At 69.1% G+C, this 56,615-nt stretch carries 50 protein-coding genes and 1 tRNA gene (1 of these 51 only partly in view); 21 read left to right on the forward strand and 30 right to left on the reverse strand.

The features are described 5' to 3' along the window. Positions 1-313: the start of a GNAT family N-acetyltransferase gene (locus tag EYW49_RS12525; RefSeq protein ID WP_131309920.1), read on the reverse strand. The gene continues 794 nt to the left of window position 1, outside the view; 313 of the gene's 1,107 nt are visible here — the first part of the coding sequence; the start codon lies at positions 311-313; its stop codon lies beyond the left edge, outside the window. A 268-nt stretch (positions 314-581) separates the two neighbouring features. On the opposite strand from EYW49_RS12525, the gene EYW49_RS12530 reads away from it, so the two are divergent. Then, the gene (locus EYW49_RS12530; RefSeq protein WP_131309921.1) at positions 582-1,298 is read left to right on the forward strand and encodes a DUF502 domain-containing protein; all 717 of its coding nucleotides are present in this window, start codon (positions 582-584) and stop codon (positions 1,296-1,298) included. Positions 1,299-1,330: 32 nt separating this feature from the next. On the opposite strand, the gene recG is transcribed toward EYW49_RS12530, so the two are convergent. From recG to EYW49_RS12550, 4 genes are all read right to left on the reverse strand, one after another. Further along, positions 1,331-3,442: an ATP-dependent DNA helicase RecG gene (recG, locus tag EYW49_RS12535; RefSeq protein ID WP_131309922.1), complete on the reverse strand. Its 2,112-nt coding sequence runs from the start codon at positions 3,440-3,442 to the stop codon at positions 1,331-1,333. Between the two features lie 139 nt (positions 3,443-3,581). Further along, positions 3,582-7,250 carry a transcription-repair coupling factor gene (gene mfd / locus EYW49_RS12540; protein WP_131309923.1) on the reverse strand — a complete coding sequence of 1,223 codons (3,669 nt, stop codon included), beginning with the start codon at positions 7,248-7,250 and terminating at the stop codon, positions 3,582-3,584. 112 nt (positions 7,251-7,362) lie between these two features. Beyond that, positions 7,363-7,653 carry an FAD assembly factor SdhE gene (locus tag EYW49_RS12545; RefSeq protein WP_131309924.1) on the reverse strand — a complete coding sequence of 97 codons (291 nt, stop codon included), beginning with the start codon at positions 7,651-7,653 and terminating at the stop codon, positions 7,363-7,365. Between the two features lie 129 nt (positions 7,654-7,782). After that, on the reverse strand, positions 7,783-9,309 hold the full coding sequence (locus EYW49_RS12550) for an ATP-binding protein (protein WP_131309925.1): 1,527 nt from the start codon (positions 9,307-9,309) through the stop codon (positions 7,783-7,785). A gap of 199 nt (positions 9,310-9,508) precedes the next feature. Between EYW49_RS12550 and EYW49_RS23010 the strand changes: the two genes are divergently transcribed. Beyond that, entirely contained in the window at positions 9,509-9,646 is a 138-nt protein-coding gene (locus EYW49_RS23010) for a hypothetical protein (RefSeq protein ID WP_165498227.1), read from the forward strand. A 255-nt stretch (positions 9,647-9,901) separates the two neighbouring features. Then, positions 9,902-9,991: transfer RNA gene (locus EYW49_RS12555), tRNA-Ser, on the forward strand. A gap of 126 nt (positions 9,992-10,117) precedes the next feature. Here EYW49_RS12555 and EYW49_RS12560 read toward each other — a convergent pair. Next, positions 10,118-11,476 carry a PepSY-associated TM helix domain-containing protein gene (locus EYW49_RS12560; protein WP_131309926.1) on the reverse strand — a complete coding sequence of 453 codons (1,359 nt, stop codon included), beginning with the start codon at positions 11,474-11,476 and terminating at the stop codon, positions 10,118-10,120. 80 nt (positions 11,477-11,556) lie between these two features. Further along, the gene (locus tag EYW49_RS12565; protein ID WP_131309927.1) at positions 11,557-11,970 is read right to left on the reverse strand and encodes a DUF2946 family protein; all 414 of its coding nucleotides are present in this window, start codon (positions 11,968-11,970) and stop codon (positions 11,557-11,559) included. Between the two features lie 765 nt (positions 11,971-12,735). Here EYW49_RS12565 and EYW49_RS12570 point away from each other — a divergent pair. From EYW49_RS12570 to EYW49_RS12580, 3 genes are all read left to right on the forward strand, one after another. After that, complete coding sequence (locus tag EYW49_RS12570; protein WP_165498229.1) at positions 12,736-13,725, forward strand: AraC family transcriptional regulator; 990 nt, start codon at positions 12,736-12,738, stop codon at positions 13,723-13,725. 315 nt (positions 13,726-14,040) lie between these two features. Then, the gene (locus EYW49_RS12575) at positions 14,041-16,050 is read left to right on the forward strand and encodes a HAMP domain-containing methyl-accepting chemotaxis protein (protein WP_131309929.1); all 2,010 of its coding nucleotides are present in this window, start codon (positions 14,041-14,043) and stop codon (positions 16,048-16,050) included. 107 nt (positions 16,051-16,157) lie between these two features. Then, the gene (locus EYW49_RS12580; protein ID WP_131309930.1) at positions 16,158-17,075 is read left to right on the forward strand and encodes an EAL domain-containing protein; all 918 of its coding nucleotides are present in this window, start codon (positions 16,158-16,160) and stop codon (positions 17,073-17,075) included. A gap of 61 nt (positions 17,076-17,136) precedes the next feature. On the opposite strand, the gene EYW49_RS12585 is transcribed toward EYW49_RS12580, so the two are convergent. From EYW49_RS12585 to EYW49_RS12600, 4 genes are all read right to left on the reverse strand, one after another. Beyond that, entirely contained in the window at positions 17,137-18,222 is a 1,086-nt protein-coding gene (locus EYW49_RS12585) for an ABC transporter ATP-binding protein (protein ID WP_131309931.1), read from the reverse strand. Between the two features lie 39 nt (positions 18,223-18,261). Continuing rightward, entirely contained in the window at positions 18,262-19,080 is an 819-nt protein-coding gene (locus EYW49_RS12590; protein WP_131309932.1) for a carbohydrate ABC transporter permease, read from the reverse strand. A 43-nt stretch (positions 19,081-19,123) separates the two neighbouring features. Beyond that, positions 19,124-20,002 carry a carbohydrate ABC transporter permease gene (locus EYW49_RS12595; RefSeq protein ID WP_131309933.1) on the reverse strand — a complete coding sequence of 293 codons (879 nt, stop codon included), beginning with the start codon at positions 20,000-20,002 and terminating at the stop codon, positions 19,124-19,126. Between the two features lie 110 nt (positions 20,003-20,112). Then, complete coding sequence (locus tag EYW49_RS12600) at positions 20,113-21,372, reverse strand: ABC transporter substrate-binding protein (protein ID WP_131309934.1); 1,260 nt, start codon at positions 21,370-21,372, stop codon at positions 20,113-20,115. 396 nt (positions 21,373-21,768) lie between these two features. Here EYW49_RS12600 and gntR point away from each other — a divergent pair, with 396 nt between their 5' ends. Then, on the forward strand, positions 21,769-22,812 hold the full coding sequence (gene gntR, locus EYW49_RS12605; RefSeq protein ID WP_407695475.1) for an HTH-type transcriptional regulator GntR: 1,044 nt from the start codon (positions 21,769-21,771) through the stop codon (positions 22,810-22,812). A gap of 12 nt (positions 22,813-22,824) precedes the next feature. On the opposite strand, the gene dgoD is transcribed toward gntR, so the two are convergent. From dgoD to EYW49_RS12670, 13 genes are all read right to left on the reverse strand, one after another. After that, on the reverse strand, positions 22,825-23,973 hold the full coding sequence (dgoD, locus tag EYW49_RS12610; RefSeq protein ID WP_131309935.1) for a galactonate dehydratase: 1,149 nt from the start codon (positions 23,971-23,973) through the stop codon (positions 22,825-22,827). 264 nt (positions 23,974-24,237) lie between these two features. Further along, the gene (locus EYW49_RS12615; protein ID WP_165498230.1) at positions 24,238-25,458 is read right to left on the reverse strand and encodes a TadE/TadG family type IV pilus assembly protein; all 1,221 of its coding nucleotides are present in this window, start codon (positions 25,456-25,458) and stop codon (positions 24,238-24,240) included. Between the two features lie 245 nt (positions 25,459-25,703). After that, positions 25,704-26,966, reverse strand: coding sequence for an ABC transporter substrate-binding protein (locus tag EYW49_RS12620; protein WP_131309937.1), 1,263 nt, complete (start codon positions 26,964-26,966; stop codon positions 25,704-25,706). Positions 26,967-26,986: 20 nt separating this feature from the next. Then, the gene (locus EYW49_RS12625; protein WP_131309938.1) at positions 26,987-27,832 is read right to left on the reverse strand and encodes a carbohydrate ABC transporter permease; all 846 of its coding nucleotides are present in this window, start codon (positions 27,830-27,832) and stop codon (positions 26,987-26,989) included. Continuing rightward, complete coding sequence (locus tag EYW49_RS12630) at positions 27,829-28,758, reverse strand: carbohydrate ABC transporter permease (RefSeq protein WP_131309939.1); 930 nt, start codon at positions 28,756-28,758, stop codon at positions 27,829-27,831. Before EYW49_RS12630 ends, EYW49_RS12625 begins: the two co-directional genes overlap by 4 nt. Beyond that, positions 28,751-29,956, reverse strand: a complete 1,206-nt coding sequence (locus EYW49_RS12635) for an ABC transporter ATP-binding protein (protein ID WP_131309940.1) — start codon at positions 29,954-29,956, stop codon at positions 28,751-28,753. Before EYW49_RS12635 ends, EYW49_RS12630 begins: the two co-directional genes overlap by 8 nt. 272 nt (positions 29,957-30,228) lie before the next feature. Then, positions 30,229-30,609: a hypothetical protein gene (locus EYW49_RS12640; protein ID WP_131309941.1), complete on the reverse strand. Its 381-nt coding sequence runs from the start codon at positions 30,607-30,609 to the stop codon at positions 30,229-30,231. 186 nt (positions 30,610-30,795) lie between these two features. Beyond that, positions 30,796-31,653, reverse strand: coding sequence for an alpha/beta hydrolase (locus EYW49_RS12645; RefSeq protein WP_131309942.1), 858 nt, complete (start codon positions 31,651-31,653; stop codon positions 30,796-30,798). Positions 31,654-31,676: 23 nt separating this feature from the next. Next, positions 31,677-32,372 (reverse strand): ABC transporter ATP-binding protein, encoded by a 696-nt coding sequence (locus EYW49_RS12650; RefSeq protein ID WP_131310010.1) that lies wholly within the window; start codon positions 32,370-32,372, stop codon positions 31,677-31,679. Positions 32,373-32,377: 5 nt separating this feature from the next. Continuing rightward, entirely contained in the window at positions 32,378-33,130 is a 753-nt protein-coding gene (locus EYW49_RS12655; RefSeq protein ID WP_131309943.1) for an ABC transporter ATP-binding protein, read from the reverse strand. Continuing rightward, the gene (locus EYW49_RS12660; RefSeq protein WP_131309944.1) at positions 33,127-34,083 is read right to left on the reverse strand and encodes a branched-chain amino acid ABC transporter permease; all 957 of its coding nucleotides are present in this window, start codon (positions 34,081-34,083) and stop codon (positions 33,127-33,129) included. Before EYW49_RS12660 ends, EYW49_RS12655 begins: the two co-directional genes overlap by 4 nt. Beyond that, positions 34,080-35,018, reverse strand: a complete 939-nt coding sequence (locus tag EYW49_RS12665; RefSeq protein WP_131309945.1) for a branched-chain amino acid ABC transporter permease — start codon at positions 35,016-35,018, stop codon at positions 34,080-34,082. Before EYW49_RS12665 ends, EYW49_RS12660 begins: the two co-directional genes overlap by 4 nt. A gap of 57 nt (positions 35,019-35,075) precedes the next feature. Further along, entirely contained in the window at positions 35,076-36,248 is a 1,173-nt protein-coding gene (locus EYW49_RS12670) for an ABC transporter substrate-binding protein (RefSeq protein WP_131309946.1), read from the reverse strand. A gap of 445 nt (positions 36,249-36,693) precedes the next feature. On the opposite strand from EYW49_RS12670, the gene EYW49_RS12675 reads away from it, so the two are divergent. The 13 genes from EYW49_RS12675 to EYW49_RS12735 all read left to right on the forward strand — a co-directional run bounded on the left by EYW49_RS12675 (position 36,694) and on the right by EYW49_RS12735 (position 49,689). After that, positions 36,694-37,500, forward strand: a complete 807-nt coding sequence (locus EYW49_RS12675) for an NAD(+)--dinitrogen-reductase ADP-D-ribosyltransferase (RefSeq protein ID WP_131309947.1) — start codon at positions 36,694-36,696, stop codon at positions 37,498-37,500. A gap of 13 nt (positions 37,501-37,513) precedes the next feature. Then, positions 37,514-38,413, forward strand: a complete 900-nt coding sequence (draG, locus tag EYW49_RS12680; RefSeq protein ID WP_131309948.1) for an ADP-ribosyl-[dinitrogen reductase] hydrolase — start codon at positions 37,514-37,516, stop codon at positions 38,411-38,413. Positions 38,414-38,569: 156 nt separating this feature from the next. Next, positions 38,570-38,920, forward strand: coding sequence for a VanZ family protein (locus EYW49_RS12685; RefSeq protein WP_131309949.1), 351 nt, complete (start codon positions 38,570-38,572; stop codon positions 38,918-38,920). A 285-nt stretch (positions 38,921-39,205) separates the two neighbouring features. Then, on the forward strand, positions 39,206-40,333 hold the full coding sequence (locus EYW49_RS12690; protein WP_131309950.1) for a septal ring lytic transglycosylase RlpA family protein: 1,128 nt from the start codon (positions 39,206-39,208) through the stop codon (positions 40,331-40,333). A gap of 424 nt (positions 40,334-40,757) precedes the next feature. Further along, on the forward strand, positions 40,758-41,987 hold the full coding sequence (locus EYW49_RS12695; protein ID WP_131309951.1) for a D-alanyl-D-alanine carboxypeptidase family protein: 1,230 nt from the start codon (positions 40,758-40,760) through the stop codon (positions 41,985-41,987). After that, complete coding sequence (gene tmk / locus EYW49_RS12700) at positions 41,984-42,685, forward strand: dTMP kinase (RefSeq protein ID WP_131309952.1); 702 nt, start codon at positions 41,984-41,986, stop codon at positions 42,683-42,685. Before EYW49_RS12695 ends, tmk begins: the two co-directional genes overlap by 4 nt. Before the next feature lie 34 nt (positions 42,686-42,719). Next, positions 42,720-43,793 (forward strand): DNA polymerase III subunit delta', encoded by a 1,074-nt coding sequence (locus tag EYW49_RS12705; protein ID WP_131309953.1) that lies wholly within the window; start codon positions 42,720-42,722, stop codon positions 43,791-43,793. 92 nt (positions 43,794-43,885) lie between these two features. Next, complete coding sequence (metG, locus tag EYW49_RS12710; protein ID WP_131309954.1) at positions 43,886-45,460, forward strand: methionine--tRNA ligase; 1,575 nt, start codon at positions 43,886-43,888, stop codon at positions 45,458-45,460. Continuing rightward, positions 45,460-46,245 carry a TatD family hydrolase gene (locus EYW49_RS12715; protein ID WP_131309955.1) on the forward strand — a complete coding sequence of 262 codons (786 nt, stop codon included), beginning with the start codon at positions 45,460-45,462 and terminating at the stop codon, positions 46,243-46,245. The genes metG and EYW49_RS12715 overlap by 1 nt, the downstream gene beginning before the upstream one ends. A 26-nt stretch (positions 46,246-46,271) precedes the next feature. Next, entirely contained in the window at positions 46,272-47,084 is an 813-nt protein-coding gene (locus EYW49_RS12720) for an MBL fold metallo-hydrolase (RefSeq protein ID WP_131309956.1), read from the forward strand. Between the two features lie 337 nt (positions 47,085-47,421). Continuing rightward, complete coding sequence (locus tag EYW49_RS12725) at positions 47,422-47,919, forward strand: hypothetical protein (RefSeq protein WP_131309957.1); 498 nt, start codon at positions 47,422-47,424, stop codon at positions 47,917-47,919. A 331-nt stretch (positions 47,920-48,250) separates the two neighbouring features. Continuing rightward, positions 48,251-48,943: a DUF1345 domain-containing protein gene (locus EYW49_RS12730; RefSeq protein WP_131309958.1), complete on the forward strand. Its 693-nt coding sequence runs from the start codon at positions 48,251-48,253 to the stop codon at positions 48,941-48,943. Between the two features lie 215 nt (positions 48,944-49,158). Then, positions 49,159-49,689 carry a cysteine peptidase family C39 domain-containing protein gene (locus EYW49_RS12735; RefSeq protein ID WP_165498233.1) on the forward strand — a complete coding sequence of 177 codons (531 nt, stop codon included), beginning with the start codon at positions 49,159-49,161 and terminating at the stop codon, positions 49,687-49,689. Positions 49,690-49,971: 282 nt separating this feature from the next. Here EYW49_RS12735 and arfB read toward each other — a convergent pair whose 3' ends face one another. Together arfB and EYW49_RS12745 are read right to left on the reverse strand one after the other, a co-directional pair. Then, a complete protein-coding gene (gene arfB, locus EYW49_RS12740; protein WP_131309960.1) occupies positions 49,972-50,406 on the reverse strand; it encodes an alternative ribosome rescue aminoacyl-tRNA hydrolase ArfB in 435 nt (144 codons plus the stop codon). Positions 50,407-50,495: 89 nt separating this feature from the next. Next, positions 50,496-51,389, reverse strand: coding sequence for an N-acetylmuramidase domain-containing protein (locus EYW49_RS12745; protein WP_131309961.1), 894 nt, complete (start codon positions 51,387-51,389; stop codon positions 50,496-50,498). A gap of 187 nt (positions 51,390-51,576) precedes the next feature. Here EYW49_RS12745 and mazG point away from each other — a divergent pair, with 187 nt between their 5' ends. Beyond that, complete coding sequence (gene mazG / locus EYW49_RS12750) at positions 51,577-52,398, forward strand: nucleoside triphosphate pyrophosphohydrolase (protein ID WP_131309962.1); 822 nt, start codon at positions 51,577-51,579, stop codon at positions 52,396-52,398. Positions 52,399-52,602: 204 nt separating this feature from the next. On the opposite strand, the gene EYW49_RS12755 is transcribed toward mazG, so the two are convergent. From EYW49_RS12755 to EYW49_RS12770, 4 genes are all read right to left on the reverse strand, one after another. After that, on the reverse strand, positions 52,603-53,883 hold the full coding sequence (locus tag EYW49_RS12755; RefSeq protein WP_131309963.1) for a TRAP transporter large permease: 1,281 nt from the start codon (positions 53,881-53,883) through the stop codon (positions 52,603-52,605). Next, positions 53,874-54,431 (reverse strand): TRAP transporter small permease, encoded by a 558-nt coding sequence (locus EYW49_RS12760; RefSeq protein WP_165498234.1) that lies wholly within the window; start codon positions 54,429-54,431, stop codon positions 53,874-53,876. Before EYW49_RS12760 ends, EYW49_RS12755 begins: the two co-directional genes overlap by 10 nt. 320 nt (positions 54,432-54,751) lie before the next feature. Beyond that, the gene (locus EYW49_RS12765; protein WP_131309965.1) at positions 54,752-55,726 is read right to left on the reverse strand and encodes a TRAP transporter substrate-binding protein; all 975 of its coding nucleotides are present in this window, start codon (positions 55,724-55,726) and stop codon (positions 54,752-54,754) included. Positions 55,727-55,806: 80 nt separating this feature from the next. Continuing rightward, complete coding sequence (locus EYW49_RS12770) at positions 55,807-56,613, reverse strand: 2-keto-4-pentenoate hydratase (protein ID WP_131309966.1); 807 nt, start codon at positions 56,611-56,613, stop codon at positions 55,807-55,809. Positions 56,614-56,615 lie beyond the last annotated feature (2 nt).

Genomic DNA, 56,615 nt, shown 5'->3' on the forward strand with positions numbered 1-56,615 from the left:
TCGGGCGGAAATCCGTGGCGATCAGCGGCAGATTGTAGTCCGAGACGCCGAAATCGAAACTCGTCCAGAACGGCAGGGCGCCACGCGCGTCGAGCACCAGCGGCAACACGAGGCGCGCCCGTCCGTCGCCGGCGGATCGGGCCACCACCGCGATCACCCGCTCGACGCCGGAACCGGCGCAGGCGAGCCAACAGTCGAGCCAGGAGCAATGCTGGAAGGCGGTCGGTCCGAACGCCGGCGGCAGCGCCGCGAGCGTCTCGCGGACCTCCGCGAAGCCGTCCACGATCGCGATCTCGTCGTTGGTCGCCGTCATCCGGTGTCTCCGGTCGTCCAGGCCCGGCCGAGGGCCTACGTTGCGGCAGCCGCCTTCGGCCGGTGCCTCTCGCCAGGACACCACCTTAGGCGCGCGACCTGAAGGAGACGTAAGGGAAGGGTGCGGCTCCGCGTCGCAGCCTCCGACCGCGCCGGCGCCGGCCGCTTCGCTGTGCGGGCCTCACGCTGCCGACCAAAGCACCGCAGCAGCCATTCTTCGCGCTGCGAAAAGGGGCTAGTGTAGCGACCGACAGCGCCGGAGGACCGGTATGAGCGACAAGAAAGAGACCGTTCCCCTGCGCCAGGGATGGGGCGCGCGGATCCGCAACCACTTCGTCACCGGGGTGGTGGTGGCCGGTCCCTTGGCGATCACCGTCTACATCGCCCGCGGCTTCCTCGAATGGGTCGACGGCACCGTCAAGCCGATGATTCCGACCGCCTGGAACCCCGACACCTATCTGCCCTTCGGCGTGCCCGGCTTCGGCCTGTTCGTGGCGCTGGTCGGCATCACCCTGCTCGGGGCGTTGACCGCCAGTCTGGTCGGCCGCACGCTGCTCTCCTACGGCGAGGATCTAGTCGGCCATCTGCCGTTCGTGCGGCCGGTCTACAAGACCCTGAAACAGATCTTCGAGACCTTCGTGTCGTCCCGCCACGACAGTTTCCGCGACGTCGGGCTGATCGAATGGCCGCGGCGGGGGGTGTGGTCGCTGGTCTTCGTCTCCGGCCCGGCGCGCGGCGAAGTCGCGCAGCGCCTGTCGGCCGAGCGCCCGGACGTGGCGCCCGACGCCTGGCTGACGGTGTTCATCCCGACCACACCCAACCCGACCGGCGGCTATGTGATGTTCCTGCCGCGCGACGACGTCCGTATCTTGCGCATGGCCATCGAGGACGCGGCCAAGCTGATCATCTCCGGCGGCATCGTCACCCCGGATTGGGAGCCGCCGCCGGCGGTCGAGGTGCCCGATCGCTTCGACCATCCGACCTGACGCGGCGGGCGGCGCCCGGAGCCCGCCTTCGGTCAACCGGCCCGGATCAGACGGATGCCCTGGTCCTGGTCGAAGAGATGGAGCAGCACCCGCAGCGCGGTGCCGCGCGGGGATTCGAGATCGGGGTCGCGGGCGAGGATCAGCCGGGCGTCGTCGCGGGCTGCGGCGAGCAGGTCGGCGTGGAGATCGAGCCGGGCGAGGCGGAAGCCGGGCAGCCCCGACTGGCGGGTGCCGAGCACTTCGCCGCCGCCGCGGAGCTTCAGATCCTCCTCGGCGATCACGAAGCCGTCGTCGGTCGAGCGCAGGATCTCCAGCCGGGCGCGCGCCGTCTCGCCGAGCGGGCCCTTGTAGACCAAGAGGCACGAGGAGGCCTCCGAGCCGCGCCCGACCCGGCCGCGCAACTGGTGGAGCTGGGCGAGGCCGAAGCGCTCGGCGTGTTCGATCACCATGATCGTCGCGTCGGGCACGTCGACGCCGACCTCGATCACCGTGGTGGCGACCAGGAGCCGCGTCTCGCCCTCCTGGAAGGCGCGCATCGCCCGGTCCTTGTCGTCGGCCTTCATCCGCCCGTGGACGAGGCCGACGATCGGCCCGAGGCATCGGGTCAGATCTTCGAAGCGCTCCTCGGCCGCGGCGAGGTCGAGCGTCTCGCTCTCCTCGACCAGGGGCGACACCCAGTAGACCTTGGCTCCGCCGGCGATCGCCCGCGCCAGCCCTTCGACGATCTCGCCCATCCGCTCCGACGAGGCGATGCGGGTGGCGATCGGCTGGCGGCCGGCCGGCTTCTCGGTCAGCCGCGACACGTCGAGATCGCCGAAGAAGCTCATCATCAGAGTGCGCGGGATCGGCGTCGCGGTCATCACCAGGAGATCGACCGAGCGGCCCTTGGCGGTCAGCGCCAGGCGCTGATGGACGCCGAAGCGATGCTGTTCGTCAACCACGGCGAGTGCCAGATCGGCGAAGGCCACCGGCCCCTGGAACAGCGCATGGGTTCCGACCAGGATCGAAATCGCCCCCGACGCCAGCCCTTCGAGGATCGCCTCGCGCTCGGCGCCCTTCTCGCGGCCGGTGAGGATCGCCCAGGAAATGCCGGCGGCCTCGGCCAGCGGCGCCAACGCCCGGGCGTGTTGGCGGGCGAGCAGGTCGGTCGGCGCCATGATCGCCGCCTGACCGCCGGCCTCGACGGCGGCGGCGGCCACGAGCACCGCCACCAGCGTCTTGCCCGAGCCGACGTCGCCCTGCAGCAGCCGCAGCATCCGCTCGGGCCGAGCGAGATCGGCGCGGATCTCGTCGAAGGCCTGGACCTGCGAGCCGGTCGGCGTGAAGGGCAGGGCGGCGAGGATCTTGTCGGTCAGCACGCCGGTGGCGATCCGCGGGATCTTGCCGCCGCGCTTGGCCGAGGCGCGGACCAGGGCCAGGGTCAGCTGTTGGGCGAGCAGTTCGTCATAGGCCAGCCGTCCCGCCGCCGGCGCCGCGGCGCCCTCGCCGATGGTGGTATCGGGATGGTGGACCGTCGCCAAGGCGCCGGCGAAGTCGGGCCAGCGCCCGGCCGCCAGCCAGTCGGCGTCCTGCCATTCGGGGAGATGCGGCAGCCGCTCCAGCGCCCGCTCGACGGCGCGCGCGATGGGGCGCGATGTGAGCCCTTCGGTCTGGGGATAGATCGGCTCGACCAGCGGCAGTTTGTCGAATTCCGCCTCGCTGACCACGAAGTCGGGATGGACCATCTGCGGCGCGCCGTTGAACCACTCGACCCGGCCCGACACCCAGCGCTTCTCGCCGACCGGCAGGAGCTTGGTCATCCAGTCGGCACGCGCCGAGAAATAGACCAGGGCGATCTCGCCGGTGTCGTCCCATCCGTAGACCCGATAGGGGGCGCGCGAGCCGCGCGGCGGTGCCTTGTGGCGGTCGATGGTGAGGAGCAGCGTGACGATTGCCCCTTCGGGGGCCCGCGCCACGCCGGGGCGCAGGCGCCGGTCGACGATGCCGGTCGGCAGATGGAACAGCAGATCGACCACCCGCGCGCCGGCCCCGGGCAGCGCCCGGCCGTCGTCGAGCAGCCGGTCGAACAGGCCGACCGTCTTCGGCCCGACCCCGGGCAGGCTCGCGACGGAGGCGAACAGGGGCGTGAGGATCTCGGGGCGCATCGGGCTCGCAGGGTTCTGGATTCTGCATATGTTCTAGCAGGCGCGACCGCCGCCGGGAAAGGGCGAAGGGGAGGGGGCGGCCGCAGGGCGGACAGGCGCGGGGCGACGGCCCTCGGAGCATCCGCGTTCGGCGCCTCTCCTACCGGCGCCACGTGCCGCCGGGCGGCTTCTTGTCGCGACCGAGGCTCTGCAGGCTCGGGTAGCGGCCGCGCCGGGTCGGCGGCGGCGGCGCCGGCGGCGGGGTCGGCGCCAGATGCAGCTTCTTGGTCTCCGGGCGCTCGATCATCTCGGGCGTCACGGTCACCGGGCCGTCGTCCTTGCGTTCGGCGATGCGCACCAGCTGGATCAGCACCACCGCGGCGCCCTTGAGGCGATCGATCGGGCCGGGCCAATCGCGCGACAGCACGATCTTCTGGTCGGGGCGGATCTTGGCGAGGCTGCCCTGTTCGGCGATCCAGCGCACCAGACCGGCGGGATTGGCGAATTCGCCGCGGCGGAACGACACCACCACGCCCTTCGGCCCCGCTTCGATCTTGTCGACGTTGGCGCGGCGGCACAGCGACTTGATGTAGACGATCTTCAGGAGGTGCTCGACCTCCTCCGGCAGGGCGCCGAAGCGGTCGATCATCTCGGCGCCGAAGGCGTCGATCTCCTCGGTCGTGGCGAGGTCGGCGAGGCGCTTGTAGAGGCCGAGCCGCAGCGCCAGATCGCCGACATAGGTCTCCGGGATCAGCACCGGCGTGCCGACGCTGATCGACGGCGACCACTGCTCCTCGGGCAAGGTCTCGTCGCCGGACTTCAGCGCCGCGACCGCCTCCTCCAGCAGCTGCTGGTAGAGCTCGTAGCCGATCTCCTTGATGTGGCCCGACTGTTCCTCGCCGACCAGATTGCCGGCACCGCGGATGTCGAGGTCGTGGCTGGCCAATTGGAAGCCGGCGCCGAGACTGTCGAGAGACTGCAGCACCTTCAGCCGGCGCTCCGCCTGGGCGGTCAGTTTCTTCTCGGCCGGCGTCGTGAAGATCGCATAGGCGCGGACCTTGGACCGGCCGACGCGGCCGCGCAGCTGATAGAGCTGGCCGAGGCCGAACATGTCGGCGCGGTGAACGATCAGGGTATTGGCGGTCGGGATGTCGAGGCCGGATTCGATGATCGTGGTCGACAGGAGCACGTCGTATTTGCCTTCGTAGAAGGCGTTCATGACGTCCTCGAGGTCGCTCGCCGGCATCTGGCCGTGGGCGACCGCGACCTTGACCTCGGGCACCACCTCTTCGAGGAACTTCTTGCGCTCGCCGAGATCGGAGACCCGCGGCACCACATAGAAGCTCTGGCCGCCGCGATAGTGCTCGCGCATCAGGGCGTCGCGCACCACCAGCGCGTCGAAGGGCGAGATGAAGGTGCGGACCGCCATGCGGTCGACCGGCGGGGTGGCGATGATCGACAACTCGCGCACGCCGGTCAGCGCCAGCTGCAGGGTGCGCGGGATCGGCGTCGCGGACAGCGTCAGGACGTGGACCTCGGCCTTCAGCTCCTTCAGCCGCTCCTTGTGCTTGACGCCGAAGTGCTGCTCCTCGTCGATGATCAAGAGGCCGAGGTCGCGGAAGGCGATGCCCTTGGCGAGCAGGGCGTGGGTGCCGACCACCACGTCGAGGGTGCCGTCGGCGAGTTCCTTCTTCACGGCCGCGAGATCCTTGGCCGAGACCAGGCGCGAGGCCTGGGCGACACGCAGCGGCAGGCCCTTGAAGCGCTCGGCGAAGGTGCGGAAATGCTGGCGGGCGAGCAGCGTGGTCGGCACCACCACGGCGACCTGTTTGCCCGAGGCGGCGACCGCGAAGGCGGCGCGCAACGCCACTTCGGTCTTGCCGAAGCCGACGTCGCCGCACACCAGACGGTCCATCGGCCGACCCGAGGCGAGGTCGTCGAACACCGAATCGATGGTGGCGAGCTGGTCGTCGGTCTCCTCGTAGGGGAAGCGGGCGCGGAACTCGTCGTAGAGGCCTTCGGGCGGCACGTGGCGCGGGGCCGACTTGAGCAGGCGGGCGGCGGCGGTCTTGATCAGCTGATCGGCGATCTCGCGGATCCGCTTCTTCATCCGCGCCTTGCGGGCGCCCCAGGCGACGCCGCCGAGGCGGTCGAGCTGGGCGTCGCTGTCGTCGGAGCCGAAACGGGTCAGCAGTTCGATGTTCTCGACCGGCAGATAGAGCTTGTCGCCGCCGGCGTAGGTCAGCTCCAGGCAGTCGTGCGGCTCGCCGGCCGCCGTGATGGTCTTGAGGCCGGTGAAGCGGCCGATGCCGTGGTCGACGTGGACCACCAGATCGCCCTCGGCGAGGCCGGCGACCTCGGTCAGGAAGGCCGAGCCCTTGGGGCGCTTCTTCTTGGCGCGGATCAGGCGGTCGCCGAGGATGTCCTGTTCGGCGACGACCGCGAGGCCGTCGATCTCGAAGCCGCTCTCGAGCCCGAGCACCGCGAGGCCGACCTCGCCGGATTCCAGCGTGCCGATCTCGGGGTAGGTGGCGAGCGTGCGGGTGCGGGCGAGGCCGTGGTCGCCGAGCACCTGTTTCAGACGATCGAGCGCCCCGTCGGACCACGCGGCGACCATCACCCGCGGGGTGCGGCCGCGCAGCTCGCCGAGATGGGCGACCGCCGCGTCGAACACGCTGGAATCGGCGCTGGCCCGTTCGGCGGCGAAGCCGCGGCCGGCGCGGCCGCCGAGATCGACCACGTCGAGGCGGTCGCCGGGCAGCGCGAAGGGGGTGAGCCGAACGCTCGGGCGATCGACCAGCGCGGTGCGCCATTCGTCGGCGGTGAGGTGCAGGCGGGCGGGATCGAGCGGCTTGTAGGGAACCGTACCGCTCATCGCCTGATCCAGCGCCTCGCGGCGGGCGTCGAAATGTTCGCGGACCTCGGCGAGGCGGCCGGCGAAGACCTCGTCGGCCTCGGCGTCGAGCACCACGCGGGCGTCGCCGCAATAGTCGAAGATCGTCTCCAGCCCGTCGTGGAACAGCGGCAGCCAGTGTTCCATGCCGGCGTAGCGGCGGCCGTCGGTGATCGCCGCATAGAGCGCGTCGTCGCGGGTGGTGGCGCCGAAGGCGGCGACGTAGTTGCGGCGGAAGCGGCCGATGACCTCTGGGACCAGCGTCACCTCCGACATCGGCACCCATTCCAGGCGCTTCATCTGGCCGGTGGTGCGCTGGGTCTCGGGATCGAAGCGGCGGATCTGTTCGAGATCGTCGCCGAAGAAGTCGAGGCGGACCGGGGTCTCGGCGCCGGGGGCGAAGAGATCGAGGATGCCGCCGCGCACCGCATATTCGCCGGTGTCGCGGACCGTGCCGGTGCGCTCGAAGCCGTTGGCCTCGAGCCAGCGGATCAGTTCGGCCATGTCGGCGCGGCCGCCGGCGATCGCCGAGAAGGTTTGGGCGGCGACGCTCGCCCGGGTCGGCAGGCGCTGGGCGGCGGCGTTGACGGTGGTCAGCACGACGATCGGCCGGCGGCGCTCGCGCGGGCGGGCGAGGTGCGACAGCGTGGTCATCCGTCGGGCGACGATGGCCGGATTGGGCGACACCCGGTCATAGGGCCGGCAGTCCCACGACGGCAGGGTCAGCACGGTGACGTCGGGGGCGAAGAAGGCGAGCCCGGCCTCGAGCCGCTGCATCCGGAGGCCGTCGCGGCACACCACCAAGAGCGCCGGGCGCCCGTCGCGCGGCCCGGCATCGCGGGCGAGATCGCCGACGACCAGGCCTTCGGCACCGTCGGGCAGGCTCGACAGCGTCACATGGGTGCGGGTGCGGAACAGTCCGGTGAGCTTCTTCAACGACGGCGAGGCCTCGGGTTCGGGGGCGCGGCGCGCGCGGGCGAGGCCGGCGGCGGCGCGACGCCCGGGCGATGCGGGGCCGGCGCCGGAGCCGACCGCCGATGCGCGGGGGTCAGGTGACCTTGTCGGTGGTCGCCGTGTGGGCGAGGATCGCCGCCCAGACCGGGCGGTCGTGGATCGGATCGACGGGGATCGACCCGACGATCCAGGAGAACAGTTCCTGATCGCCGACGTCGAGCAGTCGCTCGAAATCGGCGAGATCGGCCTCGCCGAGACCGGCGAGATGGGCGTCGGCGAAGGTTCCGAACACGAAGTCCATTTCCTTGGTCCCGCGATGCCAGGCGCGGAACAGGGCCTTCTTGCGGCGCGGCTCGAGGCCGTCGCTGGAAATGGTGGTGCTCATGCGCGTGCCCTCACGTGTCGTCTCCGGGCGAGTTCTAGCGGGAAGGGGCCCGAATGTCACCGAAAACGGCGGCAGGGCCGACCGGCGCCGACCGCGGGGGGCGGGGAGGGGCGCCGACAGGCCAGCACCTCACTCCACGCGGCGCCGCAGCGCCGGGGGCGTGCGCGCCGAGCGCACCGCCGGGCGGGCGGCTTTCGGGGTGCTCGGCTTGGTGCGCCAGCCGACGCCGCCGACGATCACCGTGCGATTGCCGCGGAAGTCGGTCTCGCAGACGATCGCCCCCTGTTCGGCCATGTAGGTGAGCAGCCAGCGGCCGCGCGACGGCGAGTGGCTGCCGTAGGCATTGGCCAGCGTCTCGTCGGAGGGGCAGGGGGCATTCTCCTGCGCCGCGCGGGCGACCATCAGGAACACGCCCTGCATCTCCTCCGGCAACCCGTCGGCGATCGCCAACACCGCGCTCCAGGCGTCGTCGCCGTCGTGATCGGCGATGCCGGCGCGCGCCAAGGCGAGGCGGCGGCGGAACAGCGACAGATCGGCGGCGACCTCGCCGAGCCGGCGCAGGCGGCAATGGAACTGGAAGTCCTGGTAGAGCAGGGCGACCGGCCGGAACGCGGCTTCGGGGTCCGACAGGATCTCGGCGAAGATCTCCTCCAGCGCCCGTTCGATCGCCTCCGGCGGCAGGCGCTCGACCTCTTCGACCGGCTCGACCGCCGGCCGGGTCGCCGCGACCCGCGCCAAGAGCTCGGCCGTACCGGTCTTGACCACCCGCGGCGGCCGCACCGGGCGGACGATCTCTTCCTCGCCGCTCGCCGGGGCGAAGATCAGGCCCTCGAGATCGTCGCGCGAGGTCTCCGGCAGCGGCATCAGCTCGGGCCTGCCCGAACGGCCGCGGGTCGCCACCGCGCCGATGCGGATCGGCACCGGGCGGCGCGACAGGGCCGGGCCGAGAGCGACGAACTGGCCGGGGGCGAGATCGCGGAAGGCTTCGGCCTGACGGCGCTCCATGCCGAGGAGATCGGCGGCCCGCGCCATGTCGATGTCGAGGAAGGTGCGGCCCATCAGGAAGTTCGAGGCTTCGGCCGCGACGTTCTTGGCGAGCTTGGCCAGCCGCTGGGTGGCGATGATCCCGGCGAGCCCGCGTTTGCGGCCGCGGCACATCAGATTGGTCATCGCCCCGAGCGAGGCCTTGCGCGCCTCGTCGGAGACCTCGCCGGCGATCGCCGGGGCGAACAGCTGCGCCTCGTCGACGGCGATCAGCATCGGGTACCAGTGATCGCGATCGGCGTCGAACAGTCCGCCGAGGAAGGCGGCGGCGGCGCGCATCTGATCCTCGGCGTCGAGGCCTTCGAGGTTGAGCACCACCGAGGCGCGATGGCGGCGGATGCGATCGGCGATGCGGGCGAGCTCGGCCGGGCTGCGCTCGGCGTCGACCACGACGTGGCCGAAGGCCTCGGCGAGGGTGACGAAATCGCCTTCCGGATCGATGATCGCCTGTTGGACGTGCGGCGCCGAGCCTTCGAGCAGGCGGCGCAGCAGATGCGACTTGCCCGAGCCGGAATTGCCCTGGACCAGCAGTCGCGTCGACAGGAGTTCCTCGAGATCGAGATGGGCCGGCTCGCCGGTCGACGTCGTGCCGAGATCGATTCCGACCTTCATTCCCACATCCGTCCCTCGGGTTTTCGGGACGGCGACCCTATCACGCGTCGCGCCGAGGAGTGTCCCGTCGGGCCGATCGTCCACAGGAGATCGAGGGCGGGTCGGCGGCCGCCCCGGCTCGCGCGGTCGTGACTTGGGGGCGGCGGTGGCGCGGGTTAGAGGAGGAGGTCGGCGATGCGCCCGACCGGAGTGTCCGCCGATGACCGTCCCCGCCCCCCCGCCGTCGGCCGAAGAATCGTCGCGGCGCGACCTGATCGGCCTGATTCTCCTCGCCCTGGTCGCCGCGGCGATGATCGCCGTCGCCCTCTCGGTCGGCGGCGGCATGGTCGGCGACTGAGCGGGGGGCGGCCGCGCCGGTGATCCCACGGCGGAACCGCGAAGATCGCGGGCGCGACGGTCCGCGGTCACGCGGGACGGAGCCGGTGGACGGCGACGGTCGCTGCAACCCGGGTGCCCGATCCCGGGGCGGACGGCGAAAGTCCCGGCGATGCGGGGGGCCGGATCGCGGGCCGGCGGATCGAACCACGAGCGGTGCGGGGTAATCGTCACGGGGACTTGAGTTTTTCCGGGCTTGTCGTCATTGAAGGCGCGAGGACGGATGGCCGAGTGGTTTAAGGCAGCGGTCTTGAAAACCGCCGTGGGGGCAACTCCACCGTGGGTTCGAATCCCACTCCGTCCGCCAACAAATCCTGGCAGCACATCGATGAATGGTGAGAGTCCCCGGCGAGCGCGCCGCGCCGGACTTTCGGTTGCGCGGTCGTGAGGGGAGGGCCGCGACGCGACGAGCGTCGCGGCCCGTTTCGTTCGATCAGCCGGCCCGGAGCCTGGCAACGGCGATGCTCGTGAGATCGAGCGTCAGGGCGACCAGGAGCGATGCGCCGACCAGCGGCATGACCACGCCGAGGATCACGACCACGGCGACGACGGCGAAGCCGACCCGGTCGTCGGGCAGCCGGCGCGGCGGGGCGAGCTTCCCCTTCGGCCGCCGCTTCCACCACATCGTCGCGCCGGAGACCGCGAGCAGGACGATCGCGACGCAGCCGGCGAGCATCACCAGTTGGTTGATCAGGCCGAATTCCTTGCCCATGTGGACGTTGGTCGACCATTCGAACAGCCGCCCGACCCCGCCGTAATCGGCGAATCGGACATCGACCAGGGGCTTGCCGCTGTACCGATCGAGGTGGATCAGCCGCTCGTCGGCGACCTTGGCCGGCCACACCGAGGCGGTGAACACCCCTTCGGGATCGTCGCCCGGCAGGTCGACGGCATAGCCGCGGTGGATGCCGCTGGCGTCGAAGACGGCGACCGCGGCGTCGAGGCCGATCGACGTCCCCGTCGTCGGCGTCGACTTGACCATCGGGGCGTTCTCGAGCACCCAGCCGGTCTTCTCCAGCACGTCCTTGCTCGGCACCGTCGACTTCGGCACGTCGTCCCACATCACCGCCGGATAACCGACGCCGGCCCCGGTCGCCCATTCGTTGACGTGAGCGCCCCAAAATACCGACCACGGCAGGCCGGTGACGGCGAGGAACAGGATGACCACGGCGGCGAAGGCGCCGGTCACCGCATGGAGATCGCGCCAGAACACCCGCTGCCGCGGGATCCCGCGCACCGTGACGACGCCGCCGTCGCGACCGCGCGGCCACCACAGGAAGACCCCCGTCAGAACCAGGATGATCGCCCAGCCGGCGACCAGCTCGATGAGGCCGTTGGCGATTGGACCGAAGTACTCCAGGCTGTGGATCTTGCGGATCACCCACATCAGCTTCGCGCGGTCATCGGTCTGACCGAGCACCCGGCCGTCGTGGGGATCGATCCACAGCGAGGTCTTGACGCCCGCCGCGGTCTTGATGCCGACCTCCGCCGACGCGGTCGGCGAGGCCGGCGGCACATAGCGGATCGCCGTCCCCGGTTGGGCGGCGAGTGCCCTCTCGACGATCGCCGAAGGGGCCAGCGGCGGCGTGGCGGACTCCGCCACGACGAGGGTCGAGCGGTGGACCACCGCTTCGATCTCGTTCTGGAACAGGTAGAGCGCGCCGGTGACGGCGAGCGAGATCATGAAGGGCAATACCATCAGGCCGGCGAAGAAATGCCAGCGCCAGAAGGCGCGATAGAGCACGGCGGTCGCCGGCCGCGATGCGGCGGCGTCGAAGGTCGTGTCGGTCATGGAAGCTCTCTTCGATCTGTCGGGTCGGCACGGCGATGCGGCACGAAACCCGAGGGGACGGTTCACGGTCGAGAAGCGCGTCAGATCGACAGAGCGGGCGGCGCGCGGGCGCCGAAGACATGGGGCGGCCGATGGACCGGTCCGCGGTGGTCGAGCCGCGCACCGATGCGATGCGTCGCCGAATCGGACGTGCGGCCGAGGGTCGGCGGCTCGGGCAGGGTCGCGAGCCCGAGGCCCCCGCCCATCGCACAGCCGAGTACGCAGCAGAGGTCGGAACCGTCGTGGCGATCGCGCGACGGTGCGTCCGGTGCGACCGTCGTCGAACCGTCGTGGGAACACACCACCGCGAGGAGGCGATCGAGATCGCCGTCGTCGCCACCGCGCACCGGCCCGACGCCGGCGACCAGCGATTGGACGAGGAACAGCACCGCCGCGAGGACGGCGACGACCGTCCGTGGTCTCTGTCTCGATCCGGATCGTCGCGTTGCCCTCATGGGCGAAGGCTAGCGATCGCCACGCCTCCGGTCAAACACGTAGCGACGCCGGCGCGCACCGAACCGATCGCCGGTCCCACACCGGCCGAAGAGGGTGCACCCGCCGAGCCCTCCGGTCACGGGCGATCGCATCGACGTCCTGACCGTGGGCATGGCGATCACCGCGGCCTGCGGCAATCACATGAACCCGCCGCTGTCCTGTGCGGACCCGGCGGCGATCGGATCGGTCGAGGTCCTGGCCGGCGTCACGCCGTTTGATCAAGGATGCGACGGGGCAGGCGGCCGTCAAGGCCGACAAGGACTACCTGTTGCAGACCTAACCTCCGCGACCTCGGCCCGAACAACATGCCGATGCTCAAGGATCTGAACATTCCGATCCGGGTGAGAGGAAAGCGCTGGGGCGTATTCCGCACCGTCTATGCCATCTGATCAGGCGTTCGACCCCTGGACGACGATCGTCGACAAATCGCCCGCTCCCGACACCGGGGCGGGCGGTTTTTTGTGTCGACGTCGACGAAGCCCATGACGCCTCCAGGGACAAGCAATTCTGCGGCCGATCGCAGAGCCGGCGCCCCGCTTTGCCAGCTTTGGATATTCTTCCCAAGGACACGGCGATAGGCAAGTCGTTTCAGGAGGTGATACGTTGGGCTTGCTACTCCGGCCTGATTACTCGAGGTGGCATTTTTCTTTTTTGTATATCTCTAGTTACACGACACGTGGGCACGACTTCAAATGAATCCGGAAGGTCGACATTCAACGTTCAGCATGGAACTCGCCACTCTCCAGGGTTCAAACGTTTTGGATGTGGAGACGGTGGAAGACTCGATGGACTTGAAGCCAGCGGAAGGCCGATCGGGCATCGACTGGACGCCGATTGCGCATGGCGCCCGCAGCACCTTCGCCGTGGTACATTTGGGACCCCTGCGGTTGCTCGGGGCCAATCTGCCGCCGAGCCTGTTCGAGGGAACCATTCGAGAGGCCCGGTATACGGTCTGGCTCGGCATGGAAGACCCCCATCGATCGGTGGTCAACGGAATGCCGCTGCCCGACGCGGCTCTGGTTCTGGGCGGCCCCGGGTCGCGGTGCCAATCCTATTGGCCGATCGATGCCAAACCGGCCCAGGCCGCGGCCGCGCTGTTCATTCCCGCCGAACTCCGTCCGGCCGGGTGGCCCGACGCCGCGCCGCTGCTCACGGTGCACCTCGTCGACCCCGCGGGACTGCAGCGGCTGCGGCAACATCTGCGGGCGACGATCCGCCTCGCATCCGCGCAGCCCGAGCGGTTCGCAGCCGACGGCGACCGGCGGGCGATGGGCGCCGAGGTCGTCGCGCGGGTGGCGAACCTCCTGGCGACCGCGACCGTCCAAACCCAGGCGAAGCCGGGGTTCTCGCGGGCCTGTATCGAGATGCTCGACCAGATCGACCGGTTCATCGTGAAGCGACTGGATCGGCCGATCCTGCTCGGCGACGTCGCCGACGCGTTGCGGGTGGCGCCGCGCACCGTGCACAACATCATGAAACTGACCCGTGGCATGACGTTGCAGACCTATGTGACGATCTTCCGGATGCGCTCGGCCCGGCGCCACCTGTTGCGCACCGAAGACTGCGATCTGGTCAAACAGGCCGCGCTGCGGCACGGCTTCGTGCACCTCGGACGCTTCGCGCAGGCCTATGCGCGTTTCTTCGGCGAGACGCCTTCGACCACCCTGGCGCGCCGTCGGGTCGAAGGCAACAAAGCAGAAAACGCCGGGAGTTAAGTTTATCCAAATCCGGCAAGCCTTACCCTGGGGCATCGTTCCGGTCGACGCGCGGTTCGCATATAGTCACACGATTTCAATGAGATATAGGAAGTGCCGGGCCCGAATGCGGACCCGGTGACCTCTCGCTCGTAACAGACTGTTAAGCACCGGATGGGACCGTTCATCGAGACGTTCCGCGTTGAAGAAGTTTTTTGTTCCTGGAAACACTTCGAAGAGGCCGAACAGACTGGAATGTCGGCGCTCGTCGCCGACGATTTCATCGGGTCGCTCCGTTTCGACGGAAGATCCACTGAATTGAGATGGGGGGACTCCATGGTATTCTTCGACAATCTGCGCATCGCCCGCAAACTCATGCTCGGTTTTTCGCTGGTGATCGTCGTTCTGATCGGCGTCGGCCTCATGTCGCTGCGCGCCTTCGATCGCACCTCGGACACCTTCGACGCCTACGTGCGGACGGCGGATGCCGAGACGATGGCGCTCAAACTCTACGGCAATTTCCTCGAATACCGCCGCGCCGCGCGGGAGGCGATCTACACCGAACTCCCCGACACCACCGCCGCGGTCAAGGACCGCGCGACCTTGTTCCGGCACGACGTCGGGGCCGGCACCGAGCGACTGACCGACCCGGCGCATCGGACGATCCTGGCCACGGCCACCGAGAGTTTCGAAGACTACGACCGCGAGTTGACCCGGATCATCGCTCTGAAGGCCGAAGCGCGGCGGTTGCTGCACGACGTGCTCGAACCGACCGGCAGCCAGTTGCGGGTCGACGTCGACGGCTTCCTCGCCGACGAGCGCTTCGCCGCCCCGGCCCGCGACGCGCTGGTCGTCGCGCTGGCCGATCTGCAGCAGGTGCGGATTCTCGCCTCCAAGGTCCTCGTCCAGCGCACGCCGGACAGTCTGGCGGAGGTTCGCCGGGTGATCGAGCGGACCGGCCGTGATCTCGACCGGGTCGTGGCGAGCACGCCGAACGGCGAGGCCCACCGCGCCGCGGAAGGACTGAAGGTCGGCTTCGGCCGTTACGTCACCGCCTTCGAGAAGTCGATTGAGATCGATGTCGAGATCACCGACAAGGTCGCGCCGGCGATGCGCCGGAAAGTCGAGAAGCTGACGAACGCCGTCGAAGAGCTGTTGAAGCGGCTCGACGCGGACGAAGCGACCGTCGCCAAGGACGCCGCGACGGAGATGACGGGGAGCCGGCGGCTGCTGTGGATCGGCACGATCGGCGGCACGCTCCTGTCGCTGGTGCTCGCGCTGCTGCTCGGACGGTTCATCTCGCGGCCGATCGTCGACACCACCGCGACCATGCGGCGGATCGCCGGCGGCGACACCGCCACCGTGGTCGAGGGCGTCGCCCGCACCGACGAGATCGGCGAGATGGCCAAGACCCTCGAGGTGTTCAAGACCTCGCTGGCCGAGACCGAACGGATGCGCGCGGAGCAGGAGCGCGCCAAGGCGGAAGCCGAGCGCGATCGGCGGACCGCGATGCATCGCCTGGCGGATGCCTTCGAGGCGGCGGTCGGCGACATCGTCCAGAGCGTCGTCAGCGCCTCCGCCCAGTTGCAGGGCGCGGCCCAGACCATGTCGGCCTCGGCCGAAGAGGTCTCGGCGCAGTCGGGGTCGGTCGCCGCGGCGTCGGAAGAGGCCTCGACCAACGTCGAGACGGTGGCCTCGGCGGCCGAGGAACTGACCTCGTCGATCGCCGAGATCAAGCGGCAGGTCGACGAATCGGCCCAGGTCGCGGGCCGCGCCACCCAGGAGACGGCGCAGACCGCCGGCAAGATCCGCACCCTCGCGACCGCGGCGTCGCGGATCGGACAGGTGGTCGATCTGATCAACAGCATCGCCGGGCAGACCAACCTGCTGGCGCTGAACGCCACCATCGAAGCGGCGCGGGCCGGGGACGCCGGCCGCGGCTTCGCGGTGGTCGCGGCGGAGGTCAAGCAACTGGCCGACCAGACCGCCCGGGCGACGTCGGAAATCGGCACCCAGATCGCCGACATCCAGGCCTCGACCAGCGAATCGGTCACCGCCATCGGCGGCATCAGCGAGGTCATCCAACGCCTCGATCAGATCGCCGCGTCGATCTCCGCCTCGGTCGAGCAGCAGGGCTTCGCGACCCGGGAGATCGCCCGCAACGTCACCGAGGCGTCGGCCGGGACCCATCAGGTCTCGGAGAACATCGTCGGGATCACCCAGGCGGCCTCCGACTCCTCCGCCGCGGCGAGCCAGGTCCTCGCCGCCGCCCGCGACCTGAACCAACAGTCCGGCCGTCTGCGGTCGGAAATGTCGGAGTTCCTGCGGACGGTCCGCGCCGGCTGAGCCGGGACCCGCACCGTTCCCCATCGAAGGCCTCCCGCTGCGCGCCGAAGATCGAACGATCGGCGGGAGGCCGCTCGCGCCCCTTTCCCTGCCCGAGGGCCACGACGATGTCGCATCCGACGACCTTCCCCCATGCGCACCCGTCCCACCGGGCACCGGCCGCCCATGCCGCGGATCGGCTGCCGTCGCCACGGCCCCGCTGGATGCCGCGGTACGCCATCGACACGGGGGTCCTGGTCGGTGCCGAATGCCACGTCGCGGCGCCGCGCCGAGGGACGGCCGGAACGGGGCGATCGAGCGGGCATCCGGGCACCGCCCTGACCCGCCTGGCGCTGGATGCCGCCATGGGGCTCGCCGACGAACTGTTGCTCCGCCGTCACCCCTTGCCGCTGTCGGTGGCGATGTCGTGCAGCGATCTCGCGGATCCGACCCTGGTGGCGCAGCTGCGCAACTGGAGCATCGCGCACGGCGGGGCCCATCGCCTGCTGGGGCTGGAGATCGACGTCGCCGGCTTTCATCGCCACCCGCCGGCGGAATGGGCGCAGTTCGCGCGCCTCGGCTATGAGGTCACCCTGTGCCGTGCGACCACCATCGGCGCGGAAGCGCGGGCGCTCGGGGTCTCGCGTCTGGCGTTTCCGCCGAGCCTGATCCGGCGGGCGACGCGCGATCCCCGTGCGGCGACGGTGCTCGCGGGCTTTGCCGAACGCGCCCACGCCGAGAACCTGGAAGCGGTGGTCAAAGGGCTCGGCGCCGAGCCGAGCCGTCTCCTGCGCGATCTCGTCGTCGCCGGGTCGTGGCAGTACGCCGCCGAGGTCGGCTCGGTCGATGCGGAGGGCCTGTGCGTCCTGGCCTGCGACCACGCCGGACGACGTGTGCCACGCCGGCGGCCCCTCGACGCCATCGTCGCGACCTGGGACGGGTTGGACCTGACCTGGGCCGATGCACGGGCACCGGCCGAGGAGGATCGCGCCGCGCGGACCGCGTCGGCGTCGCTGCGCCGGTCGTCGTCGGCGTCCTTCGGCTAGAGCCTGTTCCGATCGCGTCGAATCGACCCGATCGACGAGAACTCGGTCCGGGAAACGCCGGTCAGATCGAAACCGAGGCGAGCCTCGCGCCGTTCTGGCCATCGAACAGATGGAAATGGGTCGGCGTCAGATGCAACTGGTCGCCCTGGCGCACCGTGTGGCGTTCGCGGAACAGGGCGATGAGGTCGGCGCCGTTCGCGGTCGCGGTCACCTGGGTTTCCGATCCGGTCGGCTCGACGATCTTGACGCCGACCTCGAAGCCGCCGGCGGCACCGTCGGCGATGCGCAGGTGTTCGGGGCGGATGCCGAGGACCAGCGGCCGGCCGGCGAGTTCGCCATGGGTCGGCGACGGCGGCAGAGGGACGAAGGTCCCGGTGTCGGCCACGAACCCGGTGCGGTCGGCGACTTCGATGGTGCCCTTGAGAAAGTTCATCGCCGGCGAGCCGATGAAGCCGGCGACGAACAGATTGGCCGGCGTGTCGTAGAGCTCGAGCGGCTCGCCGGTCTGCTCGACCCGACCGTCACGCATCACCACGATGCGGTCGGCCATGGTCATCGCCTCGATCTGGTCGTGGGTGACGTAGACCATGGTGGTCTTCAGCCGCTGATGCAGGTCCTTGATCTCGGAGCGCATCGCGACGCGCAGCTTGGCGTCGAGGTTCGACAGCGGCTCGTCGAACAGGAACACCCTGGGATCGCGCACGATCGCCCGGCCCATGGCGACCCGCTGGCGCTGACCGCCCGACAGGTGGCGCGGGCGGCGATCGAGCAGGGCGGTGAGCCCGAGGATCTCGGCGGCGCGGGCGACCCGCCGGTCGATCTCGGCGCGGTCGATGCCGCGCAGCTTGAGCGAGAACGCCATGTTGCCGGCGACCGTCATGTGCGGGTAGAGCGCATAGTTCTGGAACACCATGGCGACGTCGCGGTCGCGCGGGGTGAAGTCGTTGACGAGCTGATCGCCGATCTTGATCTCACCCGAGGAGATGGTCTCGAGTCCGGCGATCATGCGCAGCAGCGTGGACTTGCCGCAGCCCGACGGGCCGACCAGCACCACGAACTCGCCGTCCTGGATGTGGATGGAGACGCCGCGCAGAATCTCGGCGCGATCGAAGGATTTCTTCACGTTGACGATGTCGACTGACGCCATGACCGCACGCTGTCCGATTTCGTTGAGGGAGAAGCGCGGTCAGCCTTTGACCGCGCCCATGGTCAGTCCTTTGACGACGAACTTCTGGAAGATCATCGTCAGAATGATCGCCGGCGCCATGATCGCCACCGCCGCCGCCATGACCCCGCCCCAGTCGACCTCGGCATAGGAGACGAAGTTGTAGACGGCGATCGGCAACGTCTTGGTCTTCTCCATGCTGAGCACCTGGGAGAACATGAAGTTGTTCCAGGAGAAGATGAAGGACAGCGTCACCGCGGTGATGATGCCCGGCCCCGACATCGGCAGGATGATCGCCCAGAAGGCATATTGGCGCGTCGCGCCGTCGACCATCGCCGATTCCTCCAGCTCCACCGGAATGGAGTTGAAATAGGCCGACATGATCCACACCACGATCGGTAGGGCGATCAGCATGTGGCTGAGCACCAGCGCCACGTAGGTGTCCATCAGATCGAGACGCGAGGCGATGATGTACCACGGCATCAGGAACGAGATGCCCGGCATCAGGCGCGCCAGGAGGATGAACAGGGCGAGCCGGCGCTGGGTGAAGCGTGAGATCGCATAGGCCGCCGGCAGCCCGATGACCAGCGACAGGCCGACCGCGAGACCGCCGACGACCGTCGAATTGATGAAGTATTTCAAGAAGTCCTGCTCACCGAACACCTTGGCGTAGTTCTGCAGGGTCGGCGAGAAGATCAGCTTCGGCGGCCAGGCGATGATGTCGGTCTGGGTCTTGAAGGACGACGACAACATCCACAAGAACGGGAACAGCACCACCAGCGATATGAAGACGACCACGACGTAGAAGAGCGCGTTCTGCAGGCGATTGTTCTTGTTCATCGACGGGTGCCTCCGACCCTGAGGTCGCCACGGTTCGAAGATCTCAATTCTCGGACGAAGACCGGAGCTTCATGATTCCCATGCTGCACAGGAGAACCAGGAAGAACAGGGCGATCAGGATGACGGAGGCCTGGCCCATACGGAAGTACTCGAAGGAATATTTGAAACCCATTATGTTCAGGGTTTCCGAGGCGTAGCCCGGCCCGCCGCCGGTCATGGCGAAGATGATGTCGAAGGTCTTCAGCGCGTCGATCAGGCGCAGGATCACCGCGGTCAGGATCACCGGCATGACCATCGGAATGGTCACGTAGCGCAGCACCTGCCACTGGGTGGCGCCATCGACCCGCGCCGCCTCGAACGGTTCTTCCGACAGGCCGGCGAGGCCGGCGAGCACGATCAAGGTGATCATCGGCGTCCATTGCCAGACGTCGACGATGATCAGCGACGGGATCACCGTCGCCGCGCTCGACACCCACAGGCCCTGCGGCAGGCCGAGCGACGACAGCGCGAAATTGGCGAGCCCGATGGTCGGATCGTAGAACAGGTTGAAGATGATCCCGACCGCGACCGGCGTCGACACCAGCGGCAGGAGCAGCAGCAGCTTGGCCAGGCTCTTGCCGATGAAGGCGCGGTTCAGAATGATCGCGATGGCCGTGCCGAGCACCGCCTCGATCACCACCGCGCAGATCGTGAAGGTGAGGGTGCGGACGATGGCGTCGACGAAGCGCGGCTCGAGCAGGATCTGGCCGTAGTTGCGCAGACCGATGAAGCGCATCGGCGCTCCGGAGGTCAGATTCCAACTCGTGAAGCTCAGCGCCAGCGTGTAGACGATCGGGAAGATCATCAGCAAGGCGATGAACAGGAAGGCCGGCAGCGGAAAGAGGATCCTGATGTTCTTTTCGATGAAGCTCGGCTTGTGCATCGACTGCCCCCGGTCTCGGTCGTCTCGTTCCTTCGCGGCGGAGACCGACCTCGGATACCCGACCGGCACGCGGCCGGATGTCCGAGATCGCGTTTCTGGCTACGGACGGATCACGGCTGGCCGTATTCGCCCGAGTCCTTGAGCAGGTCGTTGACGCGGCCGACCTTGTCCTTGGCCATCGCCGCGAGGTTGGCGGATTCGCCCTTGGTGTTGATCGACTCGATGACCAACTCGCCGATCTGGTCGCGGGCTTCGCCGACCGCGCTCATGTAGGGGCGATCGAGCGGGTTGCCGTTCTCGGCGGCATAGGCGCGGGTCGCCACGAGGCCGGGATTGACCGACTCGAGCACCTTCGGGTCCTTCCAGACCGAGGAGCGCGCCATCGTGATGTTCGACAGCATGCCCTTGGCGGCGAGTTCCTTGCTGGTCGCCCAGTCGAGGAACTTGAAGGCCAATTCCTTGTTCTTGGACTGCTTGGCGACCGCGATGCCCCAGGAGGTGACGAGGAACGGGCTGCTGGCCTTCGGGCCGGCGGGCAGGTTGGCGATGCCGAAGTTGGCGGCCGGGACCTGGGTCTTGGCCGGATCGACGATCTGGCCGTAGAACACCGAAGCGTCGGTCCACATCGCCACCTTGCCGGCCTGGAACAGCGGCATGATGTTTTCCCACGACATCGACGTCACGCCCTTGGGGCCGTAGCTGCCGAGGAGCTTGCCGTAGTAGCGGATGGCCTCGACCGCCGGAGCGGAGTCGAACACCGCGACGCCCTTGTCGATGTATTGGCCGCCGAAGTTGTAGACGTAGCTCGACAGCTGGGTGACCGCGGCGGCGCCCTTGCCGCGCGAGGCGATGCCGGCGACGGTGTCGGAATTCAGCTTCTTCGCCGCAGCTTCGAGCTCGGTGAAGGTCTTCGGCACCTCGACCCCGGCGGCCTGGAACAGGTCCTTGCGGTAGTAGAGAACCTGCCATTCGGTCACCAGGGGCACCAGGAACGGCGCGGAACCGGCGGCGGCGACGCTCATCACGTTCTTCGGGTAATCCGAGAAGTCCTGGGTCGTCAGCGGCTCGTACCAGCCGTTCCGGTTGAACATCTTCCCTTCCTGGAGGGGACGGGTCATGAAGACGTCGACGGAGGAGGACTTGGTCGCGAATTCGGTCGTCAGCTTGGTGGTGAGCTGGCCTTCCTGAAGGCTCTCGAAATTGACCTTGATCCCGGACTGCTTCTCGAAGTCGGGAATGGCCGCCTTCAAGAGCTCACCATAGGGGTGGTTGGCGAGCAGGACCCGGATTTCCTTCGTCTGTGCGAACGCCGTGGCCGACAGGCACAGCGAAGACATCAGAACCACGGTAGACGCGAGAATTTTCTTCATTTTGGGAGTTCCTCACCTGAGTACTGCAGACTTGGCCGGGAGGGCGGTTCGAATCGTCGGGACGAACCGGCGATCCGCTCCACCGAAACGATCGGTCGGGATGAAGACTAGCGCGAAGCCGGGCACCCTTCCACGGGATGGGGGTGGCTACGGACCCGTTCATGGACGACGCATGGCACACGATCGGTCCGATCGCGACGGCGTGAACCGATGATCCGTCGTCTGTCCGCAGGGGTCGCATCGCGGCGGCGAACGGCCGATTCGACCCGTCGCGCCAATCTCATCCCTCCCTTCCGATTTTTCTTTATTTCAGCGATTGTTAAATGATAGCGCTGTCATTTGTCAAGCCGGCGCAAACCGCTATACTGGCGTCACAGCCTGCCGATCGATCGTGAGATCCCGAAATTGGCTAAGAAAATCAAGTTGGCCGACGTCGCGGAGGCGGTCGGTGTAAGCGCAATCACAGTGTCCCGCGTGCTGCGGAAGCCGGAGCTCGTCTCCGAGTCCGTCCGGCTGCGCGTCACCGAAGCGGTGGCCCGTCTGGGCTATGTCCCGGACCCCGCCGCCCGGGCTCTCGCCTCGGCGCGCACCGATGTCCTCGGCGTCCTGATCCCGTCGGTCACCAACAACGTGTTCTCCAGCGTCCTGCGCGGAATCTACAACCGCGTCGAGGGCCTGCCCTTCAACATCCAGCTCGGCAACACCCGCTATTCGGTCCTCGAAGAGGAGCGTCTGCTCGACGTGTTCCTGCGCCAGCGGCCCTCCGGCCTGATCGTCTCGGGTATCGACCAGTCGGCCCGTTCGAAGGCGCTCTTGCGGCAGGCCGACTGTCCGATCGTGCAGATCATGGAGATCGGCGACGATCCGGTCGACATGATGGTCGGCCTGTCGCACCGCGACGCCGCCGGCGCGGCGATCCGCCACCTCCAGGCGCGCGGCTATCGGCGGATCGCCTTCCTCGGCGCCCGCATGGACCCGCGGACGCGCAGCCGCCTCGTCGGCTACGAACAGGTGATGAAGGAGATCGGCCTGCTCGACGAGAGGCTGATCGTCACCACCCCGCGCGCCTCGACGGTGACCCTGGGCTGCGAACTGCTGATCGAGCTGCTGTCGCGCACCACCGAGGTCGACGCGGTCTTCTGCAACAACGACGATCTGGCGATCGGCGTCCTGTTCGAATGCCAGCGTCGCCGGATCTCGGTGCCCGACGATTTCGGAATCTGCGGCTTCAACGACCTCGAGATGATGGCCGTCGCCAATCCGCCGCTCACCAGCGTCCGGACCAATCGCGAGGAGATGGGCCGCCGGGCGATCGAGATGCTGATCGCCCGCATCGCCGGCGAGCCGATCGACGAGCCGGTGGTCGACCTCGGTTTCGAGATCGTCGCCCGCCACAGCACCGCCGGGCTTCGCCCCCGCGAGGCCCGCCGGCGCCCGTGAGCGGCGAGGCGATCACCACTCGGCGAAAGAGCCGTCGGCGTGGCGCCACACCGGATTGCGCCAGCGATGGCCGGCCGCGGCGCGTTCCTTCACGTAGTCCTCGTTCACTTCGATGCCGAGGCCCGGCCCCTCGGGGATGGCGACGAAGCCGTCGGCATAGGCGAACACCGAGCGGTCGACGACATAGTCGAGCAGGTCGTTACCCTGGTTGTAGTGGATGCCGAGGCTCTGTTCCTGGATGAAGGCGTTGTAGCAGACCGCGTCGATCTGGAGATTGGCGGCGAGCGCGATCGGCCCGAGCGGGCAGTGCAGTGCCAGCGCGACGTCGTAGGCCTCGGCCATGGCGGCGATCTTGCGGGTCTCGGTGATGCCGCCGGCGTGGCTCGGATCGGGCTGGATGATGTCGCAGAGACCCTCCGACAGGATGTGCTTGAAGTCCCAGCGACTGAACAGGCGCTCGCCCAGCGCGATCGGCGTGGAGATCTGCCCGGCGATGTCCTTCAGCACGTCGGCGTGCTCGGACAACACCGGCTCCTCGATGAACATCAGCCGATAGGGCTCGAGCTCCTTGGCGAGGATCTTGGCCATCGGGCGGTGGACGCGGCCGTGGAAGTCGACGGCGATGCCGAAGTCCGGCCCGAGCGCCTCGCGGATCGCCTGCACGCGGCCGAGCGCCGCGTCGATCTTGGCGTGGCTGTCGACGAACTGCAGTTCCTCGGTGCCGTTCATCTTGACCGCGGTGAAGCCGCGCCCGGCCATCTCCAGCGCCGCCGCCGCGGTGTCGGCCGGCCGATCGCCGCCGATCCAGGAATAGACCCTTATGCGGTCGCGCAACTTGCCGCCGAGCAGCTGGTGGACGGGTACGCCGAAGGCCTTGCCCTTGATGTCCCACAGCGCCTGATCGATGCCGGCGAGGGCACTCATGTGCAGGCCGCCGCCACGGTAGAAGCCGGCGCGGTAGAGCACCGTCCAGTGATCTTCGATCAGGAACGGATCCTTGCCGACCAGATAGTCGGCGAGTTCGGCGACCACCGCCGCGACCGAGGAAGCGCGCCCCTCGAGCACCGGCTCGCCCCACCCGGAAATGCCGTCATCGGTCTCGATCTTGAGGAAGCACCAGCGCGGCGGTACGAGATAGGTGGTGAGTTTGGTGATCTTCATCGGGGGTCTCCTGGGCGCCGGTCGAGCGCCGGCCGGCGGCACGCCGAGCAGGCCGCGAACGCCTCCACCTTTACGCCGACGACGGCCGGGCTGTCGCCGCCCTTGTGGTGCCGGGCACGCATGCCAGATCCGGCGCGCGGCGTTTTCCTCCGCCGATCGATGGGCAAGACCGCAGAAGGCGCTCGGGGGCGAGCCGCGAGCGCCTTCGGAAGGGTCGTCATGGGAGTCGCGGGTCGGCCCGGGCGCCGTGTTCGGGGCCGCGCGTCACTTCTTGAGATAGATGCTCGCGGTCGCGCCGCCGGCAGAGGTCGGGATCGACTTGTCGGAGGAGGCCAGCGTCCAGTTGACGGTGTTGACCGTCAAGGTATCGAGCACCATCGTCAGCTTGTTGGAGGTGACGTTGGCATTGGCGTTGAGGGTGAACTGCCGGCTGGGCAGGTAGATCAGGCCCTGCAGCGTCGCGCCGTTGGTGGCGTTCATGGTGAAGGACGACTTGGCCAGCCCCGCCGCTTCGTAGATCAGCAGATTGGCATAGGTTCCGGAGGTGGGCGCGGTGAGGTTCAGAGTCGAGGTGCCGTTGAACTGGATGTAGGACTGATCGGCGAAGTAGAAGGTCACGCCGGTGCCGGTCAGGGTGCCGCTGAAGTTCCAATTGCCGCCCTTGATCACATAGACCCCGGCGGCCAGCGACACGGTCGGCGAACCGTTGAAGTTGACCCCGCCGCAATAGACCCCGGGGGTCAGGATGGTGCTGGCATTGACGTTGAGGTTGTTGACCGTGCAGGTGGTCGACGGCGTCGGCAGCGTCCCGGCGAAGGGATCGGCCGTGGTGGTGCAGGACTTGACGAGGCTGGCGTGGCTGCCGCCGTTGTCGAGGACGTTGGCACCGGCGACGCAGGTCTTCTTGGTCGCCAGCGTCGTGCCGGCGTTGAAGGTCGCCGCCGGATTGGCGGTCGAGGCGACGTGGACCTGACAGGACGGCGCATTGATCGTCGCACCGCCGTTGAGCAGCAGGCCCGGAGCGGCGGACTTGTCGAGCAACAGGATGCACACCATGTCCGAGGCCGGCACCACTGCCGCGGTGGCCGTCGCGCCGATGTCCATCGAGTCCTGGGACACCAGGACCATGAAGGTGGTCGGCAGCTTGGCGGTGACCGTCCCGGTGTAGTTGCCGCCGGCGTCGATGGCGAAGGTCTGGGTGCCGACCGTCAGGCCCGCCGCCTTGGCTTGGGTGAGTCCCGCGTCGAGCACCGCCTTGGCGGTCGTCGTCCAGGTGTTCGAGCCGTCGGTCGCGCCGGCGAGCACCGCGGCGTCGACCACGCTCTGCAGCTTGGCCCGTGCCGTCGAGGCGCGCGCGTAGTCGACGCCGATCCCCACCGCCACCATCAACGGCAGCGCCATCAGGGCGACGATGATCGCGACCTGACCCGAGGAATCGCCGACGAGGCGGCGACGGCGGATGGAAAGGAGACGAATGGCGCGCAACGAACGCTCGACAATGCGTGAGCGCAATGACATGGCCCGCTCCCTGAGAAACACGGTTGTAATCTGGTTGCGGAGCCTATCGAAGACATATGAAGACCGCCTTGAATTTTCCCTCAAATTGTATGCGATCGTCATATTCATTCGTCCAGCCGCCCCGCGACCCTGGGGAAGGCTGCTGCCGAACGCGAAACCCCTCCCGTCGGCGACGGAAGGGGCTCGCAGGTGTCTCGACGATCGGTCGGTGATCAGCGCGGCAGGAGCTTGGTCACTTCCGCGACCATGTCGTCGCGGGCCTGTTCCGGCGTGACCTTCTGCTCGACGAGGCGGGCGAGGTTGTCGACGATGGTGTTGGTGACCTTGACCCCGTTGTTGCCCGGGAACGAGTACCAGGGGATCATGATGTCCATCTGCGACAGGCCGGCGCGGAACAGTGGGTTCTCCTGGTAGAACTTGCCGAGGTAACGGTCGTCCTTGGGGGCGAGCTCGTTGTTGGGGACGTAGCCGGTGCCGGGTACCACCACCGACGAGCCGAACGGGCCGGCGGCGAACTTGATGAAGTCGTAGACCGCCGCCTGCTTCTTGGCGTCGGTGGTGAACATCACCGCGGCGTTGCCGCCGGTCGGCAGACGGCCCTTGGCGGCGTCGATCACCGGCATCTTGGTGGTGCGCAGGTCGAACTTGCCGCCGACGCCGTTGATCGTGCCGCGCAGGCCGCCGGTGGTCCAGAACATCATGCCGACCTTGCCGGCGTAGAAGGCCTGGAGCTGGGCGTCGGCGGTCAGCGCCGGCATCTTGCCCTCCTTGACCATGCGGTCGATCAGCTCGAGCGAGGCGAGGCCCTCGGGACCGCCGAAGGCGACCTTCTTCTCGTCGGCCGACAGGAAGGTCCCGCCATGGCCGAACAGCAGCGCCGAGAACATCCAGTCGTCGCCCTGCCAGCGGTAGGACATGCCGATGGTGCCGTCGCCGAGGGCGGCGATCTTGGCGGAGAGCTTCAACACCTCGTCCCAGGTCTTGGGCGGGTTCTCCGGATCGCCGCCGGCCTTCTTCACCAGATCGGCGTTGTAATAGAAGATCGGATTGGAGGTGGCGAAGGCCAGACCCATCTGCTTGCCGCCGAATTCGGCGAGCTTCAACAGGCGCGGCGAGAAGCCTTGGGACCCCATGTCGTCCTTCTCGACGAAGGGCTTGAGGTCGACGCCGACGCCGCGTTCGGCGAGCACCCGCAGGCGGTTGAGGCCGATGAACGAGACGTCCGGCATTTCCGCCGAACCGGCCTGGCGCAGCATCAGCTGCAGGCCTTCTTCATAGGTCGCCGACGGGGTGGCGAAGGTGATCTTCACGTCCGGATGGGTCTTGACGTATTCGGTGGAGATCTTCTCCATCACGTCCTTGAAGAAGCCCGGCATCGGATAGTGGACCACGATCTCGGTCTCGGCGGCGGCCGGCGCCGCGACGGCGCCGAGCATCGCCAGACCGGCGAACACGCTTCGGAAGAGGGTGCGCATGGGGATCTCCGTCGGGTCGATCAGCCTTTGAGGCCGGTCATGGTGATGCCTTCGATGAAGGCCTTCTGGGCGAACAGGAAGAACACGACGAGCGGCGCGGTGACGATCACCGTCGCGGCCATCAGCGCGCCGTAGTCGTCGCCGGCTTCCGCCGCGCGGAAGAACAGGACGCCGAGCGGCGGGGTGGCGAGTTCGGTCTTGGAGATGACGATCGACGGCCAGTAGAGGTCGTTCCAATGGGTCACCACCGAGAAGATCGCGAAGGCGGTGGCCGCCGGCCAGGCGTTGGGCAGGACGATGCGGCGGACGATCGCCCCTTCCGACAACCCGTCCATGCGGCCGGCATGGATCAGGTCGTCGGGCATCGCCTTGATGAACTGGCGGAACAGGAACACCGCGAAGACCGACAGGGTGAAGGGCACCACCAGCCCGGCCAGGGTGTTGATCAGCCCGAGGGCGCGGAAGGCCGCGAACATCGGGATCGACACCGCGTGGATCGGGATCAACAGGCCGAGGATCACCAGCCCGAACATCAGATCGCGGCCGCGAAAGCGCAGCTTGGCCAGCGCATAGGCGGCGGGCAGGGCGAAGGCGATCTGGAACACCACGATCGCCAGACACACCACCACGCCGTTGAGCAGGACGCGCCCCATCGGGATGCGGCCGAGCGCCTTCCCGTAGTTGGCGAGGATCGAGGAATGCTCGGGAATCAGCGACAGGCCGGAGGAGAACACCTCGGCCTGCGGCTTGAACGAGGTGGCGATCATCCAGACGTAGGGAAACAGCATCACCGCGGCGCCGATCCCGAGCACCAGGAGGCGCAGCGACCGACCGACGGGCGTCAGCGTATGGGGCGAAGCGCTCATCCGTAGTGCACCCTTCGGTCCATGACGCGGGTCTGGAACACGATCAGCACCAGGAGGACGGCGACGAAGATCACCGCCATCGCCGAGGCGGTGCCGAGATGGAGGAACACGAAGCCCTCCTGATAGATCGTCCACAGCAGGACTTCCGAGGCCTTGGCCGGGCCGCCCTGGGTCAGGGTCATCACCGTTTCGAACACCTTGACGGCGTTGATCATGGTGATGGTGACCACGAACAGCAGGGTCGGCCCGAGCATCGGCCAGGTGACCAGCCGGAACCGATCGACCGCCGACCGCGCGCCGTCGATCTCGGCGGCGTCGTAGAGGGTGCGGTCGATCGCCCCGAGGCCGGCCAGGAACAGCACCATGTCGAAGCCGGTCTGCTGCCAGATGCCGATCAGCGCCAGCGAGCCCAGCACGTTGTCGGACGAGCCGAGCCAGTTGATCGACGGCAGGCCGACGACATGGAGGAGGAGGTTGATCGGCCCGATCGCCGGATGCATCAGGTACTGCCAGACCGTCGCCATGGCGGTGATCAGCGACACCACCGGCAGGAAATAGGCCGAGCGGAAGAAGCCGCGCAGTTCCGTGCCCGCCTCGATCAACAGCGCGAAGCCGAGCCCGAGCCCGACCGAGGCCGGCGTGACGATCGCCACATAGAGCGCGGTGTTCTTGGCCGAGATCAGGAAGGTCCGGTCGCCGAGCACGTCGCGATAGGCGTCGAGCCCGACGAAAGTGATCGTCGAGGCCCCGAGTTCGGCGTCGGTCAGCGACAGGGCGATCATCGCCGCGGTCGGCGCCAGCAACAGGAGCAGCATCAGGACGGCGATCGGCCCGACCAGCGACAGCGCGGCGCGGTCGTCGTGATCGACCCGGCGGCGCGGGGCGACGGCGGGGAGGGCGGGCAAGGCGAGAGCGTGATCAGACATGGGCGCGCTCCGCCGTCACGGTCGCGGCGTCGAAGCGCGGCCGCAGACGATCGCCGGCGGCGTCGAACACCAGGAGATCGGCGGCGTTCCAGGCGAGGCCGACCGGCCCGGGGACGAAACCGCGGTAGATCTCCGGGGTCGCCTTGGCGACGATCGGCGCGCCGTCGGGCAGGCGCAGATGGGCGAGGGCGTCGGCGCCGAGGAACTCGGTGCGGTCGAGGCGGGCCGGCAGGATCGCGTCGTCGTGGCCGCCGATGCGCAGATGTTCGGGGCGGATGCCGACCCGCACGGTCGCGCCGGCCTGGGCGGCGAAGCCTTCGGCGATCGGCCGATCGAACACGATCGCCCGACCGCGGTCGTCGATCACCGCCTCGATCAGGCCGATCGACGGACTGCCGATGAACGACGCCACTTCGATCCGGCTCGGATCGCGATAGACGATCTCGGGGGAGGCGACCTGCAGCAGCCGGCCGCGATGGAGGATCGCCACCCGATCGGCCATGCCGAGGGCTTCCTCCTGGTCGTGGGTGACATAGACGGTGGTGGCGCCGAGCGCCTTGTGGAGATCGACGATCTCGGCGCGGGTGTGGACGCGCAGCGAGGCGTCGAGGTTCGACAGTGGCTCGTCCATCAGGAACAGGCGCGGATCGCGGACCATCGCCCGGCCGAGCGCGACGCGCTGGCGCTGGCCGCCGGACATGGCGGCGGGCTTGCGGTCGAGCAGGTGATCGATCTTCAGCGCCCGCCCGGCCTTCTCGACGTCGGCACCGATCGCCGCGAGCTGTGCCCGGGTGCCCGGCAGGAAGCGACCGACGAAGGGCAGGCGCTGGCGGCCGGTCAGGCGGCGCATCACCAGCGGCAGAGCGAGGTTCTGGCGGGCGGTCAGATGCGGATAGAGGGCGTAGGACTGGAGCACCATGGCGACGTCGCGATCGGCGGCGCGCACGTCGGTGACGTCGGTGCCGGCGATGCGGACATGGCCGGCATCGGGAAACTCGAGCCCGGCGACCATCTTGAGCAAGGTCGACTTGCCGCAGCCCGACGGCCCGACCAGGGCGACGAATTCGCCGCGCGCCACGGTCAGCGAGACGCGGTCGAGCACGGTGGTCTCGCCGTAGGACTTGGAGACGCCGTCGAGTTCGAGCCGCGCCGGCTCGACGCCTTCGATCGCCGCGAAGCTCTCGGGAAGCCCGCTCATGCCGAGGCCCCGCGGCCGCTGCGGGTCGGGCGCGGCGGCGCCGGCGTGTCGTGGATCTGCGAAATGCGCAACGTCATGGCCACCCCTCGTGTCGACGAGGCGGACCATCGGAGTCGACGATTACAGGCGCATGACGCCCGCCGCGGCATTTTCCGGCAGGCCGCGGGCTGCGATGGGGCGAGCCGCGAGGGCACAATCGGAGAGTGTTCCGAAACGTTTCGAATGATGAGCCGGCCGAGCGTGGCGGGGCTTCGGGCGCGCCGGCCTTCGCCTCAGCGGCGGATGTGGACGATCACCGCGTAGGTCTCGACCTTCTGGTCGGCGTGGCGGACGCTGTATTCGAAGCGGTCGTCGCCGCTGGCGTCGGGGGCGGCGCTGTAGGCGACCACCCGGGCGTCGACCATGGTGCCCTTGCAAGAGCCTTCGGAGACCGTCGACAGGGCGATGCCGATCACCGTCGAGCCCTTCTTGGGCTGGGTCAGGACGGTGACCTCCGGCGCGTCGCTGGGCACGCAGCGCTCCGGATCGACGTCCTTGTGCGCGAACACCGACAGCATCACGCCGGGGATCGCCGTCCGCTCCAGGCGCTCGGCGGCCTGCGCCCCGACGGGCGTCATCAGCAGCAGGGCGGCGAGGACGGCGGCAGCTCTCATCGACCTCATCTCCGCAAGACGCTCGGCGGTCCTCGACGGGGCGGCGAGGGCGCCGCCGAACGATCCGCTCGGCTCGAACGATTCGACGCGCCGTTCTTCCCATGGCGCCGCGGCGGCGACAACCGTGACGCAGGGCGAGGGGCGAGCGACTTCCTGCCGCGGCCCGAGCGGGGAGGGGGCGGCCGCTCAGGCCGTGGCGCCGGCGATCGTCGCGGCGAGCGCGCCATGGAGCGGGCTCGCCGGGTCGGCGAGTGTGGTGAGCACGGTGAAATGGTCGTCGCCGGGGGTGATCTCGAGGCGTTGGCCATGACCCGCGGCGCCCCAGGCGGCGGCCATCGCCCGGCTCTGATCGAGAAACGCCGGCGTCTCGGCGCCGCCGACCGCGAACAGCGCCGGGCAGGCGCTCGCCGGCACCCGGTGGAGCGGCGAGGCGGCGCGGGCGCTCGCGAGATCGAGGCGCAGATTGGCGTTGAGCGCGGTGGCGACCAGCGGCGCGAGGTCGTAGACGCCGGAGACGCCGATCACCGCGGCGATCGGGGCGGGGGCGAGCCCGCGCGCCGCCCAGTCGGTCGCCGCCAGTTCGATCGCCAGATGGCCGCCGGCCGAATGCCCGGCGGCGACGATCGGCAGCGGGCGGCCGTGGCGCACCTCCGACTGCGCGACCAGCGCCGGGACCAATGCCCGCAGCGCCTCGGTGAGTTCCGCCACCGTCACCTCCGGGCACAGCGGATAGTCGGCGAAGACCGCGTCGCAGCCGAGCGCGGTGAAGGTCGGCGCCAGGAAGCGGAAGAGGGTCCGGTCGCGCGATTGCCAGTAGCCGGGATGGAGCCAGACGACGATCGCCCGCGCGTCGACCGCCGGCACGAGGTCGAGGCGTTGGCGCGGGTGCGGGCCATAGGCGAGGTCGCGCAGCACGCCGGGGCCCGCCGCCACCGCCTCGCTCGCCGCGGCGAAGCGCTCCAGCAGCGCCGGCCAATGGGGCCGCCGCTGACCCGCGCCATAGGCGTGGTCGAGGGCGGGATCGATCGCGGCATCGGTGGACATCGGCGGATCTCCGGGCGGGTCGCTCACAATTCGAGGAAGCGGGTGGCGAGGCTGCGGTCGGCGGCGAGGTCGGACGACCGGCCGGCCCAGGCGATCCGCCCCTTTTCCATCACGATATGGCGATCGGACAGGCGCATCGAGGCTTCCAGATGTTTGTCGACCACCAGGATCGCCAGACCTTCGGCCTTCAGGGTGGCCAGCGCCGCCCAGATCTCGTCGCGCAGCACCGGCGCGAGGCCCTCGGTCGCCTCGTCGAGGACCAGGAGGTCGGGATTGGTCATCAGCGCGCGGCCGATCGCCAGCATCTGCTGTTCGCCGCCCGAGAGTTCGTCGCCGAGATTGCGCCGCCGCTCGGCGAGCCGCGGGAACAGGCGATGGACGGCGGCCAGCGTCCAGTTGGCGCCGCGCCGGGTCGAGGCGGTGGCCACCAGATTTTCCTCGACGGTCAGGCGCGGGAAGATCTGCCGGCCTTCCGGCACCAGCCCGAGGCCTTCGCGGGCGACCACGTGCGCGGCGACGCCGGTGCGGTCGCGGCCGCGTAGCCACAGCCGGCCGGCGGTCGGGCGGATCAGCCCGAACAGGGTGCGGATGGTGGTGGTCTTGCCCATGCCGTTGCGGCCCATCAGGGTCACGACCTCGCCGGCCGCGACCTCGAGCGAGAGCTCGAACAGCACCCGCGCCTCGCCGTAGCCGGCGTCGACGGCCTCCAGGGCGACGATCGCGGTCATGGGGCCCCCTCGCCGAGATAGGCCGAGCGCACCGTCGGGTCGGCGCGGATCTCGGCCGGCGTGCCGCAGATCGCCACCGCCCCGCCGATCAGCACGGTGATGCGATCGGCGAGCCGGAACACCGTCGCCATGTCGTGCTCGACGATCAGCATCGCCACTTCGCCGGCGAGCGAGGCCAGGAGCTCGGTCAGCCGCTCGGTCTCCTCGCGCCCGGTGCCGGCCATCGGCTCGTCGAGCAGCAACAGCCGCGGCGCCTGGACGAGACCCATCGCCAGCTCGAGCGCCCGCTTCTCGCCATGGGCGAGGCGGCCGGCGAGGACGTCGCCGCGATCGGCGAGCCCGACCCGGTCGAGGGCGGCGCGGGCCCGCTCGCGCGTCGCCGTCTCGCCGGCGACGGGCGTGAGGAAGCGGAAGGCGGTGCCGTCGGTGGCGATCGCCGCGAGCAGCGCATTGTCGAGGGTCGAGAAGTCCTTGATCACCCGCGAGGTCTGGAACACCCGGGCGAGGCCGCGCCGGGCGCGCGCCGCGACGCTCTCGCCGGTGACGTCCTCGCCGTCGATCAACACCCGGCCGTGATCGGGGACGATCGAGCCGGCGATTTCGCCGACCAGGGTCGATTTGCCGGCGCCGTTGGGACCGATCACCGCATGGATCTCGTGCCGCCCGACCTCCAGCGACACGTGGTCGGTGACCGGCAGGGCGCCGTAGTGCTTGCACAGATCGTCGAGACGGAGGATCGGTGCGGTCATCGGGCGATCCTCGCGAGAAGCGCCCGCAGATCGATCGCCCGGCTCATCACCACCGCGAGGATCAGCAGGCCGAGGCCGAGCTTCCAATATTCGGTGACGCCCCCGAGGAACTCCTCGACCAGCACCACGGCGATCGCCCCGAGCACCGCACCGGCGAGCCGGCCGGAACCACCCAGGACCACCATCACGATCAATTCGCCCGAACGATGCCAGTTCATCAGGGCCGGAGAGACGAAGGCGGTCTGTTCGGCGAGGAGCGCACCGGCGAGGCCGGCGATACCGGCGCCGAGCGCATAGGCCACGAGGCGGGTGCGGTAGACCGAGAAGCCGAGCGCCGAGACCCGGGCCTCGTCGTCGCGGGCAGCCCTCAGCACGAAGCCGAAGCGCGCCGCCACCACCCGGTGGAGCACCCACGCCGCGGCGGCCAGCAGACCGACCGACAGCCAGGCGAGATTGCCGTCGGAGCGCAGGAAACGAGCGCCGGCGAAGGTGGCGCGTCCCGCAAGTCCCATGCCGTCGTCGCCGCCGAAGGCCGAGAGCGCGGCGAAGACGAAATAGGCCATCTGGGCGAAGGCCAGGGTGATCATGATGAAGTAGACGCCGCGGGTGCGCAGCGCCAGGGCGCCGGTCGGCACCGCGAATGCAGCGGCGGCGAGGAAGGCCAGCGGCAGCAGCAGGCTCACTTCGCGGATCCCATATTCGCCGGCGATCAGCACCGCATAGGCGCCGATCCCGAAGGGCGCGGCGTGGCCGAAACTGACCATCCCGCCCTGACCGATCACGAAGGACAAGGACAGGGCGGCGAGCGCCAGGATCGCCGCGCGGGTGGCGAGCGTCACCGCGAAGTTCCAGCCGAAGGCCTCCGCTAGGGCCACCGCCAGGGCGAGGCCGACGATCGCCGTCGCCGGATGGAGGAGGAGGGCGGCCACCCGGCGCGCGAGGGCTCGAGTCATCGCGTCCGGGTCCAGGCGCGCTCGCCGGTGAACAATCCGGTCGGCTTGAAGATCAGGACCGCGGCCATGAACACGTAGATCGCCATCGAGGCGATCGCCGGTCCGGCCTGGGCGGCGGCCGAGCGGTCGACCACGAGACGCAGGAGGTCGGTGGCGAAGGCCCGGCCGAGGGTGTCGACCAGCCCGACGATCAGCGAGGCGACCAGCGCGCCGCGCACCGCGCCGATGCCGCCGATGACGATCACCACGAAGGCGAGGATCAGCACGTTGTCGCCCATCGCCGGCTCGATCGACAGGATCGGCCCGGCCATCGCCCCGGCGAAGCCCGCGAGCATCGCCCCGAAGGCGAAGACGAACAGGAACACCCGGTCGATGTCGACACCGAGCGCCGAGACCATCTCGGGATGGGTCGAGCCGGCGCGCAGCAGCATGCCGGTGCGGGTCCGGGTGATCAGCACCCACAGCAGGAAGGCGACGGCGAGCCCGGCGCCGATCACCACCAGCCGCCAGATCGGATAGGCGAGGCCCGGCATCATCCGGATCGAGCCGGTGAACAGTTCCGGTAGGCGCAGCGGCAAGGGCGCCGGGCCGAAGATCATACGCACCAGATCGGTGACGATCAGGATCACCGCGAAGGTCGCCAGCACCTGTTCGAGATGGTCGCGCCGGGTGAGATGGCGGAACAGCAGCACCTCGAAGGCGAAGCCGAGCGCCAGCGACCCGACGAGGCCGGCGGCGAGGCCGAGGCCGAAATGGCCGGTCGCCGCCACCGCCACCGCGGTCAGATAGGCGCCGAGCATGTACTGGACGCCATGGGCGAGATTGACGAAGTCCATCACCCCGAAGACCAGCGTCAGGCCCGCGGCGACCAGGAACAGGATGACCCCGAGCTGCAGCCCGTTGAGGATCTGTACCGCCAGCAGCGTGAAGGACATCGACCGCTCGTTCCGGAACCGGGAGGCGAGGGCGGCGCGCGGCCGCCCTCGGGGGCGTCACTTCAGCGGGCAGGCCGCGACATAGGCGTCGGGCGCATTGTCGAACACCTTCGAGACGATCTCGGTGGCGAACTTGCCGTCGGCCCGCTTGGCGGCGCGCACCACGTAGAAGTTCTGCTTCGGATAACCGTTGGTCGAGAAGGAGAAGGCGCCGCGCACCGACTTGAACGGCGCCGAGGCCAGCGCCTTGCGGAAGGCGGGCTTGTCGGCGACCTTGCCGCCGGTGGCCTTCAACGCCCCGTCGATCAGCTTGGCGGCGTCGTAGCCCTGCGCCGCATAGAGCGACGGCACCACGCCGTATTCCTTCTCGTAGGCCGCGACGAAGGCCTTGTTCTCGGCCGTGTCGAGGTTCGGCGCCCATTCGGCGCCCGACATCAGGCCGAGGGCCGCGTCCTGAGTGGCGGGGAGGGTGGTCTCGTCGACGGTGAAGGCCGAGAGGAACGGCAGCTTGCCGGTCAGCCCGGCCTGCGACCACTGCTTGACCAGGTTCACGCCCATGCCGCCGGGCATGAAGGTGAACACCGCATCGGGGCCGGCCGCGACGATCTTGGCGATCTCGGCGGCGAAGTCGAGCTGGCCGAGCGGGGTGAAGATCTCGTCGAGCACCTCGCCCTTGAAATGGCGCTTGAAGCCGGCCATCGAGTCCTTGCCGGCCTGATAGTTGGGGGTCATCAGCACGACCTTCTTGTACCCCTGGGCCTGGGCATAGGCGCCCATGGTCTCGTGGTTCTGGTCGTTCTGGTAGGAGGCGGCGAAGAAATACGGCGAGCAGCCGGCCCCGGCGAGCGGCGACGGCCCGGCGTTGCCGGAGACGATGAAGGTCTCGCTCTCGAAGATCGGCTTGGCGATCGCCATCATCACGTTGGAGAACACCACGCCGGCCACCACGTCGACGTGGTCGCGGTCGAGGAGCGCCTTGACCTTGGTCACCGCGACGTCGGGCTTCAGTTCGTCGTCGACCACGATGACCTCGGTCGGCTGGCCGCCGAGCTTGCCACCGAGCTCCTTGACCGCCAGCTGGAAGCCGTCGCGCATGTGCACGCCGAGCGCCGCCGAGGGGCCCGAGAGGGTCGAGACGAAGCCGATCTTGATCGGATCGGCCTCGGCCGCGAGGCTGGTCGCGGCGAGGAGAGCGGCCGTGCAGGCAGCGGTAGCGGTCGTGCGAACCATCGAGCGTTCCTTCCCCCGAGTTGCGGTGCGGCTCCTCCACGAGCCGCCCGGCGCCTCCTTTATAGAAGGCTTTGGCGGGAAGTGTAGCCGCTTTGGCAGGCGCTTCCAGCCGCTTCGGAAGGCACGCCGGCGGCCCGCCGACGCCGCGTCATCGGGCGAGCGTGCGGGCCCTTGGACCTTCGTCCATCCGGGTGACACCCGACCCGGCTTTCATCGCATCGATCTCTGCGCCAAGATCGCCGGCGAGGACGCCGCTCGTGACGGACGCGGCGACGGATGCGACGACCGGGGGGGAGGGAGCCGACGGATTCGACCGGTCGGACCTCCGAGGAGTTCCAACGATGCCCACGACCTTGCGCGATGCCCGACCGCATCGCCCGCGACACGCGTGTCTCGACGGCCGCCGCGCCGATCGCCCGGCCGCGCTGGCCGGGGATCGGGCGCCATGAACGAGGCGAGCCCGATCGGGCATTCGACCAATCTGGTCGGCCTGTCGACGAGCTATCTCGCCGACGTCGCCTTCAACGAGGCGCCGCGCGAGCTCCACATCTCCGGCGTGCGCGAGATGAACGGGCCGTTGTTCGAGATGCTCGATCTCGCCGCCGATCTCGGCGAGGCCGGCGAAGCCTTCGCCACCTATCTGATGGCGATGTTCGCCATCGACGTCGAACAGCGCGAGGCGGGCGGCGCCGGCCGCCGGCGCTACCGCTCGTCGTGGCTGCGGCTGATCAAGGGCTGGGGCTACGACAGCAACGGCCCGGAAGGCGCGGTGTTGAAGGGCTGGGTGGAGAGCCGCTTCGGGCTGTTTCCGACCTGGCACAAGGCGGCGTTGACGCGCTTCTCGTCCGGGGTGTGGACGACCTACGTCGAAGAGAAGATGTCGAGCCGCTTCCACAACAACTCGATCTTCACCCAGCTCGACCTGCTCTACGAGTTCTGCCAATGGGCGCTCGCCCGCTTCGTCGCGCCGGGGCTGACCCACCTGACGCTCTACCGCGGGATCAACGGATTCGACGAACACCCGGTGACGCGGCGGATCGACCGGCGTACGGTCGTGATGCGGTTGAACAGCCTGTCGTCGTTCTCCGCCGACCGCGAGGTCGCCGACTGTTTCGGCGACATCGTCCTGACGGCCCGGGTCCCGGTGCAGAAGATATTGTTCTTCAATACGTTGATGGCCTCCCATCCGCTCAAGGGGGAGGGCGAGTATCTGGTCGTGGGGGGCGATTACGTCGTCACGACGGCCTATTGAGGAGGTCTCGCCGTTGCAGGTACCGATCGCGGATCGGGCGCTCGCCGCCTTTCTCGGCTTCGCCGTCGGCGACGCACTCGGCGCAACGGTCGAATTCATGACCCGCGGCGAGATCGCCAACCAATACGGGATCCATCGCGACATCGTCGGCGGCGGCTGGCTGCGGCTGAAGGCCGGCGCGGTCACCGACGACACCGACATGTCGCTGGCGTTGGCCCGCTCGCTGGTGCGCAAGGGCGATCTCGACCTCGTCGACCTCTGCGAGGAATTCGCCCGCTGGCTGAAGTCCGGGCCCGCCGACGTCGGCAACACCTGTCGGCGCGGGATCCGCCGCTTCATCACCCATGGCACCGTCGCCGGCCCCTTCGCCGAGGGCGACGCCGGCAACGGCGCGGCGATGCGCGTCCTGCCGGTGGCGCTGGCGACGATCGGCGACGACGCGCGCGCCCGCGACTGGACCATCGCCCAGGCCCACGTCACCCACCATCACCCGCTGTCGGACGGCGCCTGCCTGGCGTTGGTCGACATGGTCCGCGGTCTGGTGGTCGGCGGGACGATCGCCGAGGCGCGAGCCCGGGCCGACGCGCTGGTCGCCGACCAGCCGCCCTTCGCCTTCGTGCCCTTCCGCGGCCAGTCCTCGGCCTATGTGGTCGACACCATCCGCACCGTGTTCGACGCCTTCTTCGCCACCGACGGCTTCGAGGCCTGCCTGATCCGCACCGTCAACCAGGGCGGCGACGCCGACACCACCGGCGCCATCGTCGGCATGCTGGCCGGCGCTGCCTATGGCACCGAGGCGATCCCGCGCCGCTGGCTGAAGGTCCTCGACCGCAGTGCGGCGGCCGAGATCCGCACCCTGGTGCCGGCCCTGCTCGCCCTCGCCAAACCCGCGTCGAACGGCGTCGGCGATTGACGGGGCGGCTCCGGATCGCCATCGTGCGCATCCCGGAATAATTCCGGCCATCGCGATTCTCCGGGACATATCAAACGGATGTCGCAGTTTCTCGAAGTCTTCCGGCCACCCTTCGGCGCGCCGGACGCAGCCCTGCCGTCGGGGAAGAGGTATCGCGTGATCGATCGGACGACCACTTGGGCCCGCCGTCTGGCGCCGTTCGCCTGCACGGCGATCGTCGTGCTGTCGCTCCTGCCGGGAACCTATCGGCCCCACACCGGCGCCTCCGGCAATTTCGAGCACGTCCTCGCCTATGCCGGGACCGGCCTCCTGCTGGCGCTCGGCTGGGCGGTGGCGCGGACCTGGCGCGGCCCGGTGTTCCTGTCCGCAGCCGCGGCGCTCCTCGAGGTGGCGCAGATCTGGATTCCCGGGCGCAGCGCCGGCCTCGACAACTGGGCGGCCTCGACCTTCGGAGCGACCCTCGGCGTCGTCCTCGCCGCCGCCTGGGTGCTGCGGCGCAACCGTTGAAGCGACGCCTTGGCAGCCGGGGAGGGGCTGGAAACCGCCCGCAGACCCCCGACTTGCGACGGTCTTTCCATATCGCGGCGAATGAGTTATCCGATTTAACAAGGAAGTAACCGTCGCGCGTGAATCATGGGGTGCGATCGGGGATCCGACGGATCCGCGAGCGCCTCGAAGATGCGACGACGGCGAACGCTCGAAGCGACGCCCGCGTTCCGACCGAGGTTCCGCCGCCGACCCGAAAGGTCCGGCTCCGGCACCGGGGGATCCGGAACCACGAGAGGAACGACGATGCCCAAGGCGAAACGCACCTCGACGGGACGACGCCTCTCGGTGTCGGGATCGGCCGTCGTGCTCGCCTCGGTCCTGGTTTCCGGTTGTTCCACCGTCCAGCGTATCGCCTCGCTCTCCGACGTCGAACCGATCGAGCGAGTGGTCGGCCCGCACGATCCGGTCACTCCCGGCGGTGGCCGCTATCAGGTCGGTCGCGCCTATTCGGTCGGCGGCCGCACCTATGTGCCGCGCGAAGATCCCAACTACGATTCGACCGGCATCGCTTCGTGGTACGGCGGCGATTTCCACCACGGCACCCGCACCGCCAACGGCGAGGTCTACGACCGCGGCACCCTCAGCGCCGCCCATCCGACGATGCCGCTGCCGTCCTATGCCCGCGTCACCAACTTGCGCAACGGCCGCTCGATCGTCGTCCGGGTCAACGATCGCGGCCCCTATGCCGCCAATCGGATCATCGACGTCTCCGAAAAGACCGCCGAATTGCTCGACATGAAGCGCCACGGCGTCGGCGGCGTGCGCGTCCAATACATCGGCCGGGCCGGCCTCGCCGGTTCCGATCAGCGCGTCCTCGCCGCCACCCTGCGCGGCCCCGGCATCGTCCCCGGCCTCGACGAGCGTCGCTTGCTCGCTTCCGCCGACCTGCCCGCCGGCCCGCGCCGCGACCAGCCCGCCACCACGGCGCCGACGCTGGTCGCCGATGCCGGCCCGATCCTGCCGCCGGCCGCCGCCGGCAACGTCTTCGCCAGCCGCATGGCGCCGCCACGCCCGCCGGTCCTCGCCGCGGCCCTGGTGCCGACCACCGATGCCGCCTCGTTCGAACTCGCCGGTGTCGACGCCAAGGCGATGCGTGCCGCGATGGCCGCCCTGCCGCGCCCGGCGGCGAGTTCCGCCGAGGTGATCGCCTCCAATCTACCGGCCGCTTCCGGCGCACCGATGTCGATCCTGCCGCAGCCGGACGTCCCGGCGAACGCCGCGGCCTATGCCCCGGTCGCCGTGCCGCTGCCGAGCCCGCGCTCGTCCTTCGTCGCCGAATCGCGCATCGCCGCCGCCCACGCGATCTTCGCCGGGCTCGAGGGCGGCACGCGCTTCTCCGAACTCGCCGGATCCGGGCCGACGACCCGCTGATCGCCGTTCGCGCCGTGATCGGGGTAGCCGAAGCGTCTGTTGTCTTATCTCGAAACCGGAGTCCTTCGCGTCGCTCGGGCCTGACTTCCGCTGTCGTCCCCGGCGAGCCCGAAGGGCGAGGGAAGGGGACCCAGAAGCCACACGGGAAACGCCGAAGATTCGCCAGCATACCCCCGTGGATCCCCTTCCCCTCCGCCGGCTTGCGCCGGCTCCGGCCGGGGATGACGGCCGAGGGGCGGGCAGAGTCATGGAGTCATGTTGATATACCCCTGTGCTCCCAGGGGCGCGCCCTCTCATCCCGCGCGGTCCTGCCCGCCATCCTTCGGTTGGCCGCGGCGGCTCGCCTCTCCTATACTGTGGCGAACGAGGAATCGCTCGGGACGGCCGCTCCGTCGGGCGGCGTCGACGAAGGATGGGCATCCGCATGACGGCAAATGTTTCGGCACGCGGTCCGCGCGGGGTCATCGCCCGGCTGGCCGCCGCAGTGCTCTGTCTCGCGCTGGTCGGCGCGACCAAGCCGCCGGCCAAGGCGCCGGGGAAGACCGGCTCGACGCCGGCCGCCGCGGCGGCCATGGACACCAAGGCCGACATCGCGCTGCTGGTCGACTACGCCACCGGCACGACGCTGTTCGAGAAGAACGCCGAACGCTCGTTCCCGCCGGCCAGCCTGACCAAGATGATGACCATGGCGGTGACCTTCCGCGAGATCGCCGAGGGCCGGCTGTCGCTCGACGGTGAATTCCCGATCTCCGAACACGCCTGGCGCACCGGCGGCGCGCCGTCGCACACCTCGTCGATGTTCGCGCCGATCAACTCCAAGGCCAAGATCGTCGATCTGTTGCAAGGGGTGATGATCCAGTCGGCCAACGACGGCGCCATCGCCATCGCCGAGGGCATCGCCGGCACCGAATCCGCCTTCGCCGACCTGATGAACCGACGGGCCAAGGAGATCGGGCTGGAGAACTCCAACTTCACCAATCCGACCGGGCTGCCCGATCCGGCCAATCGCTCGACCGCTCGCGATCTGGCGGCGATCGCCCGCCACCTGATCACCGACTACCCCGACCTCTACAAGTTCTATTCGCAGCGCGAATTCACCTACAACAAGATCCGCCAGCTGAACCGCAACCCGCTGCTCGCAGAGGGGCTCGGCGCCGACGGCGTCAAGACCGGCTACATCAAGGAGTCGGGCTACAACATCGTCGGCTCGGCGGTGCAGAACGGCCAGCGGCTGATCGTGGTGATCGGCGGCGCGGCGACCGAGAAGGAGCGCGGCGAGGACGCCCGCAAGCTGCTCGACTGGGGCTTCCGCACCTTCGAATCGGTGCGCCTCTACGGCGCCGGCGAGAGCATCGGCGAGGCGATGGTGTTCGGCGGCACCGCCAACGGCGTCAAGGTCGCCGCCGCCAAGAACGTCGACATCCTGATCCCCCGCGGCAATCGCGACAAGCTGCGCGCCCGGGTGGTCTACACCGGCCCGATCAAGGCGCCGATCGCCAAGGACCAGCCGATCGGCAAACTGGTGGTCACCCGCAACGAACAGGTGATCCAGGAGATCCCGGTCGCCGCGGCGGAGTCGATCGAGGTCGGCACCTTGCGACAGCGCGCCGTCGACGGCACCCGCGAACTGCTGATGGGTCTGCTGCGGCGATGAGCGGCCCGTCCGAGCCGCCGCCCGCCGGCGCCGAAGCGCCCGATCGCCCGATCCGACGCGGGCGGTTCGTCACCTTCGAGGGCGGGGAGGGGACCGGCAAGTCGACCCAGATCGCCCGCCTCGCCGATCGCCTGCGCGCCGGCGGCCTCGACGTGGTGGCGACCCGCGAGCCCGGCGGTTCGCCCGGCGCCGAATGCGTCCGCCACGTGCTGCTGTCGGGGGGCGCCGAGGCCTTCGGGCCGCTCGCCGAAGCGATCCTGTTCGCCGCCGCCCGCGCCGACCACGTCGACACCACGATCCGCCCGGCGCTGGACCGCGGCGCCTGGGTGCTGAGCGATCGCTTCTACGATTCCGCCCGCGTCTACCAGGGCGCGGACGGCGCGGTTCCGGCCGCCACCCTCGCCGCGCTCGAGGATGCCGCGGTCGGCGACACCCGCCCCGACCTCACGGTGCTCCTCGATCTGCGCGCCGACATCGGCCTCGCCCGCGCCGCCGCCCGTCGCGGCGCCGCCACCGTCGATCGCTTCGAGCGTGAGGCGGTGGCGGTCCACGAGGCCCGCCGACTGGCCTTCCTGAAGCTCGCCGGGGCCGAACCGGAGCGTTTCCTGGTGGTCGACGCCGCACGCGACGCCGCGGCGGTCGCCGAAGCGGTGTGGAATGGTCTATGCTCGCGGCTCGGTCGGCCCACCGCGCCCTGACCGGCCCGTTCCTCCCACCCCCAGAGACGTCCGCATGGCCCAGCGCCCCACCTCCGTCGCCGAGGCGAGTCCCGAGATCGACGCGATCGACGGGATGCCGCTGCCGCGTCGGCGGACCGATCTGATCGAACAGACCGCCGCCGAGGCGACGCTGCTCGACGCCTATCGCTCGGGACGGATCCACCATGCCTGGATCCTCGGTGGCCCCAAGGGCATCGGCAAGGCGACGTTGGCCTTCCGCTTCGCCCGTTTCGTGCTCGCCCATGCCGACCCGGCCGATCCGGCGGTCCTCGCGGCGCGCGACCTGTCGGTGCCGGCCGATCATCCGGTCGCCCGGCGCATCGCCGGCGGCGCCCACATGGACCTGCTCCACCTGCGCCGGCCCTGGGACGAGAAGAACAAGCGCTTCAAGACCGATCTGCCGGTCGACGAGGTCCGCCGCACCGTCGGCTTCTTCGGCTCGACCGCCGGGGAGGGGGGCTGGCGCATCGCCATCGTCGACGCCGCCGACGACCTCAACGGCAATGCCGCCAACGCCCTGCTCAAGGTGCTGGAGGAGCCGCCGCCGCGCTCGCTGTTCCTGGTGGTCGCCCATGCGCCGGGCCGCCTGCTGCCGACCATCCGCTCGCGCTGCCGACGCCTCGATCTCGAACCGCTCACCCCGCACGCCATCGCCGGCGCCCTGACCGAGGCCGGCATCGAGGGCGATCCGCGCCATTTCGCCGCCGCCGCCGATCTCGCCGACGGCAGCCTGCGCCGCGCCGTGACGCTGCTGCGCAGCGACGGCGTCACCTTGTGGCGCAACCTCGAGACGCTGATCGCCGGCGCCCCCGACATCGACATCCGCGCCGCTCATGCCTTCGCCGACCGGGTGGCGGCGCGCGGCGCCGACGACGCCCTCGACGTCGCCGTCGACTTCATGACCGACGTCGCCGGGGCACGTGCCCGCGCCGCCCTCGAGACCTCCGGCATCGATGCCGCGGCCCGCTGGGCGGAGGCCCACGACGCCGTCGGCCGCATCGTCGCCCGTTCCGAAGCGCTCAACCTCGACCGCAAGGCCGCGGTGCTGGCGTGCCTGCGGACCCTTGCCGAGGCGGCGCGGAATTGAGTATGCCGGACCCAGACCCTGTCGCCGGGCGCCGCCCGTCGACCCTCGAACCGGCGCGAGGCCCGATCGCCTCGCCCGAGGACCCCGAGACCATGACCCGACCGAAATTCTTCCTCACCACTGCGATCGACTATCCCAACGGCCGCCCCCACGTCGGGCACGCCTACGAGAAGCTCGCCACCGACGCGCTCGCCCGCTTCAAGCGGCTCGACGGCTTCGACGTGTTCTTCCTGACCGGCACCGACGAACACGGCCTCAAGATGCACCAGACCGCGGGCCGCGAAGGCGTGACCCCGCGCGAACTGGTCGATCGCAATTCGGCGGTGTTCAAGGACATGGACGCGGCGCTGGAGGTCTCCTACGACCGCTTCATCCGCACCACCGAGCCCGAGCATCACGCCTCGGTCCAGGAAGTGTGGCGGCGGATGGCGGCGGCCGGCGACCTCTACAAGTCGAATTACGGCGGTTGGTACTCGGTCCGCGACGAGGCCTATTACACCGAAGCCGAGACGGCGGTCGGCGACGACAGCATCCGCCGCGCCACCCCGACCGGCACGCCGGTCGAGTGGACCGAGGAGGAGAGCTGGTTCTTCCGCCTCTCCGCGTTCCAGGAGCGGCTGCTCGCCCATTACGAGGCCCATCCCGACTTCATCGGCCCCGACAGCCGCAAGAACGAGGTGTTGAGCTTCGTCAGGGGAGGGCTGGAAGACCTGTCGATGAGTCGCACCACCTTCGACTGGGGCATCCCGGTGCCGGGCTCGCCGGGCCACGTGATGTACGTGTGGGTCGACGCGCTGACCAACTACATCACCGGCGCGGGCTTCCCCGACGAGGCGTCCGAGGAGTACAAGAAGTGGTGGCCGGCCGATCTCCACGTGATCGGCAAGGACATCGTGCGCTTCCATGCGGTCTATTGGCCGGCCTTCCTGATGTCGGCCGGGCTGCCGCTGCCCAAGCGGGTGTTCGCCCACGGCTTCATCTTCAACAAGGGCGAGAAGATGTCGAAGTCGGTCGGCAACGTCGTCGACCCCTTCGATCTGGTCAAGGCCTATGGCCCCGATCCGGTCCGCTTCTTCTTCCTGCGCGAAGTGCCCTTCGGCCAGGACGGCAGCTATTCGCACGAGTCGATCGTCGCCCGGATGAACGCCGATCTCGCCAACGATCTCGGCAATCTCGCCCAGCGCTCGCTGTCGATGATCGCCAAGAACTGCGGCGGTGTGGTGCCGGTGCCGGGGCCGCTGTCGGCCGCCGACACCACGCTGCTCGAACGCGCCGATGCGCTGATCGGCGTGTCGCGCGCCGCCTACGACCGCCAGGAGATCCACAAGAGCCTCGAGGCGATCTGGGCGGTGGTCGCCGACGCCAACCGCTGGTTCACGGTGGAGGCGCCGTGGGCGCTGAAGAAGACCGATCCGGCGCGCATGGGCACCATCCTGTGGGTCACCGCCGAGCTCATCCGCATCGTCGCGCTGCTCGCCCAACCGGTGATCCCGGGCTCGGCCGGCAAGCTCCTCGATGCGCTGGCGCAGGCACCCGAGGACCGCGACTTCGCGGCGATCGGTCGGCGGTTGGTCGCCGGAACGGTGCTGCCCGCCCCGACGCCGGTCTTCCCGAAATGGGTCGACCCGGTCGAGGACGCGCCCCCGGTCGGGGAGCCGCGCCGCTGATGTTGGTCGACAGTCACTGCCACCTCGACTTTCCCGACTTCGTCGCCGATCTCGACGGGGTCATCGGCCGTGCCGCCGCCGTCGGCGTCGAGCGCATGGTCACCATCTCGACCCGCGTCCGGCAGTTCGACCGGCTGCGGGCGATCGTCGAAAACCGCGAGGAGGTGTGGTGCTCGGTCGGCACCCACTGCCACCACGCCGAGGAAGAAGCCGAGATCGGCACCGAGGAGCTCTTGCGCCTCGCCGAACACCCGCGCGTCGTGGCGATCGGCGAGGCCGGCCTCGACTTCCACTACGACTACAGCCCACGCGAGCGTCAGGAGACGAGCTTCCGCGCCCATATCGCGGCGGCGCGCACGAGCGGCCTGCCGCTGGTGATCCACGCCCGCGAGGCCGACGACGAGGTGGCGCGGGTGCTCGAGGAGGAGACGGCGATCGGCGCCTTCCCGGCGCTGCTGCACTGCTTCTCCTCGGGCCCGGAGCTCGCCCGCCGGGCGCTGGCGCTGGGGCTCAGCGTGTCCTTCTCGGGGATTCTCACCTTCAAGAAGTCCGAGGAGGTCCGGGCGATCGCCCGCGACGTACCGCTCGACCGCGTGCTGGTGGAGACCGACTCGCCCTATCTGGCGCCGGCACCGCACCGCGGCTGGCGCTGCGAGCCGGCCTTCGTGGTCGAGACCGCCCGCGTCCTCGCCGACGTCAAGGGCGTGACCCTCGAGGAGATCTCGCGGATCACCACCGACAATTTCCACCGCCTGTTCGCCAAGGTCGCCCCGCCCGCGGCGTGAGGCGACGAGAAAGGACGGCCCGACGTATGGCCGCGACCCTGACCTTCCGCATCCTCGGTAGCGGCTCTTCGCCCGGCAATCCGCGCATCGGCAACGACTGGGGCCGCTGCGACCCCAAGGAGCCGAAGAACCGCCGCCGACGCGCGGCACTGCTGGTCACCCGCACCGCGGCGAACGGGGCGATCACCCGCCTGTTGGTCGACATCGGCCCGGATCTGCGCGAGCAGATGCTCGACGCCGAGGTCGATTGGGTCGACGCCGTGGTGGTCACCCACGCCCACGCCGACCACACCCACGGCATCGACGACCTGCGCTCCTTCGTGCTCAACCGCCACCACAAGGTGACGATCTGGATGGACGCGCCGACGTCCGAGCGGGTGCGCGCGGCCTTCGCCTATTGTTTCGAGACCCCGGCCGGCTCGTCCTATCCGCCGATCCTCGACGAGCATCGCATCACCCCGGGCGTGCCGATCACCGTCGACGGGGAGGGGGGGCCGATCACCTTCACCCCCTTCCGCCAGATGCACGGCGACATCGAGAGCCTCGGCCTGCGCTTCGGGCGCGTCGCCTATTCGACCGACGCCGTCGGCTTTCCCGACGAGAGTCTGCCGTTCCTCGAGGATCTCGACGTGTGGATCGTCGATTCCCTGCGCCGACGGCCGCATCCCAGCCATTTCTCGGTCGACGAGGCGCTCGCCTGGATCGCCCGGATGCGGCCCGGCCGCGCCTGGCTGACCCACCTGCACAACGACCTCGATTGGGCGACGATGATCGCCACGCTGCCGGCGGGAGTCGAACCGGCTTGGGACGGATTGGAATTTCAGTCCGTCGTGGAATGAGGGGCGGGGGCCTTCGCTCGGTTGCCGACGGTTCGTCGGTGTGCGCCGACACCCTTGGTTTCACGAGATTTTCGGTGTCGTGACCGGTCGTCTTCGGGACGACTACAAGTCGTTTCCGCGATGGTCTGCGACGAGAGAATCGAAGAGCCGGGTCGTTCCGCGAGCTCCCGCGGGTTTCTTCTGTGACGGATCTCGGCGGCGGCGAGGTGCGCGTCGGAAAGCGAGCGGTGTTCGTTGACAGAACGGGGAGGCTCCCGGATGATCGTCGGAAATCGATCGTCGATCGCGGCCGCCGGGGCGGACCGGCGGCGAGGGATCCGACCGGAGGGGACGTCCGATGGCCCGTGTGACCAACATGCCGAAGGACATCGGCCATCCGCCGGTGTGGATCTGGGACGTCTCCGAGGCGGTCGGGCCGGGGCGCCCCAATCGCCGGCCCGACGTCGGGCTGGTCCAGGTCGCGCTCAACCAGATGATCCGCCCGAAGAACCTGCGCGACACGCGGCTGCCGTTCAACGCCGCGCCCGACGATCCGCTCAACGCCCGGCATCACGGCTTTCCGCTGCTCGACTTTCTCGAGGTCGACGGCTGGTTCGGGAAGGACACCGCCTATGCCATCGGCGCCTATCAGGCGGCGACCAACTACTGCGTCAACGACGGCGTGGTCAGCCCGGTGTTTCCGATGCTGGCGCGCGAGGGCACGCCCGGGTGGATCGCCGATCTCACCCGACGCACCATGTACCAGCTGAACTACGAGATCCTGCAGAACTACAAGGTCATGTTGCGCGAGAATTTGTTCCCGCCGTTCCTGCGCGACGCCACCCGCACCATGTGAGCGGCGCCCGCGGCGGGCTCGCAGCGGGTGCGTCGATCGGCCGAAGGGCCTCTGGTCGTCCGAGCGGCGCCCGGAGGGGCCTTCGGCGGCCGCGGGCCGAGCCCAGATCGGTCCTGTTGCCACGTCAAATAGGTTCCATAATCCATCTTATGCGAATGGAGCGTGTCAGGATGGCGGCTTCGGGATGCCTCTGGACGGCCAGCCGCACCCGTCGCCGGTCGCCATGATGCCGCCCCATCCCGCGCGCGATGTCGCGACGGAACCTCGTTCGCCACCGGGCACCCCGCCCGCGGAACCTCGACGGATCCGACGCCGCCTTTCGGAGTTCGCCATGCCCAAGCCCGACGCGACGCCCGCCCCGCGCCACCGCCGCCTTCCGTGGCAGGCGCTGGCGTTGCGCCCTCATCTCGCCGGAGCGATCGGGACCGCGGTCGCGGTCGCCGTTTCGGCGTCGCTGCTCGCCGCCTGGCGCTGGCCGACCGTCGTCCTGGTCGCCTGGAACGTCGGGGTCGGCCTGTGGATCGCCCTGACGCTGGCGATGATGGCGGCCTCCGACGACGCCACCACGCTGCGTCGCGCCCGCCGCCTCGACGAGAGCGCCGGCACCATCCTCGCCGCTGCGGTCCTGGCCGGCCTCGCCAGCCTCTCGGCGATCGTCTTCGAACTCGGCATCGTCAAGGACCTGACCGGCCTGCCCCGCGCCGGCCATGTCGCGCTGGCCGCCCTGACGGTGCTGACCGCCTGGAGCTTCATCCACGCGATGTTCGCGCTCCACTATGCCCACACCTGGACGCTGGGCGCGGCGAACGGCAACGGCGGACTGCGCATTCCCGGCGAGGATCACCCCGATTATTGGGACTTCCTCTATGTCGCGGTGGTGATCGGCACCTCCGGCCAGACCGCCGACGTCGAATTCACCTCGAAGCGCCTGCGCCGGATCGGGCTGGTCCATTGCGCCCTCGCCTTCGTGTTCAACACCACCGTTCTCGCCCTGACCGTCAACATCGCCGCCGGGCTGATCTGAGGGCCCCCTCGCCTCGCGCGCGTTCGATTCGGGGCGACATGGGCGCTCACGAACGGCGTGATCGAATCGATTGAATATTTCTGAGAAGCCGCATTTGCGACATGTTGACGCGGCCTCATACCGCGTCGTCGGCTGCGCCCTCCCCTCGGTCCGCCCGCGACCCGACGACTCGGTTGCCTTGTCGATATTTCCGGTTTCTACGGAGGAGCCCTTCGATGTCCGAATATTCAGCCAACGACGACGACGGCGTCAATCAATTGATCTGGTTACAGGAACGCGGCGACACCTGCGGTCCGGCCTGCGTCTACATGATCGAGCGCAATCGCGCCCAGGCCTCGCTGGTCGGCGGCGAGGTGCGGGTCCGGCAGATCACCGAGATGCTGCCCAACGGTTACAGCGAAGGCAACGGCACCGCCGACTACTCCGCGCTCGCCGCGGTGCTCAACACGGTCGGCATCCGCGCCGAAGCCCGCTTCGTCGGCAACATCTCCGCCTTCGTCGCCGCCGCTCCCTTCCCGTTCATCGCCCGCGTCGGATGGTCGGGCGGCGGCGGCCATTTCGTGGTCTGCACCAAGACCACCGGCTACGGCAACATGGTGGCGCTCGATCCCTGGTATGGGCTGATCCAGCCGCCCGTCTCGGGACTGCCGAGCTACCCGGTGCGCTCCGACGCCCGTCAGGGCATCTCCCGGCGCATCCCGATCATGGGTTCGCTGTCGGGCCACATGATCATCCTGACCTCCTGAGCCGAAGCGACGCCGAGGCCCGCGAGGGGCGCACCGATCCGCCCGGGCCGGGCCGTCGTTCCGCTCCCCTGGGCGGCGACACCCTGGCATGGGACGCCTTCGACTGAAATGTAGTGCGCACAACTGACATGCGGCGAGGCGACTGACATTTGCCGAGCGCCTCTGACATGGGGCAGCGCCCACCGACATGGACCCGTCGACCGCCGCGCCGGATCGGTGACGCGCGGGAGGGCCGCGGCGGCCCCCTCCCCGCGGTGCGCCTCACGGCGGCCGCACGGGCGCTCAGTCGGAATCGGGGCGGGTGTTGCGCAGGCTCTTGACCGTGCCGCGCTTCTTCTTGCCGTCGAGGCGGCGCAACTCGCTGCCCCAGGTCGGTTTGGTCGGCCGGCGCGGCGGCGGCGGCGGGATCGCCGCTTCGCGGATCAGCTCCAGCAGGCGCTCCAGCGCGTCGGCGCGGTTGCGCTCCTGGGTGCGGTGGCGATCGGCGCGCAGGATCAGCACGCCGTCGAGGGTCAGGCGCCGCCCGGCCAGCCGCGCCAGGCGCTCGCGCACGGCTTCCGGCAGCGACGGCGAACCGGCGACGTCGAAGCGCAGTTCCACCGCCGTCGACACCTTGTTGACGTTCTGCCCGCCCGGGCCGGAGGCGCGCATGAAGGTCTCGACCAACTCGTCGGGGTCGAGACGGATCGAACGGGTGACGACGATCGGCGGGCTCATCGGACGGCTTTCGCAAGGGAACGGACGGAGGAGGCTTCCCGCCCTCCCCGCGCCGCCGTCATATCACGCCGACCGCCCTGCCCGCACCCTCAGCTGCCGCCGAGCTTGTGATAGGCGCGCTTGATGCGCTGGTCGTAGTCGCCGAAGTCGTCGCCGTTGTAGAGCGTCGCCATGAAGGCGAAGTTCTTCGCCGCCATCGCCGGGATCATGCCGGCCTTCTTGATGCAGTAGCCGACGAAGGCGTCGAGTTGGCCCTTCTCGCCGGCCTTCATCGCCGCGACGAACTCGTCCACCGTGCCGTAGCCGCAGGACTTGAAATTGAAGCCCATCACCTGGAACATCCCCCAGGAACAGGCCTGCAGCGCGGCGTCGTGATCGAGCACGGTGGCGGTCTTGAGGGTTTCCCAGGCGGTGGCCTGATCGTGGTTGTTGGCCTTCCACTCCGGTCCGGCCTTCTTCTTGTAGGGGTAGGACAGCAGCGGGTGGGTCTTGTCGAAGCGGTGTTTCGACAGCCGGCGGAAGATGTGACCCTCGTAGGCGATGATCGGGCGCAGATCGGGACCGAAGCCGCTCTTGCCGCCCGATTCGACCTCGGCGAAGGCCTTGATCAGCAGCGGCGAGATGTCGTGGCCCATGCGATTCGCCGCCGCCTGGAAGTCGTCGTCGCTCAGGCGTGACGGCGAGCCGACCGGCAGGGCGATGCTGCGCTCGGACCTGTTCAGGGCCTGGATCGCCCGTTTGCCCGAGAGCAGCGACCAGGTCGGCCCCTGCACCGCGACGATACCGTCGGGGTGCCGCATGCCGACCACGACCTTCTGGAAGGTCCGGATCGCCGAAATCGTCGCGATCCCGCAATAGCCGTCGACGCGCAGCCGCGGATGGCGGCCCAAGAAATTGAATTGATTGAGATGGCCCTGGACGACCGTGACGTCCTCGGGGCGGTTGTGCTGATGATGCCCGACGTTTCCCGCCAGATTGAACATCGTCTGGACCTCGCATGGGGACAAGTCGCCGATCCTGTGATGGAACGCCCGCCTTGTCCAGCGGCGCGGCGCGGGGTCACCCGCACGCGAAGTCCTGCCAGGGCCGACGATCCGCTTTAGGATCGGCAAACGCCCGCACCGACTCGGGTGCCGCCGCCCTGCCCTGCCCCGACGCCGAGGAACCCGCATGACCCCGTCCCGCGACATCGACCGCCTGCTCGAGATCATGGCGCGGCTGCGCACCCCCGGCACCGGCTGCCCGTGGGACCTCGAACAGGACTTCGCGTCGATCGCTCCCTACACCATCGAGGAGGCCTACGAGGTCGCCGAGGCGATCGCCCGCGGCGACCGCCACGATCTCTGCGACGAGCTCGGCGATCTCCTGCTGCAGGTGGTGTTTCACGCCCGCATGGCCGAGGAGGAGGGAAGCTTCGACTTCGGCGCGGTGGTCGAAGCGATCACCGCCAAGATGATCCGCCGCCACCCCCACGTCTTCGGCAGCCTCGACACCCGCGAGGTGGCGGTGGCGCAGGACGCCTGGGCGCGGATCAAGGCCGAGGAGAAGGCGGTGCGCGCCGCGCGTCTCGCCGCCGAGGGCCGCGCCCTGCCGCCCGCCGGCCTCCTCGACGCGGTCGGCGTCGCCATGCCGGCCCTGACCCGGGCGGTCAAGCTCCAGGCCCGCGCCGGCACCGTCGGCTTCGACTGGAACGATCCCAGGGCGGTGATCGCCAAGATCCGCGAGGAGCTCGACGAGATCGAGGCCGAGATCGACACGCCCACCCCGATTCCCGCGCGGCAGGAGGACGAACTCGGCGACGTGCTGTTCGCGGTCGCCAATCTGGCGCGCCATCTGGCGCTCGATCCGGAGAAGGCGCTGCGCGGCACCAACGACAAGTTCACCCGCCGCTTCGCCCATATCGAGCGCCGCCTCGCCGAGGCCGGCCGCTCGCCTGCCGAGGCCTCGCTCGACGAGATGGAGGCGCTGTGGGTCGAGGCCAAGGGCCGGTGAGCCGCGCGAACGCCGCCTAGGGTGCAGCGAGCGCGGGACGCCGGGTCCGTGTGCCGGGGCGCCTCCGTCACCCGGCCCCTCCCCGCACCGGCGTCACCCGGTGGCCCGCGCAGCCCCTCCCCGGACACGAAGACGCCGGCCGCGGGGGGCGCGGCCGGCGTCGGAGCGATCGGCGAGACGGTCCGGGATCGCCCGGACCCCGGCTCACTTCAGGAGATCGTGCACGAACATCGAGGTGCCCGGCACCAGGGTGACGATCAGCAGGGTGATCCACAGCGCCGCCATGAACGGCCACATCGAGCGGACGACCTTGCTCACCGAGACTTCGCCGATGGCGCAGCCGAGGTAGAACGCGGCGCCGACCGGCGGGGTGTTCAGACCGATGGTGCAGTTCAGGAGCACGATGATGCCGAACTGAACCGGATCCATGCCATAGTGCATGACGATCGGCAGGAAGATCGGGGTGCAGACCAGGATGTGCGCCGCCATGTCCAGGAAGATGCCGAACAGGAACAGCGCGATGTCGACCATGATGAACACCACCCAGGGGGTCGTGCTGATGCTCGACAGGAATTCACCGGCGAGTTCGGCGACCCCGTAGATGCTCATCAGGTAGCCGAACATCGTGGAGATGCCGACCAGCAGCAGGACGATACCGGTGGTCTTGCTCGCCTTGGCCGCCGCCTTGAGGAAGTGCTCGAGGCTCAGGCTGCGATAGACCAGGACGGTCAGGAGCAGCGCATAGAGCACCGCCACCGCGCCGGCTTCCGCCGCCGTGAACACGCCGGACAGGATGCCGCCGACGATGATCACCATGATGAACAGGCCGGGCAGCGCCACCGCCAGCGAACGCCACACTTCGGTCCAGCCGGGGAACTTGCCGGCCGGATAGTTGCGCATGCGGGCGACGATGTAGGCGGTGAGCAGGTTGGCCACCGACAGCATCGCCGCCGGAACCGCGCCCGCCATGATCAGCGAGTTCATCGAGACGATGCCGCCGGCCGCCAGCGAGTAGATGATCATGTTGTGGCTGGTCGGCATCACCGCGCCGACCAGCGACGAATAGGTGGTGACGTTGACCGCGTAGTCGGCGTCGATGCCTTCGCGCTTCATCAAGGGGATCAGCGCCGAACCCATCGCCGAGACGTCGGCGACCGGCGAGCCGGACACGCCGCCGAACATGGTGCAGGCGACCACGTTGGTCATGCCGAGACCGCCGCGGACGTGGCCGACCATGGCCTTGGAACAGCGGATGATGCGATCGGCGATGCCGCCGTACATCATCAGCTCACCGGTGAAGATGAAGAACGGAATGGTCAGGAACGCAAAGACGTTCATGCCCGCGGCCATGCGCTGGAACACCACCGCGACCGGCAGGCCTTCGTAGAGCACCGTGGCGAGCGACGACAGACCGATGGCGAACACCACCGGCATGCCGACGATGAGTCCGAGGATGAAGGTCACGCAGAGAATGGTCAGTGCCATGACGGAATGACCTCCAGGTTCAGAACCCGAGCGACCACGCGCTCGACGGCGAACACCATGATGAGAATGCCGCCGAGGCAAAGGGGCAGATAGGTCCAGGCCTGCGAGATCGGCAGTCCGGGATTGACGTACTCCATCATCTCCCAGCTCAGGATGCCGCCGCCCCAGGTCATGAAGCCGCCGAAGACGATCATGCCGAGGTAGACGATGATGTCCGCGGCCTTGCGGACGATCGCCGGAGCGAAGGACAGGAGCGACTCCATGCCGATGTGGCGGCCGTCGCGGACGCCGACCGCGGCGGCGAAGCAGGTGACGTAGAGCACCAACACCAACGCCAGGATCTCGGTCCAGGTCGGCGAGTCGTTCATCACATAACGGCCCCAGATTTGGATCAGAACCGCCACGAGAATGATGTTGAGTCCGACCACCGCGATCTGCAGGCAGATCCGGGACAGGACGGCATGAAAGCGGAAGTAGGTCCCGAGAGCCCCCTGGGCTTCGGTCGTCTTCATGCGGGAAGGGGGCGGGGCCAGCGGTTGCGCAGCCATCCGTGAATCTCCTCGATTTCCATGATGTACGGATGGTCGGCGCCTACCCCCCGAAAGAGGATGCTCACCGACCATGCTCGTCTCGCCGAACGTCGCGCCCCGGGGTCTCGAACGAGATCACCGCGACGGGCGCCGGACGGGGCGGCCGGTCCGGTTCGGTCGTCCCGGCCGGTGGATCGCTCCACGCGGCCGAGACGGCGAACCTCGTTTCCCGGATCGCTCGATGCGGTCCGGGGTGTCGCCGTCGGGGTTCACCGGTTGCCCGGCGGGTCAGACGAACCCCGGCGACGACCGAGAGTCGCACACGAAAGCGACGTGGGTCACTTCGTGTCGATGATCCGGTTCAGCATGTCCTTGAGCTTCGGATCGGGCAGGAACTGGTCGTAGAGGGGCTTCATCGCGGCCTGGAACGGCGCCTTGTCGACGGTGATCACCTCGACGCCGGACTTCAGGATGATGGCCTTGGAGGACTCTTCGAGCTCGGCCCACAGCTTGCGCATGTAGGGCACGGAGTCCTTGGCGGCCTTGCGGACCGCGGCCTTCTCTTCGGCCGTGAAGCCGTCATAGACCTTCTTCGACATCAGCAGCACGTCGGGCGACATGGAATGGTCGCTCAGCGTGTAGAACTTGGCCACCTCGTAGGCATGCGAGGTCTGGTAGGTCGGCCAGTTGTTCTCGGCGCCGTCGATCAGGCCGGTCTTCAGACCGGTGAAGACTTCGCCGGTCGGCATCGGGGTCGGGTTGGCGCCGAGCAGCTTCATCATCGCCACCCAGACGTCCGACTGCTGGACGCGGATCTTCAGGCCCTTGAGGTCGGCCATGCTGCGGACCGGGTTCTTGGTGTAGAACGACCGCGAACCGGAGTCGTAGAAGGCCAGACCGATCATGCCGTGAGCGTCGCAGTCGGCGAGGATCTCGTCGCCGATCGGGCCGTCGAGGACCTTGTGCTGATGCTCGAGGTCACGGAACACGAAGGGCAGCACCGGGACGGTCATCGCCGGGCAGATCGTGTTGAGCGTGCCGGCGCTGACCCGCAGGAATTCGATCGCGCCGAGCTTGATCTGCTCGATGGTGTCCTTTTCCGAGCCGAGCTGCGAGCTCGGGAACACCTTGATCGTGTACTTGCCGTTGGTCGCCTTGCTGAGCTGCTCGCTGGTGAACTGGATCGCCTTGACGGTCGGGTAGTCCGGCGGCTGAACTTCGGCGGCCCGGAACTCACGCGCCTGAACCTGGGCGGTCCCGAGGGCGAGCGCGCCCGCCAGGGCGGCCAGGACCAACTTCTTCGCGAACTTCATCGATATTTCCTCCGTCTTCTTTTCATGTGCGTCGCATGACGCCATGTCCGTCGTGGATCCGCGAGACCCTCGCAAAATCCCTAGCGCTCGACCGCGACCACTGCGATGTCGCAGTCGGAGACGCCCGAAAAGACGATGCGGCCGTGTGAGCCCGGTCGCACCGTGTGGATACCGGTGGTCATGCCGGTGAGGACCACGTCGCCGGCCGCGAGATGGCGGCCGCGCGTCGCGAGTTGTTCGGCGAGGAACCTGAGGGCGCCGAGCGGCCCCCCGGGCACCGAGGCCGCAGACCCCTCCCCTTCGACGACGCCGTCGACCAGCATCTTCGAGGCGAAGGCCGCGGGAGCGGTCGTACGCCAACCGGGGAGCTCCGGTCCGACGACCGCGCCGGCGTTGTTGCCGTGGTCGCAGACGACCGCGACGGGGCCGATGTCGTTGAGGGTGGGCAGCGGGCTGGAGGCGACCTCCGAGCCCGCATGGAGCGAGGCGAGCGCCGCGAGGATCGTGGCGTCGTCGAAACCGTCGGGGCCGGGCTCGAGATCGCGGGCGAAGCGCGCCGCGAATTCCGCCTCCAGCGCCGCGAAGCCGCCGTCGTAGACCGTCACCGTGGCGCCGCCGCCCTGCGGCAGGTCGTGCACGACGTCGGCGTAGATCGGTCCGCAGATTCGGTCGGCGCCGAGGTTGGCGCGCAGATCGGGGCGGATCATCGCCACTTTCCAGCCGGCCAAGCGGCGACCGCCGAGGGCGATCGCCCGCTCCTGGACCCGATAGGCGTCGGCGAGCGACGTCGGCAGCGGTCCCGGAAAGGCATCGAGGATTCGCGCCTCGCGCCGTGCGGCCACGAAGGCCGCGGCGATGGCGTCGATATCCGGCTGCGAAAGATGCATAT

The organism is Siculibacillus lacustris, assembly GCF_004328075.1.
Classification (GTDB): Bacteria; Pseudomonadota; Alphaproteobacteria; order Rhizobiales; family Ancalomicrobiaceae; genus Siculibacillus; species Siculibacillus lacustris.

What these genes read in the sequence shown, in the direction of transcription:
- EYW49_RS12530 (WP_131309921.1), top strand. Translation starts at nt 582, where the DNA reads ATGAGCGACAAGAAAGAGACCGTTCCCCTGCGCCAGGGATGGGGCGCG.
- recG (WP_131309922.1), bottom strand. Translation starts at nt 3,442, where the DNA reads ATGCGCCCCGAGATCCTCACGCCCCTGTTCGCCTCCGTCGCGAGCCTG.
- EYW49_RS12545 (WP_131309924.1), bottom strand. Translation starts at nt 7,653, where the DNA reads ATGAGCACCACCATTTCCAGCGACGGCCTCGAGCCGCGCCGCAAGAAG.
- EYW49_RS12550 (WP_131309925.1), bottom strand. Translation starts at nt 9,309, where the DNA reads ATGAAGGTCGGAATCGATCTCGGCACGACGTCGACCGGCGAGCCGGCC.
- EYW49_RS23010 (WP_165498227.1), top strand. Translation starts at nt 9,509, where the DNA reads ATGACCGTCCCCGCCCCCCCGCCGTCGGCCGAAGAATCGTCGCGGCGC.
- EYW49_RS12560 (WP_131309926.1), bottom strand. Translation starts at nt 11,476, where the DNA reads ATGACCGACACGACCTTCGACGCCGCCGCATCGCGGCCGGCGACCGCC.
- EYW49_RS12565 (WP_131309927.1), bottom strand. Translation starts at nt 11,970, where the DNA reads ATGAGGGCAACGCGACGATCCGGATCGAGACAGAGACCACGGACGGTC.
- EYW49_RS12570 (WP_165498229.1), top strand. Translation starts at nt 12,736, where the DNA reads ATGGAACTCGCCACTCTCCAGGGTTCAAACGTTTTGGATGTGGAGACG.
- EYW49_RS12575 (WP_131309929.1), top strand. Translation starts at nt 14,041, where the DNA reads ATGGTATTCTTCGACAATCTGCGCATCGCCCGCAAACTCATGCTCGGT.
- EYW49_RS12580 (WP_131309930.1), top strand. Translation starts at nt 16,158, where the DNA reads ATGTCGCATCCGACGACCTTCCCCCATGCGCACCCGTCCCACCGGGCA.
- EYW49_RS12585 (WP_131309931.1), bottom strand. Translation starts at nt 18,222, where the DNA reads ATGGCGTCAGTCGACATCGTCAACGTGAAGAAATCCTTCGATCGCGCC.
- EYW49_RS12590 (WP_131309932.1), bottom strand. Translation starts at nt 19,080, where the DNA reads ATGAACAAGAACAATCGCCTGCAGAACGCGCTCTTCTACGTCGTGGTC.
- EYW49_RS12595 (WP_131309933.1), bottom strand. Translation starts at nt 20,002, where the DNA reads ATGCACAAGCCGAGCTTCATCGAAAAGAACATCAGGATCCTCTTTCCG.
- EYW49_RS12600 (WP_131309934.1), bottom strand. Translation starts at nt 21,372, where the DNA reads ATGAAGAAAATTCTCGCGTCTACCGTGGTTCTGATGTCTTCGCTGTGC.
- dgoD (WP_131309935.1), bottom strand. Translation starts at nt 23,973, where the DNA reads ATGAAGATCACCAAACTCACCACCTATCTCGTACCGCCGCGCTGGTGC.
- EYW49_RS12620 (WP_131309937.1), bottom strand. Translation starts at nt 26,966, where the DNA reads ATGCGCACCCTCTTCCGAAGCGTGTTCGCCGGTCTGGCGATGCTCGGC.
- EYW49_RS12625 (WP_131309938.1), bottom strand. Translation starts at nt 27,832, where the DNA reads ATGAGCGCTTCGCCCCATACGCTGACGCCCGTCGGTCGGTCGCTGCGC.
- EYW49_RS12630 (WP_131309939.1), bottom strand. Translation starts at nt 28,758, where the DNA reads ATGTCTGATCACGCTCTCGCCTTGCCCGCCCTCCCCGCCGTCGCCCCG.
- EYW49_RS12635 (WP_131309940.1), bottom strand. Translation starts at nt 29,956, where the DNA reads ATGAGCGGGCTTCCCGAGAGCTTCGCGGCGATCGAAGGCGTCGAGCCG.
- EYW49_RS12640 (WP_131309941.1), bottom strand. Translation starts at nt 30,609, where the DNA reads ATGAGAGCTGCCGCCGTCCTCGCCGCCCTGCTGCTGATGACGCCCGTC.
- EYW49_RS12645 (WP_131309942.1), bottom strand. Translation starts at nt 31,653, where the DNA reads ATGTCCACCGATGCCGCGATCGATCCCGCCCTCGACCACGCCTATGGC.
- EYW49_RS12655 (WP_131309943.1), bottom strand. Translation starts at nt 33,130, where the DNA reads ATGACCGCACCGATCCTCCGTCTCGACGATCTGTGCAAGCACTACGGC.
- EYW49_RS12660 (WP_131309944.1), bottom strand. Translation starts at nt 34,083, where the DNA reads ATGACTCGAGCCCTCGCGCGCCGGGTGGCCGCCCTCCTCCTCCATCCG.
- EYW49_RS12665 (WP_131309945.1), bottom strand. Translation starts at nt 35,018, where the DNA reads ATGTCCTTCACGCTGCTGGCGGTACAGATCCTCAACGGGCTGCAGCTC.
- EYW49_RS12670 (WP_131309946.1), bottom strand. Translation starts at nt 36,248, where the DNA reads ATGGTTCGCACGACCGCTACCGCTGCCTGCACGGCCGCTCTCCTCGCC.
- EYW49_RS12675 (WP_131309947.1), top strand. Translation starts at nt 36,694, where the DNA reads ATGAACGAGGCGAGCCCGATCGGGCATTCGACCAATCTGGTCGGCCTG.
- EYW49_RS12690 (WP_131309950.1), top strand. Translation starts at nt 39,206, where the DNA reads ATGCCCAAGGCGAAACGCACCTCGACGGGACGACGCCTCTCGGTGTCG.
- EYW49_RS12695 (WP_131309951.1), top strand. Translation starts at nt 40,758, where the DNA reads ATGACGGCAAATGTTTCGGCACGCGGTCCGCGCGGGGTCATCGCCCGG.
- tmk (WP_131309952.1), top strand. Translation starts at nt 41,984, where the DNA reads ATGAGCGGCCCGTCCGAGCCGCCGCCCGCCGGCGCCGAAGCGCCCGAT.
- EYW49_RS12705 (WP_131309953.1), top strand. Translation starts at nt 42,720, where the DNA reads ATGGCCCAGCGCCCCACCTCCGTCGCCGAGGCGAGTCCCGAGATCGAC.
- metG (WP_131309954.1), top strand. Translation starts at nt 43,886, where the DNA reads ATGACCCGACCGAAATTCTTCCTCACCACTGCGATCGACTATCCCAAC.
- EYW49_RS12715 (WP_131309955.1), top strand. Translation starts at nt 45,460, where the DNA reads ATGTTGGTCGACAGTCACTGCCACCTCGACTTTCCCGACTTCGTCGCC.
- EYW49_RS12720 (WP_131309956.1), top strand. Translation starts at nt 46,272, where the DNA reads ATGGCCGCGACCCTGACCTTCCGCATCCTCGGTAGCGGCTCTTCGCCC.
- EYW49_RS12725 (WP_131309957.1), top strand. Translation starts at nt 47,422, where the DNA reads ATGGCCCGTGTGACCAACATGCCGAAGGACATCGGCCATCCGCCGGTG.
- EYW49_RS12730 (WP_131309958.1), top strand. Translation starts at nt 48,251, where the DNA reads ATGCCCAAGCCCGACGCGACGCCCGCCCCGCGCCACCGCCGCCTTCCG.
- EYW49_RS12735 (WP_165498233.1), top strand. Translation starts at nt 49,159, where the DNA reads ATGTCCGAATATTCAGCCAACGACGACGACGGCGTCAATCAATTGATC.
- arfB (WP_131309960.1), bottom strand. Translation starts at nt 50,406, where the DNA reads ATGAGCCCGCCGATCGTCGTCACCCGTTCGATCCGTCTCGACCCCGAC.
- EYW49_RS12745 (WP_131309961.1), bottom strand. Translation starts at nt 51,389, where the DNA reads ATGTTCAATCTGGCGGGAAACGTCGGGCATCATCAGCACAACCGCCCC.
- mazG (WP_131309962.1), top strand. Translation starts at nt 51,577, where the DNA reads ATGACCCCGTCCCGCGACATCGACCGCCTGCTCGAGATCATGGCGCGG.
- EYW49_RS12755 (WP_131309963.1), bottom strand. Translation starts at nt 53,883, where the DNA reads ATGGCACTGACCATTCTCTGCGTGACCTTCATCCTCGGACTCATCGTC.
- EYW49_RS12760 (WP_165498234.1), bottom strand. Translation starts at nt 54,431, where the DNA reads ATGGCTGCGCAACCGCTGGCCCCGCCCCCTTCCCGCATGAAGACGACC.
- EYW49_RS12765 (WP_131309965.1), bottom strand. Translation starts at nt 55,726, where the DNA reads ATGAAGTTCGCGAAGAAGTTGGTCCTGGCCGCCCTGGCGGGCGCGCTC.
- EYW49_RS12770 (WP_131309966.1), bottom strand. Translation starts at nt 56,613, where the DNA reads ATGCATCTTTCGCAGCCGGATATCGACGCCATCGCCGCGGCCTTCGTG.